The sequence below is a fragment of the Flavobacterium hydrocarbonoxydans genome, from assembly GCF_009789235.1.
GTDB lineage: Bacteria > Bacteroidota > Bacteroidia > Flavobacteriales > Flavobacteriaceae > Flavobacterium > Flavobacterium hydrocarbonoxydans.
Genome location: NZ_WSTB01000019.1, coordinates 1 through 48,747, shown reverse-complemented (window position 1 = coordinate 48,747; position 48,747 = coordinate 1). Strand labels below are relative to the sequence as shown.

The window sequence follows — 48,747 nt, the reverse complement described above, 5'->3', positions numbered from 1 at the left end:
CTTGACATCAGGAACGTCAAATTTGACGTCGGCGACGTCAAATTTGACGCTAAACTCATTTAATTACAGTTTAAAGCATAAAAAAACCTTCCGAGATTAATCCCGAAAGGTTTGATTTAAATATATAAACACCTAATTGTGTTTCGTTATTATTTTTTAGAAAAAAGATTCTCTACCACCCAGGCTGGTCCAATCATCAGGAATTGTAAATCTTTTAAAAACGAAGGCTTCTTCCCTTCAATATTATGTCCGTAGAATTGACCTATCCAGGCTATTACAAAAACACCTATAGAGAAGAGCCACAAAGGGACCAACTGACCAATATAATAATTCGCCACCAGACAAATCGCTGATAATATGGCGATTTTAAATGCCATAGCAACAGACAATCTGATATAAAATACCAATACAAAAAGCAGTACAACAAAAGCCCAGTTCTCGATTATGGGTGCCTGCAACTGTAAAGTATCTGCAATAATTGCGCTCGGAATACTCATTAGTAATCCTACAACCGAAAAATAAATAGCCGGAACACATATATAATGTATCACCTTATTCTTTGGGTTTTGATGGCTAACCGCATATTCTTCAAACCATTGTTCTAATGTTTTCATGCTATTTTTATTTTGTTTTTAAAAAATAATATCCTTATTTACTAAATTATTTATCATCATATCTCCAATGCTGATTTCTAAAGTCTGCCCCTACCTTAATTTCGATATTTGACATATTTTCATCCTTATCTACATCACAATATAACGTATAAAGCGTCTTTACACCATATTCATTCTTTGCTCTATAGATGGTCTCGGTAGCAAACGTACCCTTTTTATCTACATCCAATAGAAAGCTCTCTTCCATTATTAAGCTCGAAGGATCTCCTAAATTTTGCTTCAGATATCTCTCTACAAAATAAAAACCGAGGCTGCTATAAGGATACTTCTCTAAAAACAGTGCTCTCTTTCGGTCTAATTCACGGGTTGCAGCAAGAGTTGGTTTTAGATAATCCTCCGGTAATTTACCTTTTTTAAAGTCATAAAAATTAAGCGTATTAATTTCTTTAAAATCATAAACCTTATAATTATCACTAAAATAAGCATTCAAATTAAAGCTGCTGTTGTCTAAATCGTCCTTATCGCCAACCACAATGTTAAGTGAATTATCATTAGATCTATAAAAAATTTCTTTTACCTTATAATTAGGGTCTTTTTTTATTTGGCTAATAAGCGTATCTACTGAAATTTTATTTTCTACTACCGTCTTTTTCTCATCATCTGTAGGTGTCGATGATTTAGGACTAAAAAATACGATCAAAGCAATAACAATTATTATTGGAAGGCATCCAAATTTTATGACTTTAAGATTTATTCTTTTTCTTCTTTCTAATTCTGATGGTGTTAGCACTTTATATAGTTTTTGATTATTAGTATTCCAAATATAACAAAATAGCTTTTCTATAAATACTTCTTAAAAAATAAATTCAACGAATATATTTTCTTTCGTATTACATAACAAAGCCCATAGTTACCTATGAGCCTGTTTTCTTTTTAAATAAAAATAAATAATGTTGTTATGCTTTACTATTTTCTTCTGTAAGCTTATTATACAAAAAGAAAGGATTGCTATTGAATGCACTCATCATCGATTTTAGTTGCTCCAGTAAAGACTCGATACGATCTTGCGAAGCTTGGCTAAGTCCCGAAAAATTTCGGCTATGGCGCAACGATAAGGTATATTGAAGCAGGCTGTAGCAAGTGCTAAACTGCCCACAAACTATAATGGCTTTCCTTACATTTTTATCGCATTCGGTTTCTTCCTTTGCTGTAAACCATAATGTTGTATCGGCATTAAAAGCAATATCGGCCAGATTACTCATAGTAGCAGAATGTTTGCAGTACTCTTTTACTTCCTTTTGAAATTCTTTCTTTCGTAAATCATACAGCGTTTTATCTTCGCCTTCCTGATTATCAAACTGAGGCATTCTTCTGTTTTTATCATTAATCTTAGAAAGTCTGTAAATCGTATTATCAAGACGGCGGTATTTATAAGCCGTATTCGAAAACAGCCTGTCATAAATCAGTCTTCGTACTTGTTTTAAAAATACGTCGCTCACCATTTTTTCGGTCGATTTTACTCTTGTATAAACCATCTGCATTAAATCCTGCAGCTTGATGATTTCTAGATACGGAATGAGTTTATCGGCAATTCTGTCGTATATCGTATCTTCCTTAAAATAATTTTTATAAATATCATCCAGGGATTCCATTTTTAAAACCTGTCCGAGTTCAGGCTCTACAATATCTTTGTATTTTTTATTGATGAGCAAAGCCAAACCAAAGAGCAGCAACGACACTATCGCCAGAAGTACAGAAGAAAACGTAAGCTCTTCGATAAACAATAAATACAAAGAAACAGCTGTAAGAACAGCTCCCACAACCACTGCAATTGTGACCCCTTTTGTAACTTTTGCTGCAAAAGATTTTATCTGACTCCAATATACTTTAGGCGTTTTCTGATTCCATTTGTTTTCCTCTGCCACCGGTTCTTTAAAGGCGTCCATAAAAAAACTGGTAACATCACTTACCATCATTAAATCAAATCGATTATGAAGCCCTTTATATCCTTTAGGTCTATTTCTATCATTAGCGTGCAACATACTCAGCAATCCCTGATTGTCGCAAATTCCTCCATCCATAAGGCCAAACTCGCTTATATCTTCCAGATTCTGTTTTGTGGTTACTTTCTTCGCCTGACTACTATTTTCTACTACATCTTCCTCTCCTTTAATTAGCTTAAATTGCATTGCTTTTTTAAGTTCCTCAATTGTTGGTCCCTGCTTATACGAAAAATCCCTTGGATACATTATAGGCTCAAACCCCAACGGAAAACAGGAAGATGAGGCTATTATATCCCCCAGGCGCAGCCTTTTTAAGGTTTTCATAGATTCCAGCTTGTCATCCCAGTTCATTATTATATTACTACTCCCAAACTGACCGCCTTTTTTATCTGCCCAATCTTTATTAGCTCCCTGAAAACGAAAGGAAAGTCCCGAATAAAACTCTGAAGCATTGAAACAGAATTCGTCCAGATGGGTAGGCTGAGAAGCCGCATCAAATCCCATAATAAAACCAAGATTTTTTTGCTCCGGTTCTAAAAAATCCAGTAGTGAATGATGATAAACTTTAGAAAAAGCATTTATAGGATTACGCGCTTTTGATTTATCTTCCCAATAAGTATTGTCTGCCAGTAGGTTCAAGGCATCCTGCAGTAATTTTTCTCCGGTAAGTTTCGTATTTAAATGTTTGAAAAATTCATTAAAGGAAAGTCCTTTTCGAATGGCAGCTGCATAAACCAATAAGGTTATTGAGCCACCGGATGCTGAGGAAATGAATTTTACTTTATGTAAAAGACTTGTCTCTTGGTTATGCTGATCTTTTACTTTTAAAGCATCAAAAACACTTAGAGTACCCAGGCCATAAGATGCAGCGCGGAATCCTCCTCCTGAAAGCGCAAACCCAATAGATTCGAATGGGTTTTCAGGATACACATATTTAGCACCATAGCCAAATACAATTTCTTTAGTAGTAGGTTGTTCCATTATAAAAAGTGGGGCTTTAAATTATAGATTTGAAATACAAATTTGCAAAACAGCCTCAGAAACAATCCGTTATTGTATCTTCTTTATCCAAAGAAACTGCAGCACCTACAAAATTAATTATTTGTTGATTGTAATTAACGGGTAAAAACACCCTTTTTTGAAAAGATTATTCGGAAGAAAATAAAGCTCAATCTATTGGAAATTCTCAAAAATGTTTTCCATAAAAAAACCTTCCGGAATGGCTCCCGAAAGGTTTTAATCTACAATCTAAACCAACATAGTAAAGAAGCACCGGAGTGCGTCTCTATTATTTCCAGCCACCGCCTAAGTCTTTATAAACACTGACAGAGGCATTCAATTGTTCTTTTTTGGTTTCGATCAGCTCCAGTTTCGATTCTAAAGCATCACGCTGTGTCATCAGCACCTCGAAATAATCTACTCTGGCCGACTTAAACAAGTCATTCGACACATCAATCGACCGGCTTAGTGCAGCCACTTGCTGTGATTTTAAATCATAACTTTTTTCTAAATTATTAATTTTAGAAAGATGATTCGAAACTTCTAAATAAGCATTTAGAATCGTACGGTCATAATTATACAAAGCCTGAAGCTGTCTTGCATTGGCACTACTGAACTCGGCTTTAATCGCGTTTCTGTTAATTAAAGGTGCTGCTAAATCACCTGCCACCGAATAAAGCAAGGAGTAGGGAAGCGTAAACAAATACGACGGATTAAAAGCATTTACTCCTACTGAAGCGGTAATATCCAATGAAGGATAAAACTCGGCACGGGCTACTTTTACATCCAGTTTGGAAGCCGAAAGTTCGAACTCAGCCTGTTTTATATCAGGGCGATTGGCCAATAACTGAGATGGAATCCCGGAATTAACCGCCGATGGTAATAAACTTAGGAAGTTGCTTTTATCTCTCTTAATTTCCTGTGGATATTGCCCAACCAGAAAGTTGATTTTGTTCTCTGTCTCTTTTATTTGCTGCAGAATATCAAACTCTTTTCCTTTTGAAGCCAATACTTCGGCCTGAAATTTCTGAACGGCTAACTCGGTGGCACGAGCAGCTTCTTTCTGGACTTTTACAATTTCTAGTGCATTAGACTGTAATTCGATATTTTGTTTTACAATTTCCAACTGGCTATCTAAAGCCAATAGTTCATAATACGAATTGGCAATCTCGGCAATCAGGCTTGTTACAACGAAGTTTTTTCCTTCAACCGTTGCCAAATAGCGGTTTACAACAGCTTTTTTAGAATTGCGTAATTTTTTCCAGATATCCACTTCCCAATTGGCGTAAGCACCAATTACAAAATCACCCAGCGGATCCGGCGTTTCTATACCCGGTTTGATTTCCGTAGTAGCATCACCGGCACCCTGACTGGTATATCTTCCTACCTTTTCTACACCTGAACCGGCTCTTAAACCAATTGATGGCAGTAAAGCTCCTTTTCTTACGCGGATATCATTTTTGGCTATTTCAATTTCCTGCAGCGTAATCATCAGCTCCTGATTGTTTTGTAAAGCGGTATCGATCAGGCTGACCAAATTTGGATCTTTGAAAAAACTCTTCCAGGGAACGATTGCCGTATTGGTCGTGTCTTTACTATTTGCAAAAGATTCAGGAAGAGGTTTTGCCACAACTGCTGTATCTGCTGCGGGAGCTTTGCAACTCGCTACTGCTATACAGACACTCGCCGCAATTACATATCGGTATGATTTTATTTTATACATGATTATTATCAATTTCTTCAGTTAACGGATTTTCTTCTTCTTTTTTTACCAATTTGTATTTCTCAGCTATTCTACCGAAGATGTAATACAATCCCGGAATTATAAATACCCCACAGATAGTTCCGATAAGCATTCCTCCTGCCGCAGCTGTACCAATAGTTCTATTACCAATTTTTCCTGGTCCGGTAGCAAATGCAAGCGGAAGCAATCCTGCAATAAAAGCAAATGATGTCATCAGGATTGGTCGGAATCTGGCTTTAGAACCTTCCATCGCAGCTTCTAATACTGATTTTCCAGCAGCATGTCTTTGGATGGCAAACTCTACAATCAGTACGGCATTTTTACCCAGTAAACCGATTAGCATTACCATAGCAACCTGCGCATAAATGTTATTTTCTAATCCTGTTAATTTCAATAAAAGGAAAGCTCCAAAAATACCTGCCGGCAACGAAAGAATTACAGACAATGGCAGAATAAAACTCTCGTATTGAGCTGCTAAAACCAAGTAAACAAATCCTAAACAAATCAGGAATACCCAAATGGCCTGATTACCCTGTGCTACCTCATCAGCAGAAATACCTGCCCAGTCAATATCATATCCTCTTGGTAGTTTTTTGGCCGCTACTTCCTGAATTACTTTAATCGCTGTACCAGAACTATAGCCCGGAGCAGCTCCACCACTAATTTCTGTAGAAGTGTACATGTTGTGTCTTGTAATTTCCGAAAGCCCATATACTTTTTCTAATTTCATAAAAGCAGAAAAAGGCACCATTTCATCACGATTATTTTTCACATACAGCTTCAGAATATCATCTGGCTGTGCGCGATATTCCGGCGAGGCCTGAACAATTACTTTATAATTGATTCCGTATTTAATGAAACTGATTTCGTAATTACTCCCCACAAGAGTTGATAACGTATTCATGGCATTTTCGATAGAAACTCCTTTTTGTTGTGCCAAATCATTATCGACCTTCATCATATATTGAGGAAAACTGGCACTGAAGAAACTAAATACATTCGATAATTCCGGGCGTTTGTTGAGCTCTTCTACAAAATCTTTATTGGCGGCTTCTAATTTTTTGAAATCACCTGAACCCGTTTTATCCAGCAAACGAAGTTCGAATCCTCCTGCTGCTCCATATCCCGGTACTGCAGGCGGCTGGAAAAACTCGATATTAGCACCTGGAATATCTTTCGATTTTTCTTCTAGTTCTGTCATAATTTCCTGAACAGATTGCTTACGATCGTTCCAGTCTTCCAGGTTAATTAAACAAGTTCCTGAATTTGCTCCGGTCCCTTCAGTCAAAATTTCATAACCTGCTAATGAAGAAACAGATTTTACTCCTTCAACAGTTTCGGCAATTTTCTGTAATTTCTCAGCAATATTATTCGTTCTTTCTAATGAAGATCCCGGAGGCGTCTGAATAATGGCATAAAACATTCCCTGATCCTCATTCGGGATAAATCCGGAAGGAACTGTACTGCTAACCAACCAAGTCCCGGCACAAAATCCAACAAGCGCCACAATCGTAACCGCTCTTCTGTTGATTATTTTTCCTAATACATTTTGATATTTGCCCTGAGCAAGATTAAACTTTTCATTAAATCCATCTACAAATCTATTTATAGGGGTTTTCTTTTTAGGAGCACTATGATTGTTTTTCAGCATCATCGCACAAAGTGCCGGTGTCAGTGTCAAGGCCACAACCCCCGAAAGAATAATAGCCGTTGCCATAGTAATCGAAAACTGTCTGTAAAAAACACCTACTGGACCGGACATAAAGGCAACCGGAATAAATACAGCAGCCATCAGGAAGGTAATCGCGATAATGGCTCCAGCAATTTCGTGCATGGCTTTTTTAGTTGCCTTAAGGGGTGAAAGGTGTTCTTCCTCCATCTTGGCGTGAACCGCTTCGATCACTACAATCGCATCATCGACGACGACACCAATCGCCAAAACCAAGGCAAATAAAGTAATTAAGTTCAATGAGATATCAAAGAAGGTCATGAAGGCAAAAGTTCCAACTAATGAAACGGGAACCGCAATTGCCGGAATAACCGTAGAACGCCAGTCTCCTAAGAAAAGAAATACGACCAATCCTACCAGAATAAAAGCTTCGATCAAGGTGTGAATTACTTTTTCGATAGAGGCATCTAAAAATTTAGAAACGTCATACGAAATTTCATAATCCATTCCTTTTGGGAATTTAGTTTTAATTTTTTCCAACTTGGCTTTTACGTCTTCAATAACCTGATTGGCATTACTCCCAAAAGATTGTTTCAATACGATTGCTGCCGATGGTCTGCCATTCAGATTCGAATAAATATCATACATCGAACTGCCAAATTCTACTTTGGCAATATCTTTCAAACGCAGCAATTCTCCGTTACTATTCGATCTTACTACAATATTTCCATACTGTTCTTTGGTTGTAAAACGTCCGGAATATTTTAGTACATATTCAAATGCCTGCGAGCGTTTACCGGAACTTTCACCTGTTTTACCGGGCGATGCTTCCAGACTCTGACTTGATAAGGCTTCCATAACCTCATCTGCTGATATTTTATACGCCAGCATACGATCTGGTTTTAACCAAATACGCATCGCATATTCACGTGTGCCGAGAATATCTCCGGAACCCACACCGTTTACCCTTTTTAATTCGGATAAAACATTAATATCGGCATAGTTGTACAAGAACTTCATGTCGGTATCTTTATCCGTACTGTAAAGATTCACATACATCAACATACTCGGAACCTCGCGGGTAATCTTTACTCCCTCCCTTACTACCAAAGGCGGTAATTTATTGGTAACCGAAGCCACACGGTTCTGAACATTAATGGCTGCCTGATTAGGATCTGTGCCCAGATTAAAAACGACCTGAATACTTGCTTCCCCATCATTTCCTGCATCCGAAGTCATATATTTCATTCCCGGAACTCCATTTAAAGCTCTTTCTAAAGGAATAATAACCGATTTGATCATCAACTCACCATTCGATCCAGGATAATCTACCGTAATATTTACCATGGGTGGAGAAATGGATGGAAACTGGGTAATAGGTAAATTTAGTACCGACAATACCCCTAAAAAGACAATTACCAGCGATATTACTATCGACAGTACGGGTCTTTGTATAAATTTATTAAACATTTGTATCTTTTTTTTAAATGATTAAACCAAAGCTAGAAGTTGTAATTGTTTCAGGTTTCAAGTTTCAGGTTCAGTGCAAAACTTGAAACCTGAAACTTGAAACAACAAAAAACAAAACCTTTATTCCGCTTTTAATCGTAAATTGTTGATTACCTTTTGAGGAGCGATGTAAGCGAAGTGAATCTTGTCGTCTTCTTTTACTTTTTGAACTCCTTCCAATAAAATTTTATCATTCTCAGCAAGTCCGCTGCTTACTACATACAAATCAGGAATTTCGCCAGTAATATGAATCTCTTTCGAATTTACTTTATTGTTTTTATCTACTACAAAAACATATTTCTTATCCTGAATTTCATACGTGGCTTTTTGCGGAATCACAATAGCATTTTTCAACGGAACCAACATTTGTACCTGACCAGTCTCGCCGTTTCTTAACAATTTACCTGTATTAGGAAATCTTGCTCTAAAAGCGATATTACCGGTTTCGTTATTAAATTCACTTTCGATAACCTCTACGTTTCCTTTGTATTTAAAGGTGTCACCATTGGCTAAAACCAGGTTTACTTTACTTTCAGCACGGTCTTTTACATCCGTTTGATATTGTAGATACTCCGGCTCCGAAACATTGAAGTAAGCAAACATCTGACTGTTATCTGAAAGACTTGTCAATAACTCACCTTCGTCAATAAGACTTCCTAGTTTCAAAGGAATTCTATCTATCGTTCCGTCAAACGGTGCTCTGATTTCGGTAAAGGATAAATGTAGTTTTGCCAGTGCTACTTCGGCTTTAGCTGCCTGAAGTTTAGCCTGGGCTACAGCCTGCTCGTTTTTAGAAACAATATTTTTATCTGCTAATGTTTTGGCATTTAATAACTCTATTTCTGCCGATTTTTGTTCTGCCTGAGCTTTCAGTAATTCAGCTTCATACATTTTCGGCATGATTCTGAACAATATCTGACCTGCTTTTACAAACTGGCCTTCATCAACATAAATGTTTTGCAGAAATCCTTTTTCCTGAGCGCGGATTTCGATGTTTCGTACAGACTTAATCTGCGAAACATATTCTTTGGTAAACGAAGTATCAATCTTTACAGGATTGGTTACTGTAAATTTTTCTTCTTCTTCTTTTTCTTCTTTCTTAGTTGTACAACTGGTTAGGTACAATAAGGCACAAAGGCCTGTTAACACGACGATTCTTTTCATGGTATAAATATGGAAATTAAGCGATTGAATGCTTGGAATGAATATTCCTTTAGACAGTAAAAATCATCAGTTGCCAGGCGGAAACCTTACAGAATTATAGCATAATAAAAACCTACTATACATCACAACAAGGCATGAAAAATCATACCTCAGACAACTGATGTCAGGTTTTTATCAAATTCTTAAAACGCGTTGCGTAATATAAATAGTAGAAGAGTTGCTGCAAAAGCGCGGTAAAAACGTAAAGCGCCTGCAATTAGAATTTACAATAGCAAATGAATTCAGTGGTGAGTACCAACTGTTTTGCAGGTTGTATGTACGGGCAGGGTATTTGCCTGATCCGCCTTCTTTTAAGTTATCACCACTATGAAATTCTTCGTCAATATCAATATCAGCCTCCTCTATTAAGCTGCTGCCCTGATCCTGATTCGTAAATTTTATTCGGTGGTGTTTTTCGAGATGATGAGAAGTAGGTTTGTTTTTAAAATGTGTATCGGCACTAATGTATTGGCCTCCGCCAAACAGAAGCATACTCAGGTACACGAAAAACACAATTACTTTTCTCATTTGGAAGCCAAAAGTAATGAAAGATTGAAATAAAAAAAACTTTTTTTACAGGCTTAAACCAATAAAAACCCACGAAAACGTTTTCATTTGATTTCCAATTCTTTATTAAAACAAATTATACTTTTATTAGTACAAATAAGACGACTTTTACTTTTCTAACACACTTCTTTATGATAGTTATGAAGCTGTTTTATTGCTTTTGAAATCAGAAAAAACCGCTAAAGAAAACCTTTATTCTTCAAAAACTTTCTCTCCGTTATTAGCTGAACTAGTTTCTCTGTATATTTCCTCTTTCAGAATCTCTCCTAAGGCGCGTCCTTTAATCAGCCACGCTATTCCAAAAACAAAAAGTGACAAAGCTTCGAATACCAAAGTAGAATAGGTAAATAATTGGAATGGAATGATAATCATGAATACTAATATAGCAGAGCCACAAAACACATAAATATTGTTCTCATCGATGACACTCTTCGGAATATGGGTTTCGTTCTTTTGTCCTATCGTAAAAACATTAATGGCCAATAAAGCCAATATCAAAAACAATACTCCTGCAAAGCCATAATGTAACCAGCCAAGCCACTTCAAATCATAAGGAATTAAAGTGTAGATTTTATCGAATGAACAATGGGGATCTGTAGGTACAAAAGCAACACCAAGCGCCATAACACCTGCTATATTGGTGAGCAGCTTATCGTTTTTCCAGAAAGAAACATTAATATGTCCTTTATAACTAATTAAAAACAAACCCACTGCACTTAGTGTTCCTGTAAAAATATCTCTCAAATTACTGTAATAGTAATGACTTATTGATATTTGAAGGGGCGTATCAAAAAACTTTATATAAGAGAAACCCACCAGTATAAGAGGCAGACTTATAGCCAGATAACCAATAGCGCGCCTAATAGTCCTGAAAGTAGAAACATCATAGTTTTCGGGTTCCGGTGTTTGGTTGTTTTTTTTCATAGTAGGTTGTCGTTTTGGTTTTGAAAACTTCTTACTTTAAACTTATCTGTAAAGTAAATATGATTTTCGCACCATAAATATACAACCAAAAAGGGAAGTTTAATCTTAGTTTTCGGCTAACTTTTTTCTTTCACTCCAATAATCAGCAACCACAAACAGATTCCGATTTCGCCTAAAGCTGAAGGCAGACTAATGAAAGAGGATATTCCAAGTGCTGAATAATTTTCGATTAGAATATTTCCTGCAAAATCGATTAGATACCCCATACAACCCAGCATCAATAATATTCCAAAAACCTTAGGCAGAAACCCTGATTTATAAACCAGATATCCAAACGGGAATAACCATAGTCCCCAAAATACCGAAGCAAGCAGAAGACCGCTGCTATACTGATCCAGGTAAAATAAAACCTGTGCTTCCAGCTGTTCCGGCGAAAAACCACTAAGATATGCAGGCGTATTGACCAGCGAAAGAACCGTAAACTGGTTCTGCATATTCAGAAACGAAACCGGAACACTTACTACTGCCAAAAGAACCATCAGCCGGGCATAATTTTCGTTTACAGACTGCAGCAATTTGTATAAAACAACCGGCAGAAAAACAAATGTAATGTAGCAGAGTAAGCTAGTAAATATTCCAAGGCGAAAAAGCCATTCAGAAGAAGCAATATTATGAAATGTTGCAGCTGCACTTTTATCATCAATAAGTTTTGACGGAACAAACAATAAGCTGAACATTCCTGTTAGTACCACTATCAGGTAAAGGAATCCTGCTATTCTTGCGGTTTTGTTTTTGGAGTAATTTTGTATCATGGTCTTTTAATGTCTTTGGTTTTCAGTAAGACGTAACTCAGTCTATTTTGTTACAGCATCCAGCAATGTTTCTAACTAACATTCAGCAACTTGCTGGCAAATCATAAAATCATATTGCTTTTCATTACCATATTGCCTTTAATAAAAAGCATAAAAAAAGCACAAGGTTAGAGACACTTGCGCTTTGTTTTTTTATAGATTATCCGGTAGTTTATTCTATGTCCATTTTTCGTAATAAATCATCTTCGAGGGTATAAATATGTTTTACTACTCCGTCAAAAACAATATTGCCTTCTAAGTCTTTTACTTTTTGATGTACTTCTATTTCTACTGTACCATTGGCTCTGTTATCAAAACCAACCGGCTCTACATTAGGATTAATCTCTCCCCATTGTCTGGTCCAGTATTCCCTTATAGCATCATGGCCTTTTACATAGCCGCCTTCAAAAGCCTTTGGCCATTCTACATCAGGATGCATCGTCGAGAGGGCTTTATCAATATCTCTATCATTAAAACCGGAGTATGCTTTTTTAATTAAATCTTTTAATGTTGCTGTCATGAGTTTATTTTTTCTAATTTTTATCGCTACTTTGAACTCTATGTAAACAAGTACGCCTATAATTACTATTTCTATTATAAAGTAGGCTATACCTGCAAAAGTAAGTTCCGGGTAATACATTGCTATAAGTCCAAGGGTTAAAACAGCATATAGTATGTTGGCCATACTAATTGTTATGATAAAAGGTGCCCAGTTTCCTTTTAAGAAAAGAAAACAAGTCATTGAATAAATACAAAAGCAAACCGCCAGTACCGAAAGAGCATTTAGTACTACCACCGGCATACCGAAGTACTCACTGAAATTCCGTAATAGTACATAAAGGAAAAACGCAGTAGTCATTGCACCTAAAGCGTCTATCAGGAAAAGCTTTTTAGGCTTTTCTGTTAAATAACGTATGTTATGTTCTACTTTTCTAATCATTTCTATATGGTAAAGATAATCGATTTGTAATTCTTTATTATTCTTTAATTATTTTTAATTTATCGAGTACAGCTGTGTCGGGGCAGGGCTTGCCCCTGCCCTTATTCAATCCTACATAAAAAATAAATAATTGATTGAAAAATATTTTCATATAGATGGAGACAACAGTCGGGGCAGGGCTTGCCCCTGCCCTCACACAATCCTACATAAAAAACATATGATTGATTAAGGAATATTTTTATCGTGATGTGACGAACTGGATGTAAACAACTGTCGGGGCAGGGCTTGCCCCTGCCCTCACATAATCCTACATAAAAAATATATGATTGATTAAGGAATATTTTTATCGTGATGTGACGAACTGGATGTAAACAACTGTCGGGGCAGGGCTTACCCCTGCCCTCACAAAATCCTACATAAAAAACATATGATTGATTAAGGAATATTTTTATCGTGATATGACGAACTGGATGGAGACAACAGTCGGGGCAGGGCTTGCCCATGCCCTCACACAATCCTACATAAAAAATATATGATTGATTAAGGAATATTTTTATCGTGATGTGACGAACTGGATGGAGACAACTGTCGGGGCAGGGCTTGCCCCTGCCCTCACATAATCCTACATAAAAAATATATGATTGATTAAGGAATATTTTTATCGTGATGTGACGAACTGGATGGAGACAACTGTCGGGGCAGGGCTTGCCCCTGCCCTATATTCAATCCTACTTATATACTGGGTGGAGACAACCGCAAGGGTTGTCTCTACGTGGGGATGTTTGAATTTCAATATTACATTTTTTAATTTATTTTTTAATCTTTACGAAAACGGATTTGAAATGCGTCTTGTTGGTTTGCCAAATTTGGAACGTTGAACCCCAATGATGAGGTTGCGAACCCTGTCAGTGAGGTTCTAAACCCCATCGGTGAGGTTCGAAGGTCCATCGTTGACGTCTCGAACCCCGTCGTTGACGTCTCGAACCCCGTCGTTGACGTCTGGAACCCCGTCGTTGAGGTTCGGAACGTCACCAGTGGGGTTCAGAACGTCAGTTTTGACGTCTGGAACGTCGTCATCGGGGTTCGGAACCTCAACGACGGGGTCTGGAACGTCATCAGTGGGGTTCGGAACGTCATCAGTGGGGTTTGGAACCTATCCAATGGGGTTCGGAACGTCAAAAATGACGTCTCGAACCTCAACTTTGACGTTCCGAACCTCATTTCTGACGTCTCGAACCTCATTTCTGACGTCTCCAACCTCATCTTTGACGTCTCCAACCTCATCTTTGACGTTCTGAACCTCATCTTTGACGTTCTGAACCTCATTTTTGACGTCTCCAACCTCATCTTTGACGTTCCGAACCTCATTTTTGACGTTCCGAACCTCAAACAAGGTGTTTAAATTAATCCCTGACCATTATAGGCACAGACCATTTTATTTTTTAATTTTGTAGCCTATGAAAAAAGCTTTCCCACTCTTCGACTTTACACAAAAAATTAATTATAAAAACGAAATACTGGCAGGCCTTACTGTTGCCATGACCATGATACCAGAATCATTGTCTTTTGCTATTTTGGCAGGACTGCCTCCGCTGGCAGGGTTGTATGCTGCGTTTATTGCCGGTTTGTTTACAGCTGTTTTTGGTGGAAGACCTGGTATGATTTCGGGCGGAGCAGGCGCAACCGTTATTGTTTTGATAGCCCTGATGCGGTCAAACGGAATTGAATATGTTTTTGCTGCGGTAGCATTGGCTGGCGTAGTGCAAATCCTGATAGGTCTTTTTAAACTGGGTAAATTCATCAGGCTGGTACCGCAGCCTGTAATGTTTGGTTTTGTCAACGGGCTTGCAGTGGTGATTTTTATGTCGCAGCTGGAGCAGTTCAAAACCATAATCAATGGTCAGGTGAGTTGGCTGCAGGGAACCTCTTTATATATTATGCTGGGGCTGACTGCCCTTACTGTAGCTATTGTATTGCTTTTTCCAAAAGTTACCAAAACAGTTCCCGCTTCGCTGGTTGCCATTATGGTGGTGTTTGCTCTGGTGCTTGTTTTTAATATAGACACGAAAACGGTCGAAGATATCGCTTCTGTTCAGGGAGGATTCCCTCCGTTTCATATTCCGTCGATTCCTCTTTCTTTCGAAACCTTAAAAATTATATTACCCTACTCCGTAATTGTTGCAGCAGTTGGTCTTACCGAAGGTTTATTAACCCTAAACTTAGTCGATGAAATCACGGGAACACGTGGTAACAGCAATCGCGAATGTATTGCACAGGGTGGTTCGAATATTCTGAATGGTTTCTTCTTCGGAATGGGTGGCTGTCCTATGATTGCCCAGACGCTGGTTAATCTTTCGGCAGGTTCCAGAGCACGTCTTTCGGGTATTATTGCTGCACTTACAATACTGATTATTGTTCTTTTTGGTGCGCCTGTTATTGGCAAACTGCCTATGGCGGCATTGGTGGGTGTCATGATGATGGTGGCGATTACTACGTTTGAATGGTCGAGTTTCAGAATCATCAACAAGATGCCTAAACATGATATTTTTGTGGGTATATTGGTGGCAGTTATTACTATTTTACTGCACAATCTCGCTTTGGCTGTATTAATTGGCGTAATAATATCGGCCTTGGTTTTTGCCTGGGAAAGCGCCAAAAGAATTCGTGCACGCCATTATATCGATGAACAAGGCATTAAACATTATGAAATTTACGGTCCTTTATTCTTTGGTTCAGTAGCCGTTTTTACAGAAAAGTTTGATATCCAGAACGACCCCAATCATGTGATTATTGATTTTAAAGAAAGTAGAGTAGCTGATATGTCGGCTATAGAAGCATTAAATAATCTGACCAAAAAATACAGTCAGCTTGGTAAAGTAATCGAATTGCAGCACCTAAGTCCGGATTGCAGGGAGCTCCTTAAAAATGCTGAGGCGGTTATTGCTGTGAATGTTATCGAAGATCCTACTTATAAAGTGGTCGCATCTTAGAGTGGTTTATTTTATATAAAGAAGTATTCACAATTTAATTTGGTTTTCTTTACAATTCATTTCCCCTTTTAATGGTGTAGCAGGATAAAAAAAATTAAATTTGAAAACCCTAAACACGCTTTATATTATGATTGCTAAAAGAAATTTAATTTACCTGTTTCCTTTACTTGCCTTGTTCTTTCTTGGCCCCCTTACCTACTCACAGACCACTAAGATTAAGAAGAAAGAAACCCGTACAAGATTATTCAACGACACTACCGCAACCGACAGTGAGTACCTGATGGCGATTGAAAAAGCGGGTGAAATATTAGAATCGGCCTATAACGATGCCACTTTTGACAGCAACAGCCACCACTTGTTTGGCGAAATAAAAAGAACCCAAAGCAAACTCGACCTTATTTTAACGAGCCTGAAAGGAGCCAATCCTAATGTGCGCAACCAGCAAATGTACAGCATCGTACTCGATGAAATCCAGCAGAAACTCGATGAGCAGAACACCGCTATTAATGAGCGTAATCTTACGCTTGAAAAAATAAAGAACAGGGTGATTGATTTACGCAAAGACAAAACCCTGATGACTTTGCTGAAAGATACGATACGCCGCAAACAATTTAAAAAAGAGTTTGCCGACCTTAAAAAGAGATACCTGAGCACGGATAGCCTGATGACGAAAAACCAGGGCATCCTTAACACTAAAAAAAGACTGACCGTACAACGTAAAATAGCCGTATCGAATGCCATGCTTATGGTAGAGAACAAGCTGGAGAAATCCGGAATCAGTATGCTCAAAAAAGAGTACCCTTCTTTATGGAGCACAGGAGACTCGGTAAGTAAAAAAGCAGTTACGCAAAACCTTAAGGCCAAAATTATTATCGAAGAAAGTGTTGCCGCCTACTACTTAAGTTACCGTGCCGGCGGATTAATAACACTTGTCTTTTTTATGGGATTGCTAGGCTGGTATGTTTCGAGGAATCTTAAATACCTGAGGACTAATGGCCATGATGAAAACCTGATGCAGTTCGATTTTAAATACCTTAACAAAGGCGTAATCCTTCCGGTAACGATAATTGGTCTTACGATAGCCGTAGTTAGTAATTTGTATGCGCCGGCACTATTTATCGAATTGCTGCAGCTTATTTTACTGAGCGTGCTTACGATTATTTTTAAAAGCCGATGGTCTAAAACCGCTCTCCAAAACTGGATGATCCTTATAGGATTGTTTTTTATCCTTTGCTTTCTGGACCTTTTTATAGAGATCGGATTTGTGCAGCGTTGTGCTTTTATTATCATCAATATTATGGGGATACGTTATGGTCTGGTACAGATTAAGACCATCAAAAATCAACTGTATATTCAGGGCTTTTTTAAGTGGGCCAGTATTATTTTTATAGGGCTGAATGTCTTAGCCATATTCGATAATGCTTTTGGCAGAGTTTCGCTTGCCAATATGCTTGCTCTTACTGCTTTTGTATCCCTTACCCAAATTATTGCGCTTAGTGTATTACTGAAGATTATTCTGGAAATCATTCTGCTGCAAATTTATACTACCCGAATCAAACGCGGTATCGAAAAGATATTTGATCACGAGAGTCTTTCGAACACTTTAAAAAGACCTTTTATACTGGTGATTATTTATATGTGGATCGTGGTTATTGCCTCTAACCTAAACATCTGGGAATCGCTGCGTACCTCATTTACATCACTGCTTACCCATCCGAATACGATAGGCAGTATCACGTTTACGCTAGGCAACATTGTACTGTTCTTTATTATTATCTGGATTGCTCATTTACTACAAAAATATGTGGCATACTTTTTTGGTGAAATTGATGATGAAAACGAAGAAAACATCAACAAACGCCAGCACTCGAAGTTGCTCATAACGCGTTTGATTGTCCTTATCGGAGGTTATCTTCTGGCTGTTGCAGCTTCAGGGATGCCACTCGATAAACTGAGTATTCTATTAGGAGCTTTAGGTGTGGGTGTTGGGCTTGGATTACAGAATGTCGTTAATAATTTTGTATCCGGTGTGATTCTGATATTTGATAAACCCATACAAATAGGTGATGTTATTGATATTAGCTCGGAGTCCGGTCGTGTAAAATCGATGGGACTGCGTACGACAAAAATCAATGCAGCCAACGGAGCCGAAATTATTATTCCGAATGGTAATTTATTATCACAAAACATTACCAACTGGACGTACACTGACAATTATAAACTGGTGGAGATTTCGATAGAAGTTGCCGGTGAAGCGACTCCAGACGACATTAACAGCATTATAATGAATGCTTTGGAAAGTCTTCCATCAGTACATAATGCTAAAACTCCGCAAATCTATTACACTGCCATCTCTGACGAAAAATACCAACTGTTAATCAAGTTCTGGTGCAGTATTTACAAAACCGAAGAAGCGATCAGTAGTGCCCGTCAGGTTCTTTTCAGTAATTTTAAAGCGAAAGGTTTAAGCTTTTCAGCCTAAAGAATAACCTAAAAACAGGCCCGGAATTTTCGATAAGTCCGGGCTTTTTTTGATTAACTGAAATAAGTTTATCTTAAAATATAGAGCCATACTATTCAATTATATTGTTTCTTTTTTATTTTTTAACAAAAGAACTTCCCTTACAAAACAAAAGTTTATTAAATTCGTTTGAAATATCAATTAACCTACTAACCCCAAATTAGTTATGAAACGAGTATTACTTATCCTGTTTTTACAGGTGACGATGTTCAGTTGGTCACAATCTGCCATCTCCTATTTTGACAAAGCAATGAAAAAAGCCGAGGCCGGAAACAACAAAGGCGCCATTGCAGATTACACAAAAGCCCTTAAATACAATTCGAAATTTGTAGAAGCCTATCAAAACCGGGGCATTGCCAAAATGAAACTCAATGACCTAAAAGGTGCGTTGGCTGATTTTAGCAAAGCCATCGAACTGGACTCGATGAACGCAGAATCCTATACGGGCAGAGCCAATGTGTATTATAAATTAATGGATTATCAGGCTACCATTGACGATTGTTCCTACTGCCTGATGATGAATCCCAGAGATTATATTGCTCTGAATTTAAGAGGACTGAGTTATAATAAGATTGGAGACAAAAAGAATTGCTGTAAAGATTTCTCTAAAGCTATTGAATTAGGAAGTCAGAGCGCCATCAAAAACAGAGCGACTTTTTGTAAATAATCAATCAAAAACATTAAAACCAAAAACAATCTGTAAAACGGTTACTTTATAGATTGTTTTTGGTTTGTTATTCGTAAAAAAACAACTCCCGTTTTTCTTACTAGAGTAATGATTACATTTGTTAAAATATAGATTTAATACTCTTAAAACAAATAATACCAGCAATAACAAAGTTAGCTTACTAGGTTTACCAAGTACTATACCCAAATCCAGTAAATAACACTTTGAATATTCAGTCTGAAGAACCAATATTAACTTATAAAATATATGACGTTTTAGGCCGTTTATTGTACGAATCAAAACCAAATTCAAATAGTATAAAAACAGACTGGAGTTCGCGTGCTAACGGAATCTATTATATTTCTGTTTCAAATGAAAACGGAAAAACCACTAAAAAAATCATCAAGCAATAATTCAATTTAAAGTTATATGTCCCTTTTAAGGAAAATAAATATTAAAGCACAAGACGATAAGAATTCCGGTTTTGGAACCAATGCCAATAATTACGGCGGAAGATTTGTAAACAAAAACGGCACCCCAAATATCGAAAAAAGAGGTATGAACTTACTGCGCAGAATCAGTTGGTATCATACCATGATTGATATGCCTAACTGGAAGTTCATGCTCATTTTGTTTAGCTTTTATATTACGATTAATTTTGTTTTTGCTGTTTTGTATTATGGCATTGGTATCGAACATTTAGACGGCATTTCGGCTTCCGGCAATGCTGTAACACAATTTGGTCAGGCTTATTTTTTTAGTGCGCAGACATTTACAACTGTAGGATATGGTCATATAAGTCCAACTGGTTTTTTAACCAGTGCGCTGTCTGCAGCCGAAGCCCTGATTGGATTATTGAGTTTTGCTATTGCAACAGGTCTTTTCTTTGGAAGATTCAGTAAGCCAACAGCTTTTTTAAAGTTTTCACATAATGCTTTAATCGCTCCTTACCGAGATGGGAAAGCCTTAATGATTCGGCTTGTACCTTTTAAAAACACTAATTTTACTGATGCTAAAGCAAAAGTTACTTTAGGAATGAGCATTGAGGAAAATGGTGTTATGACAAATAAATTTTACACTTTAGACCTGGAACTTGATCGGATAAATGCCCTTTCGTTAAGCTGGACATTGGTTCATCCTATAACCGAAAGCAGTCCGCTATACAATTTCACCGAAGATGATTATAAGAAGACTCATGGTGAGATTTTAGTTTTCATCACCACTTTTGATGATATGTTTAGTAATACGGTTGCCGCAAGAACCTCTTATATTTTTGATGAAATTGTTTATGGAGCCAAATTTGAAACCATGTACAACCGCAGCAAAGATGGTTCTAAAACCATCTTACACTTAGACAAACTAAATCGTTTTACACCTGTAAACCTTCAATAATATATCTTTTGTTGCAGTTTTATTAATAATGTCACTTTTTATTCTATTTTTGTTCACCAAATAATAAATAATGATAAACAACATTAAAACTGTTTTCAGCATCAAAGACCTGGAAAACCTATCAGGAATTAAAGCGCATACCATCCGGATATGGGAAAAGAGATATAATATCCTGGAGCCGATGCGTACCGATACCAATATTAGACTTTATGACCTACAAAGTTTACAAAAACTACTAAATATCACTTTATTACACGATTACGGTTATAAAATATCTAAAATATCTACTTTTTCCGAAGAAAAAATACCACAATTAGTACGCGAAATTATTTCGAAGAAAAACTCATACAATTATGCTATCAATTCGTTTAAGATAGCAATGATGAATTTTGATCAGGAATTGTTTTTCCAGACTTTTGACTGGTTAATATCAGAGCGAACATTCAAAGAAGTATTCAAAGAAAACTTTCTTCCTTTACTTAAGGAATTAGGCTTATTATGGCAATCCGAAACCATAACACCTGCCAATGAACATTTCATGAGTCATTTGATCAAGCAAAAAATATTAATCTACACCGAAACGCTGCAAATTCTAAAACCTACCAGAACTGATCGCGTATTTGTATTGTCGTTACCTTTGAATGAAATACATCAAATTGGTTTATTGTATCTGCAATACGAAATTTTATCAGAAGGCTACAAAACAATTTATTTAGGCGAAAGTATGCCTGTTGAAAATCTTCAGGATCTAACGAAACACTTTGAAAACATTACGTTTGTATCCTTCATGACCATTCAGCCTGATCGCAGCGTGATTAATCAGTATGTAAAAAACATGGGGCAAAAACTTCTGATCAATAACAATCAAATATGGATTATGGGTAAGATGGCCGAATACATTGAAAGAGAAAATCTTCCGGAACAAATACATATTTTTGACTCGATAGACGAAACAATTAGCAGAATATAATATTATTTGTTTAAAGTTTTTGTACATTTGTTAAACAAATGAAAAAAACTATTGCAATCATAGGGTCGGGCTTCTCTGCTTTAGCCGCTTCGTGTTACTTGGCAAAACAAGGGCACAGCGTAACTATATACGAAAAAAACGAAACAATAGGAGGACGCGCACGCCAGTTTAAAAAAGGCGGTTTTACCTTTGACATGGGACCAAGCTGGTACTGGATGCCTGACGTTTTCGAGCGTTTTTTTAATGATTTCAATAAAAAAACAGCCGATTATTACGAGCTAATTAAGCTAAATCCTGCCTATAGGGTTTACTTTGGAGTTGATGATTTTATAAGTATTTACGATAATCTGGAAGAGATAAAAACCACTTTTGAAAAAATCGAAAAAGGAAGTGGTCAAAAACTCGACGATTTTATCAGGCAGGCCAAAAGCAATTACGACATTGCCATAAAAGATTTGGTTTATCGTCCGGGTGTTTCGCCTTTAGAATTAATAACTCCTCAAACTACTTTAAAACTGAATCAGTTTTTTAGCACCGTGAGCAATGATATCCGAAAAAAATTCAATAATGAACGTCTCATTCAGATTCTTGAGTTTCCGGTTTTGTTTTTAGGCGCAAAGCCCTCCAAAACACCATCTTTCTACAATTTCATGAATTATGCGGACTTTGGTTTGGGCACCTGGCATCCTAAAACCGGAATGTTTGATGTTGTACGCGGAATCGAAAAACTAGCACTTGAACTCGGCGTAGTGATCAAAACCAATTCGGTAATCCAAAAAATCATAGTCGAAAGCAAAACTGCAACCGGAATTATAATAAACGGAAAACCAATCTATTCTGATATTGTTTTAAGCGGAGCCGATTATCATCATACCGAAACCCTACTGGACAAAGTCAATCGAAATTATTCAGAAAAATATTGGGAGAGTCGTGTTTTTGCTCCATCTTCGCTTTTATTTTTTGTTGGTTTTGATAAAAAAATAGAAAACATTACGCATCACGCCTTATTTTTTGATGTCGATTTTAATCAGCATGCAGCCGATATTTACGACGAACCTAAATGGCCGGAAGCACCATTATTTTACGCAAATTTCCCATCAAAAACAGATGAGACTGCCGCTCCGGACGGAATGGAAAGTGCTTTCTTCCTGATTCCTCTAGCACCCGGAATTGAAGATTCAGAAAATCTACGGGAAGAATATTTTGAGAAGATACTCACTCGTTTTGAACAACTTACACAACAAAAAGTCAAAAATCACATTATATTTAAAAGATCATTTTGCAAAAACGATTTTGTAAATGATTACAACGCCTACAAAGGTAATGCTTACGGAATGGCCAATACCCTTTTACAAACCGCATTTTTAAGGCCAAAACTAAAAAGCAAAAAAGTACATAATTTATATTTTACAGGACAATTAACCGTTCCTGGCCCTGGTGTTCCTCCTGCTTTAATTTCAGGAAAATTAGTCGCAGAATTAATTCAAAAATCTATCAGCTCCTAAACACATGAAATCACTATTTGACACTGTTTCGTTTAAATGTAGCAAATTGGTCACCAAAAACTACAGCACTTCTTTCTCCCTTGCGGTAAAAATGTTATCGCCAAGTATTCGGGATGCCATTTACAGCATTTACGGTTTTGTACGATTTGCTGATGAAATTGTAGATTCTTTTCATGATTATGACAAGGAAAACCTCATCAATGATTTTGAAAAAGAATATTACAAAGCAATCCAAATGGGTATAAGTTTAAACCCAATTCTCAACTCATTTCAGCATACAGTAAAGCAATATAATATTACCGACGACTTGATTCAGGCCTTTTTAAAAAGCATGAAACTCGACCTCATCAAATCTACCTACAACACACAAACAGAATACGAAGACTATATTTATGGCTCAGCCGACGTTGTAGGCCTAATGTGTCTAAAGGTTTTCGTAAACGGCAAACAAGAAAAATACGAAGAACTTAAAAGTGAAGCCATGAGTTTGGGATCAGCTTTCCAGAAAGTAAATTTTCTTCGTGATCTAAAAGATGACAACCTGGTTTTGAACCGAAATTATTTTCCCGGTGTAGATCTAAATTCTTTTGATGATGAGGCAAAAACACAAATCATCAACGAAATTGAAGAAGATTTCAGACTCGCTTACCAAGGAATTGTAAAACTCCCTCTGGAAGCTAAATTTGGCGTTTACACAGCTTATATTTATTACCGAAAACTACTCAAAAAACTCAAAAACACTCCCTATCACGAAATAGGAAATTCAAGAATCAGAGTTTCAAACTACACAAAAGCAGGGCTTTTAGCGCAATCTTTTGTAACTTACAAACTAAAATTGGTCTAAGAATTTCAATCTAAACAAAATAAAAAATGATTTCCTTTTTAATCTTTTTAAGCGTTTTTCTCTTCATGGAATGTGTCACCTGGCTCACCCACAAGTACATTATGCACGGGCTCATGTGGTATTTTCACGCCGATCATCACCAGCCAAAATACGAGAATACCTTTGAGCGCAACGATATATTCTTTGTCATTTTTGCCATTCCAAGTATCATCCTTTTTTATTTTGGTGTCGAAGGCGGACTTAATTATTTGTTTTTTGTGGCCTGCGGCATCACCTTTTATGGCATCTGCTATTTTTTAATTCACGATGTTCTCATACACCAGCGTTTCAAATGGTTCAAAAACACCAAAAATAAATACCTGATCGGACTTAGAAAAGCACATAAAATTCACCATAAACATCTCGGCAAAGAACACGGAGAATGTTTCGGAATGTTATTCGTGCCTTTCAAATATTATAAAATGTAAAATCATTTGGGCGTTACCCCGCAGAAAAAGCGGGGTCGGGTTTTCCGTTCCCGCTTTTTTATGTCTGGCAAAAAGAGCCAGCCACAAAAAGAGCTCCACTTCAACCCCTAACGCAGACCCGTTTTCATAACAACGATCGATTATAAAATAACTTTCAGAAACAATGAAATTATACAAAATAGAAACGGTACAACATGTAAATGCCAGCCTTGAAGAATGTTGGGATTTTTTTTCAAGCCCCAAAAACCTTCAAACCATAACGCTTGACAATATGAGTTTCGAAATTCAGGATTTCGACGACAAACGAATGTATCCGGGACAAATTATTACCTACACACTAAAACCACTTTTAGGAATCAAAATCAATTGGGTTACTATTATTACAGTCTCAAAAGAAAACGACTATTTTATAGACGAACAACGCTTTGGACCGTATGCACTTTGGCATCACAAACACTTTTTTGAAGCAACAGAAAACGGAACCAAAATGACCGATATTGTACATTATGCACTTCCCTTAGGTTATCTCGGACGCATTATGAACACTTTAGTAGTAAAAAACAAACTGAAAACCATTTTTGACTATCGTCGTAATAAAATTGAGGAATTGTTTAATAAAAAATAATACCAAACTTGTCATTCCGGAGGAATCTCAGCGTAGTAAATTCGGTAACTAGAGATTCCTACGGAATGACAAACTTAAGTGTTTAAAAAAGAGCAAAAAAAATACACAAACTTGTCATTCCGGAGGAAACCCAGCAAATGTGAATCACTGAATTTAGAGATTCCTACGGAATGACAAACTAGGTGTTTAAAAAATAGCAAAAAAAAACTGCGCAAACTTGTCATTCCGGAGGAAACCTAACGAAGTGGTTCTACGAAGTAAATCCCAGCAAATGTGAATCACTGAATTTAGAGATTCCTACGGAATGACAAAATTGAGCATAAATACAAGGTAATAAAGAATATTTATCCACAGATTAAAAGGATCAACACAGATTAAAAATCCTTTATAAATCTTATAATCTGTGGCTAAAAAATCTACATAACAGACTTTCATACAATGACAAAACAAAAAGTTGCTTTTTTCTGGTTCAGACGTGATTTACGATTAGAAGACAACGTTGGGTTATTCCAAGCTTTACAGTCTGAAAATCCTGTGATTCCTTTGTTTATTTTTGACGAAGATATTCTAGACAATCTTCCACAAGATGACGCAAGAGTAAGTTTTATCTATGATTCGCTCGAAAAAATAAACTTTCAACTATCAGAAAATCAATCATCACTTTTAATCAAAAAAGGAAAAACTACAGCAGTCTGGCAATCACTTCTTGAAGAATTTGATATTCAGCAAGTTTTCTTCAACAAAGATTACGAGCCTTATGCTATCAAACGTGATGTAGTTATTAGTACTTTATTAAAAGTAAACAACATTGAAGCCTTTTCATTTAAAGACCACGTTATTTTCGAAGAAAAGGAAATCACCAAAGCTGATGGACTTCCTTATACCGTTTATACACCTTATAAAAACAAATGGCTGGAAAAATACCATCTTTCTGGTTCGGCTCCTGAATACGACACCAAACCTTTGTTTTCTAATTTTAGTAAAATCCCATTTGAATTTCCGGAATTAGTACAAATAGGTTTCGAAAGAAGCAATATAAAAGTACAGCCACACAATTTAACCCAAATTGCGAATTACAAAGAAACACGCGATTTTCCGGCTCTTGACAGTACTTCGTATTTATCGCCACATTTACGTTTTGGAACCGTGAGTATCCGAAAATTAGTCAATTGGGCGAATCGTAAAAATCAAACCTTCTTGAGTGAATTAATTTGGAGAGAATTTTTTATTCAGATTCTGTTTAGCTTTCCAAATTGTGTCAATCATAATTTTAAGTCGGCTTATGATGGGATACAATGGCGCAATAACGAAGAAGATTTTAAGCGTTGGTGTTCGGGAACGACAGGCTACCCAATGGTCGATGCCGGAATGCGTCAACTGAATGAAACGGGATATATGCACAATCGTGTTCGCATGGTGGTGGCGAGTTTTTTATGCAAACATTTATTGATCAACTGGCAATGGGGCGAAGCTTATTTTGCCGAGAAATTACTGGATTTCGAATTGGCTTCTAACGTAGGCAACTGGCAATGGGCAGCAGGAACGGGTTGCGATGCAGCGCCTTATTTTAGAGTTTTTAATCCCGAAATTCAACAAAAGAAATTTGACGAAAAAGGCATTTACATCCGCAAATGGATTCCTGAGTTTGATTTAGGTTATAACGAACCTATGGTCGATCATGCTTTTGCCAGAGATCGTGCAATTGCGACTTATAAGGCGGGGATTTTGAAATAGTTTTTTTAGATTTTAGATTTTAATAATTTTATTATCCCTCGTGCCTCGGGATAAGTACTAAACATTGCTAAAGCTTAATTTTACAATAAGCCGCTTTTGGTCTAATTTCTTCTTACGGCAGATGAAATTAATTTAGAAAAATCGCTTCTTATGAAAACGGAACCCCTAGCCCCGATAGAAGTGAAAATCCTTTTGTGGCGGGGTTCGCCACAAAAGATTGTAACGGATAGCGGGAAATAGCTCCTTAAATTACTTAATTAATTTATGCAGCATTCCGTTGAAGATAAAGCCGTGAAAAGGTAAAACGGAATACCAGTACAACTTTCCCCAAATGCCTTTTGGCCTAAAAGTAGCCGCCTGATATAAGGTGTTGTTTATAATTTTGAATTCGAGCCAGGCTTCGCCAGGCAGTTTCATCTCGGCATATAAAATGAGTTTTCCCTCCTTTTTATTGGCATACAATACGCGCCAAAAATCTAATGCGTCGCCAGAATGAATTGTATGTTTGTTAGTTCTACCGCGGCGAGAGCCTACTCCGCCAAATAATTTATCTATAAAACCGCGAATACTCCAAAGCCAATCTCCACAATACCAGCCCGTTTCGCCGCCAATTGACCAAATTCTTTCGATAGTAAAATCGCGGTTTTCTATTTTCATTTTTCGGCGATCGATATAGCAATCTTTTTTAGGAACTTTTAAATGTGCTGATATCGTACTGCTAAAACGACCACTAATGAGGGAATCTTTCCAGCTTGAAGCGACATTATCTTCTTCGACTTTTATAAGCGCACGAGACAATGCTTCTTTGTAAGTCATGGGTTTTACCGCTAACAATTGGTTGATGCGCTGATCGTTGCAAATGACTTCGACTTTCATACTGCTCACTAAAGCTGCTGCTAGTTTATACGAAGTAGAAGTTACGAAATAGAGCCAATACGACGATAATTTGGGTGTCATAACCGGAATCGTAAAAATATATCTTTTGAGTTTTTTTGCTTCAGCAAAACCTAACAACATTTCTTTGTATGTCAAAATATCCGGCCCTCCGATATCGAAACTCGCATTAAAAGTTACTGGATTTAAGAGTGATTTTGACAAAAACTCTAAAACATCGTTTATTGCAATAGGCTGGCATTTAGTATTGAGCCATTTGGGTGTAATCATTACCGGAAGTTTGTTGACCAGATCCCGAATAATTTCGAAAGAAGCACTTCCTGAACCTACAATAATACCGGCTCTTAAAGTGGTAAGCGGCACATTGGCTTTGCCTAAAATAGTTTCCACATTTTTTCTGGAAGACAAATGTTTGGACAGCGTTTTGTCATTTACGATTCCGCTTAAATAGACTATTTGCTGCGCTTGAGTTTGATTGATTCGCTGAACAAAATTAGAAGCCGAAATACCTTCTAATTCATCATAATTGGTTTCAGGACCCGACATCGAATGTATTAAATAGAAAGCTGCATCGATCGTTTCCGGAATTGCTGAAAGCGTCTCTTGATCTAAAAAGTCAACTTCGATAACGGTTACTTTTTGCTGCAAATCTTCAGTAATGTAAAATCTGTTTTTATCTCTTACACAACAAACCACTTCATGTCCCTGAGCTACCAAAATGGGTAACAGACGTTTGCCTATATAGCCTGTTGCTCCGGTTAAGAGAATTTTCATGACCTTTTACATTTTAAATGTTACGAGTCCATAATCTAATTCGAAAATCTGTCCTGAAATAGCATTGGCTTTATCAGAAATTAAAAAAGCGGCCATATTGGCAACCTCTTCAGGTTTTAAATAACTTTTCATAGGATGGCGTTCGATCATGTTTTCTTTCATACGATCGTTGCGCAAAATAGAAGCCGACAGCGATGTGTCGGTAATTGTGGGTGCAATCGCATTTACACGTATTACTGACGCCAGCTCAGCTCCGAGCGATTTTACCAAACCTTCGACTCCAGCTTTAGCGGTTGCAATACTGGCATGAAAAGGCATTCCGAGTTTGGCCGCCACAGTACTAAATAACAAAATAGAGGGATCGTCTCCTTTTTTAAGCACAGGCAAATATTTTTGTATGACTTTTACGGCTCCAATGACATTAATCTCGAAATCGTTTCTAAAATCATCAATACTTAAACTACTAATTGGTTTTAGATTTATGGAGCCCGGACAATAAATCAGAGTATCTATATTTTCGATTTCAGGAAGCTGATCCTGTAAAACATCCAAACCAAAATGAATAAGATTTGGATGGGTCAAATCGGGTGGGTTTCTGCTGATATTAAAAATTTTATTCGACTCTAATTGCTGCAACAAAATGGCGCTACCAATTCCTTTACTTCCTCCAACTATTAGAATATTTCTCATCTCTTCGAAATTTTATTGTTACTAATTTGCCTTTGTCGGGAACATTTAAATCTTCCTTCTTTAAAATCTCTTCGCTTTTCGTGTTTGGTTTTTCGGCCCTGAACACGTTCTCTCCAGATTTTAAAACTTGTGCTTTTCAATTCGATTCGCATCAAATCAATAACTTGTTGCTCTTTTAATCCAAATTGCAAAAAGATAGCTTCAAAAGTAGTTCGGTCTTCCCAGGCCATTTCTATGATTCTGTCTTTGTCTAAGTCAGTCATCGCTGTTCTGTTTCTATAAATAAATTCCAAATTTTATAAATTCCAAACTCCAATTATAATCAAACACCAATTGGAATTTGGAATTTTTATATTGGAATTTCCCAAACTAATATTTCTTAAAATTCTCTACTACAATTTTTGCCTTCAAATCAAACATCAAATTATACAAGCCGAAGAAGGTTCTGTTCATGTAAATAAAATGTTTGGAACCACGATTTCCGTTCATCTTTTTTAGATTGGTATCATTTGAAAAACGTTCTCCTAATTTGGCGATGTTTTCGAAGAAAGTTTCATCGGCAAAATCGAAAGTTTCTTCCTGGAAAGGTTTTGTGAAAAGTGATAGTAAATCATGAAACATTTCGGTAAAATATTCAACTTCTGAAGCTGAATCATCCGGACGAAGAATCTCTAATTCGAATAATTTTTGGTTAAACAGTTTTTCGTCGGTAATGACATTCTTGTTGATTAACTCGAAATAAGGTACATAGAATTCTTCTGGAATTTGTTTCATACAGCCAAAATCGAGTGCTATCAATTGGTTTGACTCATCTACCAAAAAATTTCCTGGATGCGGATCGGCGTGTACTTTTCGTAAAACGTGAATTTGGTACATATAAAAATCCCAAAGTGCTTGCCCCAATTTATCACCTACTTCTTTATCTGTGTTTTTTGCTGTAAATTCCGAAAGATGAATTCCGGTCATCCAATCCATCGTGATGATTTTCTCTGAAGAAAATTCAGGATAATAATTAGGGAAAATTATGTTTTCGATTTTGCTGCAAGCTGCTACAACTTCCTGACTTTGCTTTAATTCGAGCAAATAATTGGTCTCTTCGATAAGCTTATCTTCGACTTCTTTAAAATATTTGTCCGAATCTTTTCCTTGCAGATTAAACATTCTGATGGCAATAGGTTTCACTAAAGCCAAATCGGAAGAAATGCTGTTCGCAACACCAGGATACTGAATTTTTACGGCTAACTTTTTACCATTTTTGATAGACAAATGTACCTGACCAATACTGGCTGCATTAACAGAATTAGCATTGAATTCATCAAAAATTTCGTAAGGTGTTTTGCCAAAATTTGTTTTGAAGGTTTTCAAAACCAAAGGTGCAGACAACGGCGGAACAGAAAATTGCGACAAAGAGAATTTCTCTACGTAAGCCTGTGGCAAAAAATTCTTGTCCATACTCAGCATTTGCGCTACTTTGAGCGCGCTTCCTTTCATGCTTTTTAGTCCGTCGTAAATATCTTCTGCATTGTTTTCATTAAGTTTGTCACGGGTTAGATCGGGGTTCACTATTTTTTCGGCATAATGCTTTACATAGTTTACGCCAACTTTGGCTCCGGTTTGCACTAATTTTGAAGCTCTTTCAATCTTTGAGGTGGGTATATAATCGATTGTTTTCATTATCTGCTGTGTATTTTTTCTTTAAAAAGAAATTTTCCAAAATCTATAAGATGATTCATTGGCGCGACATTCATTAATTCGAACGAAGCATTAACTGATTTTTCGATAAAAATATCTGTTTTCTCAAACGCTGGCGATGAATCGTCAACCCAGAATTTAAGTGTCAGCATCAGTTGCAGCCAAGCCGATTCCTGAATAGCTTTTTCCTGAAACTTCTGGAATCGTTCTTGCTCTAATCGATAATCATCTGTTAGGATTTCGGCAACATATTCTCTAAAACCATCTCTCAGAGAGGTAAGCTGCGTTAGGTTTCTGATGGGGTTTGCATCGTTTTTCAAGGCCTGCAACACATAACTTCTGTTAGCAGTCAGTATTTCAAAGAAAGTGAAATAAAAGCTTAACATTTTATTTTTCATGTCGTACTCTTGATAATCACTGTTTTTGTGCAATAAATCAATCGTATTAACCAGGAATAATTTGAAAATTTCTTTTTCTAAACCTTCAAGCGTTCCAAAAAAAGCATAAAATTCTGCCTCAGAAAAATCTTTTTCTTTAGCAAAATGAAACACTGATTTTGGCTTATGTCCTTTCTCCAGAACCTCATTCATATATATCGAAATAATATCATCTTTGGTAAGAATCTTTTTTTTAGTTGCCATCTTCATTTAAGTTTAAAATTTGCATTAAAGATACGGAATGTTTAACTATCTTTACTTATCATTAAACAAAACAATTTGTTAAATCTTTTCAGAAATGGCTCAGAACGTTTTACTTACCGGAGGAACAGGTTTTATAGGCAGGCATCTAACAGCTGTGTTGATTGCAAGTGGCTACACCGTTTCTATTCTAAGCCGTTCAGACCGAAAAAACACGGCAAACATTTCGTATTACAAATGGGATTTAGAAAGTAATTATATTGAAGAAGAAGCCATTCTAAAAGCAGATTATATTGTGCATCTTGCTGGCGAAGGAATTGTAGAAAAAAGATGGACTGAGCAACGCAAGAAAGCCATTTTGGAAAGCCGCACACAACCCATCGAACTCATTTTTTCTGTTCTAAAAAACAATAACAAAACCTTAAAAGCCTTTATTTCAGCTTCTGGAATAGGCTATTACGGAGCCATAACCAGCGAAGAAATCTGTACCGAAGAAACTCCTGCCGCTACTGATTTTTTAGGGAAAACTTGTGTAGAATGGGAAAAAGCAGTTGATACCATTGGCGCATTACACATTCGCACTGCAAAAATAAGAACCGGGATTGTATTGGGTAGAAACGAAGGTTTTTTGAGGAAAATGACCCCAAGTTTCAAAAGAGGTTTTGGCGCTATTTTAGGCACTGGAAATCAATATTTACCCTGGATTCATGTTGAAGATTTATGCAAAATATATCTAAAAATGATTCAGGACAACCAGACAAATGGTACTTACAACGCAGCCGTTCAGGACAAAACCACCAATGCAAGTTTCTCTAATACCCTGGCAAAACTGTATGGCTATTATATTTGGTTACCCAAAGTTCCTGCATTTTTACTAAAAATTGTCTTAGGCGAAATGAGCGATGCTATTCTAAAAGGACAGCCTGCTTCTTCTGAAAAAATAGAAAAAACAGGATTTGAATTTCAATTTACCGATTTAGAAATTGCTTTATCTAGTTGCGTATCGTAGCCACAAAATTCAATTAGTATCCACAACTACAATTTGTTTGGTATCGCAACCATCACATTCTACTACTGCGGTCAATTCTGTATTAACCGTTTTGGCAATTTTACCCGCAATGGTATAAGGTACCTCAATATCAAAATCTGAAATGATAATCGGAAAATCTGAAGTGATTTGAATACCTTCAGACACTTTTTTCATGAAAGCTTTCACTTCTATGTTTTTAGATTTTCCGTGCAGATACAATTTTCCTTTTATTTGATATTCTTTTTCAAGATCTGTAATTTCATTTACATCAAATTTGGTAATTCTTCCTTTAAAAACGGCCTTTGGATAGCGGTCACTCTCTAAATAATTTTCATTAAAATGTTGTTTCATCAAATCCAATTTAAAAGTAAAATCTTTGATAAAAAGCACACACACGAACTCACTTGTTTTAGTTTCAATAACAATAGTTCCAAGCTTATTTACTGCTTTAATTTCTTCAAATAAAGGAACAGAAGCTTCAAAATTAACTATTGCCGTAGAGGTTCTAAATTTATCCTGAGCCAATATGGAAAAAGCAGTAAAAAGTAAAATTAATAAAGTAAATCTTTTCATAATCGTCAGCATTTAAACAATTATGTCAGGCGATTTTTTTGTTATAAGAAGATTAAAAAAAACCGGATGGCAGTATATTCCGTTAAAACATTTAGTAACCAATTGATTACACTTAAAGTTACGAAATAATAAGGAGTATGGTTGCAGGATAAATGCTAAAAATTTGTGAAATGTTTTTAGGATGTAAAATAATACTAAAAATTTATAGAAACTATGGGTAAAGATGCACTGCAGTGCATCTCTACGGTCTGTTATGTTCTTCCCTTTATTAAAGCGTAAATTATGTTTATAAAAAATAAAAATTGAGCACCTATAAGAATCAGAAAACTCAATGAAAGAATTATATTTATTTGAGTGTTAAAATCACTATTTGACAACAAAGCTTCTACATTATCAGATCCTGAATTTATATACAATTGTGAACATATCAAAATTAGAAGAGCAGATCCTACCGTTAATGCAATATGAATAAAGGTCAACCCACTAACCAAACGAAAATTAAACTTTAAAAAAGCAAAATAAACAACTGCTAAAATGCTAAATAGAATGGCGAACAATTTCGCAAGATCAATGTATGCTATTACAAAATAGGTGTCATGATAATTAACGTCTATTGTTTCGTTTGACATAAAACATCCTAATATTAAAAATATTAAAATAAACGCCAACAACAGAAAATAGGGCTTAGTAGAAATAAATCTCATCATAAACTAATTAATTTCCAACAACACATTATACTTATCCAAACTCGCCAAATCTTCTATAGAATTTACGTTTGTCAATTTTGCGTGTTCTTCGATTTCTTTTTTGGCTTCAATTTGTTTGATACATTTTCTAAAACGGCGTACTTCGTCCAGATTCGATAAAATAAGCCCTGGAACTGGAACGCTTTTGCCTTCCTTATCTTTTGCGACCATTGTAAAATAAGATGAATTACAATGTTTTACAGCTCCGGTTTGAATGTTTTCTGCTTCAACGCGAATACCCACAATCATAGAACTTCTCCCGACATAATTTACCGAAGCTTTCATGGTTACCAGTTCCCCAACTTCAATAGGCTTCAAAAAATTCACCGTATCTACCGAAGCCGTTACGCAGTAATTGCCACAAAATTTTGATGCCGAAGCAAAAGCAATCTGATCTAACAATTGCAAAATATAGCCTCCATGAATTTTACCGCTAAAATTTGTGTGCGACGGTAACATTAATTCTGAAATACTAATTTTTGATGAAGAAACGGGTTTGAAATCTGAGGCCATATTATATTATTTGTATTTAAAGGGTGATGATTCTTTTTGCACAGCTTTGACAAAAAACCGGGATTCTCCCCACCAGCTGAATGTTTTGTAGCGCTCTTCGTAAGTGAGTTTTACGTACTGACCTTGTAGTTCGTTTAAATCATCAATTACTTTTTGATCACTGTCTAAAACTGAAAATCTAAAAATCTGAGAACCTGAAACTCCCTGACTCAACTCGCCTTCCCACGTTTTCATCATCACGCCTTTATGACTCATCCGGATTAATTCGCCAGAACGATAACCCTCGCTAAAAGGAACATAATAAATAAAGGCAAAATAGGCAGACACTACCAAAAAACAGGCTGCGACTATAAGGAACAAAATTCTTTTCATAGTATTCTAATTTAAAGATTGATTTTCTTCAGTATTGGTGGCTCTGGCAATAATATTTTCTGGAAGCGATTTCTTAGCCTTTGCCCCCATTTTTTTTAATTTTTCGACACTAGAAATTAGATTTCCTCTTCCGTCAACGAGTTTGCTCATGGCGCTTTCGTATTCGGTTTTGGTGTCTTTTATTTTATTTCCAATTCTAACCAAATCGGTTACAAAACCTTCAAATTTATCATATAATGCACCTGCTTGCCTTGCGATTTCAAAAGCATTCTCCTGTTGTTTTTGATTCGCCCACATACTATCAATCGTTCGTAATGTAGCCAATAAAGTAGTAGGTGTCACGATTACAATATTTCGGTCAAAAGCTTTATTATAAAGTGTAGCATCTTCATTTAATGCTATCGCAAAAGCTGGCTCTATCGGTACAAAAAGCAACACAAAATCAGGACTTTCTATTTGGTACAAATCATGATAATTTTTACTTCCGAGTTGTTCTACATGACGTTTAATTGAATTTACGTGCTCTCTCAGGAAATCAATCTTCAAAACATCGTCTTCTTCATTTACCCATTTTTCGTAAGCTGTTAAGGAAACTTTCGAATCTACAATCATCTTTTTTCCGTCAGGCAGATTAATCACAACATCCGGAAAAACACGATTCCCTTCGGTATTGGTAAAACTTTGCTGTACTTCGTATTCGCGGCCTTTTTCTAAACCTGATTTTTCTAAAACACGTTCCAAAACCAGCTCTCCCCAATTTCCCTGCATTTTACTATCACCTTTTAAGGCTTTGGTTAAATTTAAGGTTTCTTTGCTCATTTGAATGTTCATTTCGCTCAAACCCAAAATCTGCTGACGAAGTGCCGCATGATAATCGATGCTTTCTTTGTGTGTTTGCTCCACTTTTTGCTCAAAACCCTGAATTTTATCCTGCAAAGGCAACAAGATATTTTTCATGTTTACACTATTTTGCTCTGTAAATTTTGCAGACTTTTCTTCGAGTATTTTATTGGCTAAATTTTCGAATTCTTTGGTAAATTTTTCCTGAAGTTCGCTTATCTCGTTTTTTTGTTCTTTATGACGTTCCCATAAATTTTCAAAATCAACTTCTTTTTTTGAAAGCTGAATCGCTAAACTATCTTTTTCTGTTCTGATATTTTCTTTTTCTAAATTTAACTGATGAAGATTTTTATCGAAATTGTTTTTTTCGTTCTCCAATTGCTCTTTTTGATTTTGCAGCTGAAAATTTACAGCATTCAGTCTTTCATCCAAACTCACTTTCTCAGATTGAAAACGAGCAGAAGAGAGCAATTTACCTATGTAAATTCCCAAAAACAAAGCAACTATAAAAGCTCCTAAAAGCGGAATGAAATCCAACATACTACGTTAATTTTAAGTAAAAGTACGCAATAATACGTAGTTCTTGTTTTAAAAATAAAAATTTCACGAATTATTTATCCTTGCGAATTAAACACACAAATTCAAAAATCAAATTCAAAAAAAAAAAAAATACAACACTGCGCAACCTTTTCTATACAGCGGCATCTATTAATTACAAACTATTAAAAAAAGCTACGATGAAAAAAATTATGCTGTGCCTATTTATGGCTCTTGGATTAAGTGCATGCTCTCTTGGAACTGATGAAATTGAAAACAACTGTGGATCAGAAGCTATTGTTGCCTTTTCAGGCTTTCCTTTATCCTGTAATTATAGTGTAAAAGAAAACCCTACTAATCCGACACCACTTTTGGTGAGTACTCAGGAAAAAATGGATTCTTTCTTTACAAAACACGCTAATAGCTGTCCAACTGCAAGTGATCCCAATATTGATTTTACAAAAAACTATCTCGTAGGACTTTTTGCAGGAGCAAAACCTACAAGCGGATATGCAATTAAAATGACGGCTGTAATCGAAAATAACTGTCAGATTGTTATCAATTATTTCGAAAAATCACCTTTACCTGGAGAAACTACTAACAATGGAACAACTTATCCTTCTGACTTTATACTGATTCCAAAAAGTTCAAAACCAATTTATTTTAATAAAGTACCCGAAACTACAGATGCAATCATTATTGGTAATTTTAAAGAAGAATGTACTGGCTCTGATTGTCTAAAATTTTATCAGTTAAACAATTACAATGTACTTAACTTTTTGAATGTAGGTTACAACAATTATAATTTCAGTCAATACAGACACAATGTTATTGCCAAATATGGTGAACTTCCTTTGTTTCTAAAAAGTGTCCCTACAGAAATAATAAATTTAAAAGGTCAGTCTAAAACATACGGAACTCCGGATTCTGATGGTCAGGGAGGGGTTTATTTCGAACTACGCCAAGGTTTCAGTACTACCACAATTAAAATTGATAATAATGATACTGAAGACCAAAGTACCGAGATTAAGGCTTTCAAAAATGCGATTAAAGCTAAAATAACAGCCTTAAAAACCAATTAATCATGAAAAAATCATTCTTTTTTCGATTGCTAATTTCAGGCTTATTTTTAGCATCCTGTTCGAGTGAATCCAATGCAACACATTTTGACTCTAAAGATCTTACAGGAAGCTGGAATTTAGAAAGTTCATCAGGCGGAATCGCAGGAAAAACGGAAACACCAAAAACGACCGGTATCACTAAAAAAATTGTTTTTACAAAAGAAAAAAGAATGATTACTTATGTAAACAACATCGAAGTATCTAACTATAAATACGTTACAAAAACAGGAAAAAGTATTTACGATAATGAAGAACATTTGTTAATTTATAAAGAAAATAGTTTACTTCTTGTGGTTTTAGAATTAAATTCTAATAAACTAGAACTGGGAGACAACAATTATGATGGTTTTGTCGCAATATATAAAAAATAAAAAGACTTAATTTTACCGCAAAATCAATACCTACTTTTTTTTGAAAGACGATTTAGAAATATACATCAAACAATGCATCCAAAATGACAGAGGAGGGCAACTGAAAATTTATCAGTTGTTCTCTCCTGTATTATATGGAATTTGTTTAAAGTATATGAAAAATGAAGATGATGCTAAGGATGTTTTTCAGGAAGCTTTTATAATCGTATTTCAAAAAATACACCAATACAAATTTAAGGGAAGTTTTGAAGGATGGCTGAAACGCATTTTCATTAATAAACTTATTGAAACATTAAACAAAAAAAGAAAGGAAAGTTTTTTTCTGGATGTTTTTGATCCTGATACCGAATTAATCGCAGAAGAAGAGCTTGAAATTATTCCTATCTCACAAGAAAAATTACTCGAATACATTCAGGATTTGCCAGACCAATACAGAATGGTATTTAATTTATATGTTTTTGAAAAGATGAAACATAAAGAAATAGGAGATTTACTAAAAATCTCAGAAGGAACATCAAAATCAAACCTGAACCGGGCAAAAAAAATATTGCAAAAAAGAATTTCAAGCATATTAAATTTTAAAACAGCATGAAAAAGCAAAATATAGAAGATGTTTTTTCTTCAATGGAAAACTTTTCAAGTGTACCACCACCTGAATTATGGAACCAAATTGAGGAAAAACTGAATAAACCAAAAAAGAAAAAAAGGGCTGCCATCTGGTGGTCTGCTGCAGCTATTTTGGTTATAGGCCTTTCTGTACCTACTGTTTTTTATTTTAGTTCTGGGTCTCAAAATACTATTTCAAATCAAAATAATGTTGTTTTACAAGAAAACGAAAACAATAATTCAAACAAAAAAGAAACGAATCAAAATCAAAATACAAAAAAGAATTCCAGTTTAGAAAATCCAACTATTCTTTCACCTGAAAAATCAAACACAGCCATTGTTCTTTCAGAGGAAAACCTAGCTGCATCTTCTGAAAAAAACAGTATCCCAACTGAAAAAACATTACATAATAAAAAAGCAACTGGAGCCACTCTAAAAAAACAAAATGCAAATATCCTTTTTGAAGAAAAAATGTCTTCTGCAAAAAATATTGCTTCAAATGACGACACAATCACTAGTCATTCAAAAAAGAAAAACAGTGAAGCTATTGCCTCAAAAACTCAGTTTGGGAACACTCAGGAGTCAACTTTTAAAACCTCAAAAAACCTTCTTTTTGAAGATCAAATTACTATTCCAAACAATAAAAATTTAGCCGATTTGGGCATTACTAAATCAGATTTACAAAACAACAGCATTACAAAATCAGATAAAAACCAATACAATAGCACCAAATTACTTTTAACAGAACCAAAACTTACTGCTGCTAAAACAAATTCTGAAAAGAACAAATCAACGCTCATTGATTCCATTCAGTTATTAGAACTTCAAAATTTAGAAAAAGGAATAGTTAATTCTGAGAAAAAAGAAACTAAAGACGAAAAACCAAAATCAAATTTAACAACTGATAAATGGTCATTAGAAGTATTTGCCGGAGTTATGAATTCTCAAAACCTGAAAAACGAAAAAGCACTTGGCAACAATATCGATTCTAAGCAGAGCAATGCCTATGGTGTAAAAACGAATTATAAACTTAATAAGAAGTGGGAAATCAGTTCCGGACTTTCAATTAACGAATTAGGTCAAAGTATTGCAGATGTCTCTTATTTAAGTGGCATGAGCAATACGCTAGTGGTTGGTGAGGCTTTTACCCAAAATAGATCTTCCCAAAAAATAGTTGACAATGCGAATTATGTATTCATTACAAATGACACACGTAATATGTTAGTTAGCGAAAATTTTGAAAACGGCAATATTGATCAGCGTTTAAAATATCTTGAAATGCCGATAGAAATATCCTATTCACTTTTTAATCGAAACAAAACAAATATCAGCTTAAATACAGGTGGTTTTGTTGGAAAACTAATTTCAAATGATGTTTTTCTAGACGGAAATTCAATAGGCAACAACCTCGATGCCAATGAATTTGTTTATGGTTCTGTACTGAGTAGTACCTTACAGTATCGTTTATATAAAAAGACGAATGTTTTTATAGAGCCGGGCATGAATTATTATTTTAATCCTTTGGAAAACCAACCCTTTAATCAATTTCAATGGTCATTTAATTTTGGTTTAAATGTTTCTTTTTAAATTGTAATTTAGCTGAAAATCTCTTTTACTAATGACAATTCAAAACAATTGGCCTACTACTACTCATCCTGATCTGCTTATAATAAAAACAAGTGTTTTTGATGTTTGCAATTTTAATTGTTCCGTGCCGCAACCCGAGTCAGAAAGCAATGAGTATGGAGCCTATACATTTGATATCAATTCAAAATCAATTATATTCAGAGTTGCTAAAATTACGCCTACAAAAAACGGACAGTTTGTTACTATATGGAAACGAAATGATAGCGGTGTCATTGCTCCTTTTGATTTTTCTGACCCATTTGATTTTGTTATAATTACTGTTAGATTTGAAAATCGTTTGGGCTTTTTTATGTTTCCAAAAACAATTTTACTTCAAAAAGGAGTTTTTTCAACAGCTGTAAAAGAAGGCAAAAGAGCGATACGGGTTTATCCTGCATGGGACAAAACAACAAGTAAACAGGCAGAAAAAACCCAACTATGGCAATTGGATTATTTTTTTGAAATAAACTCTGGCATTAAACCAGAAGAAATCAAAGAAATAGTATTTAAAGGTATTTGATTATTTATTTTCTCCATATAATTGAAAAAAATCTATTAATGAAGCGATATTATCAATCTCTAACTTTTCAAACAATCTATTCTTAAATGTACTTACCGTATTTTTTTTAAGATCTAACATCTCAGATATTTCTAAATTACCATAACCTTTGATTAGTAATTTAGCTACTTCAATTTCTCTTTTAGATAGTTGATCCAAAGGGTTAACAGGTTTATTAGAGATATACGAATCTAATATTTTATCTTTTATAATCTGAGACACATATTTTCCTGCTAAAATCATACTATTAAAAGCTTGTTTCATTTCTTCCATAGTACTTCCTTTGCTTAAATAACCTGAAGCACCTGCATTTAAGTATCGCAATGCATATATCTTTTCATCATAAGCTGAAAACATCAAAATTTTGATAGCAGGCTGAATTTTTTTAATTTCATCCATAATATTTAAGCTATTACCCTCAGGAAAATTAATATCTAAAACTAATATATCGATTTTATTCTCTTTTAATATATTGAAAATGTCGCTAAAAGTTCCAGCTTGAAGTACTCTAGCACTAAAAAACAGTTCTTTAATCATAAGTGAAGTTCCTTGCCTAACAACACTATGGTCATCAGCAACTAAGAAACTATATATATTTGATGATTTCATTTTGTTTTTTTTTGAAACATTCATAATTACTAATAAAAAAACATATAAGTATTTAATTTTTAAATCATTAAACACTTTATAAAAATCCCCTTGAGGATTCATAAAGTTTAACGATACAGAATTTAGATATACATTAATGTTGTATTAAATTTAACTTTTTATTAAATCAAGAACAAATAATATTAATCTTTTTATTTTTAAATTTAAAATAAATAAAAAAACAGATAGCCTTTAAAAAGAAAGATTATCTGTTTCCTGAAAATAAAAATATAATATTCTACATAAAGTTATTAAATTTCAGTAACAATAAATTCACTACGTCTATTTTCTTTATGCTCTTCTTCAGTACATTCAATACCGTCTGCACATCTATTAATTAATTGATTTTCACCATAACCTTTACCTGTTAATCTGTTTCTATCGATTCCGTTTTTAACTAACCAATTGATAGTAGCCGTAGCTCTCTTATCTGATAAAATTTGATTATATTGAGAAGTTTGTCTGCTATCCGTATGCGAACGAATATCTAGTTTCATTGTTGGATTTTGCTGCAACACATCTAATATTTTTTCTAAATCATAAGCAGCTGCTTCAGTAATATAAGATTTGTCCAAGTCAAAATAAATCACTTTTATACCAAAACATTTTCCTAAATCATTACCTATTGCTACTTTACAACTGGCTTTTTCTAAAGCAAAAGACAAAACCGTTTTACCATTTTCATACAAAATTTGAATATTTTGCTCTTTTGGACTATACTCTGGCATTTCAACTCTTACGTTATAGGTCTGACCACAATTAACCATCAAAGTGTAGTTTCCTGTAGCATCTGCAAGAGTACTATTTAATAATGACAAATTCTTATCGTATAAACTCACCTTCGCACCAGGCAAAACAGCTCCAGTTTCGGCATCTGTAATAAGTCCATACAATAGTTGTTCACAGCTTAATTTTCTTGTTTCTAAAAAGGTATAAATATCATCTGACCCTTTTCCTCCGTCTTTATTAGAACTAAAATAACCTCTTCTGGAAATTGGATCAAAAAAATATGCAAAATCATCCTTAGGTGAATTAATATCAGCTCCAAGATTCTGAATATTGCTTACACCTCCTTCAGGATTTAAATTTCCAGCAAACACATCAAATCCTCCAATGCCAGGATGCCCATCAGAAGCAAAATATATAATATTTTCATCGGTTACATAAGGAAAACTTTCTTTTCCTTCCGTGTTAATTCCTGGACCAAGGTTAACAACCGGGCCAAAAGACCCATTGTCATCTATGTTAACTTTAAAAATATCTGATTGACCAATAGTTCCGGGCATATCGGATGCAAAAAACAATGTCTTACCATCTGGACTAATTGCCGGGTGAGCTGTACTATAACTATCACTGTCAAAAGGAAGTTCACTTACATTCGTCCATTTACCATCTTCTAAAGTTGCACTATAAATTTTAAGTAAAGTTGTTTTTTTTGAATTTGCCCCCTTTTTTCCATCTAAATAGTTATTTCGGGTAAAATAAACCGTTTTTCCATCTCTGGTAAAAGCAGGAGAAGACTCATGGAATTTTGAGTTAATATTATTGTCAAATTTCTCTATATTTCCTTTTGCAACTCCTACACTATCAAGTTCAGCCACATAAAAATTTGTAAAATATTCACCAGTCCATTTATGTCTTCGCTGATTTAAACTTCCGGTATCTCTGGCCGAAGTAAAATACAATTTATCCCTATACTTAAACGAACCATAATCTGAATAGGGAGAATTTACCCCTGCATCTTCAATTTTGTATCTGCCAGAATTGTTTTTTATTTGGCTAATATAGTTTTCATCCATCTTGAATAATTTTCCTCTGGAATCTTTTTTATCCTTAGCATAAAACTCTTCCAATATCTTATTGGCTTTGTCGGTTTCTCCAATAGATTTTAAAGACTGCGCATATCTGTAATAATATTCAGCTTCAAGATTATTACTCATAGCATAAAGTTCCGAATACCATTTTGCAGCATTTTCAAATTTTGAATTAAAGTAATATGAATTACCCAGTTTCTTAAACATTTCTTCAGATTTGTAGCCTTTATTGGCTACTCTTTCGTAGGTTTTTATAGCATCAATAAAAGCATATTTATCATACTTTTTGTCACCTGAATTTATTGTAGCCTGTTGACTATAGCTTCTGTAAGAAAAAAGACTAACATAAATTAAATATAGAAATATCAATTTTTTCATAATTACTATTTTTTTTAGAAGAAACGCGGAGTTGTGATTCGTCCATTATTTCTAAAGAGTTCAAAACGCAGGAAAATTTCATGAGAACCTGAGTTATATTTTCTTAGGTTAGTTGTTTCATTATCATATCCGTATCCAATGTACAATCCATCGTTTATTTGAAATCCTGCAGTAGCACTAAAAGCAGCACTCCATCGATACGCAACCCCAAGATTAAATTTTTCAGAAAATAAAAAATTTCCAGAAAGATCTACTTGCAAAGGAGCTCCCTCTACAATTTTGGTTAAAAAAGCTGGTTTAAACTGCAAATTTGGAGAAAGATCAAAAACATAACCTCCTATAAAATAATAATTTATTTTCTCTGTATAAATGGCTACATCACTATCTTTTGTTTTATCAGTATAGCGATCACTCTCGATAAAATTAGGAACAGACAAACCCAGATACAATTTGTCAGAATGCCAATAGATGCCGGCACCAACATTTGGCCGAAATTTATTATCGAAATTTTGAAATTTTGGATCATCCTGGTATTCAATATCCAATTTAGTAGGATCTAAATTAAAAAGATCTGCAGTACCTTTAATTCCAAATGATAGTTTATAATCATCAGAAGTTTTAATACTGTATGATAAATCTACTGAAAAAGCATTTTCGTTTGTTGGGCCAATTTTATCGTTAACCAAAGACAAACCAAGTCCAACATTACTATTATTGATTGGAGTATGAATAGAAACTGTATTTGTTTCTGGTGCGCCATCTAACCCAAGCCATTGCGAACGATGCAAGGCAAAAATACTCATCACCCCTCGTGAACCCGCATAGGCAGGATTAATGTTTATCGTATTATACATGTATTGCGTAAATTGCGCATCTTGTTGTGCATAAACATTAATCGAAATAAGCATCAGGATTAATCCTATTATCTTGTTTTTCATTTTATCTGTAAGTTATTTAGGCATTAAAATCCTAAAAAATAAATTATGTTTTTAAACCATTCCACGACATTAATTACTTAAGTATAAATAACCTGCGTCTTTATAAGTTTGATTTTCGTTTTTTTCGTTTTTGTAGTTAACATTCAAAATATAGAAATAAGTTCCCGGAGGCAACAGTTGTCCTTTATTAATGGTTACTCTTCCCGATGAATATCCATTAAAAACATTACCATTAGCTCCATAGTTGTGAGTTTCAAAAACTTTAACTCCCCAACGATTATAAATTTCAACAGTATTATCAGATGAACATTCTGCAAGTCCGACAACCTTGAATTCAGCATTTACAGTATCTGAACCAGGGGATATGGCATTATAAATTTTAAATTCTTTTCCGCATGGTAAAGGCTGTTCTTTACTTTCTACTCTGGCCAATGTGAATACTCCGTAACCAGTAACATTAATTGCTGTAGTTACAGTTCTGTTTGCAACATCAACAATTCCGCCCTCGTTAACCCACATTTGGGTAGCTTCATCCCAACGTACAATTACAATCTTATCCACTTTAGGATCTGCAACTATATTGGCTGGAGTAGTAGTCGTTTCATCCCAACTTAAGGTAAGCATTATATCGCCTTTGTTACCGGTGTTTTCTAAAGTCCAATATTCTTGATTATTGATTATTTCAATGTTCGAAGGTTTTTTAGTATGATCGTAAAGAGGTGCCGAATTATCGAAAAAGTATTTCCCTCTAAAGGTAGAAGCAACATCTGCTGGTGCTGAAATACCTGCAAAACGATACACATTTTTATCTCCTATAGGATATATAAAAGCTTTGTTTCCGTTTTTTATAACATGACCATCAACGTGGCTATCATTTGATGTTTCAGAATGTGTTGCATCTTGTTCATAAGCAATATTTCCTCCAAAATCATCATTGTTAACGATACCTTTTTTAAACTCTGAATTTCCTGCAATACTGATATCTCCTTCTAGATGAAAAGCGGGTTGTACAGAAGAATTTTCAAACAAAACATCGTTTAGCTCTGCTGGTAAAGTTCCTGTTATTCTTTGATTATCAACCCCTACAAATCGTGTATAACCATTTCCTGCAGGCGTAAATGTAACTATACCATCATTGTTGAAATTTTTGAAAACATAAAAATCCCCATCATTTCTAAACTCGCCGTTTCTATTATTACTAAAATCAAAATACGTGCTTACAACAGTATCAGGTTCGATAACCATAATACCATTATTGACCGTTTGAGCATTTATAGTACTCACACAAAAGAGCAATGCTATAAAAGTTAATCTCTTCAATATTGGTTTCATACCTCTATTTTTATTAAAATGAATGTATCATTTTGTTTTATATTTTTTTAAAGGAAGAGACTATCTAAAAAAATAGTCTCTTTTCTTTTAAAAATTTTATTTGTTATCTCTTAATAACAATTCTTCTAATCTCGCTACTCTTGCTTTCATATCTTCAGCATCTTTTTTCAAAGTATCAATAGTAGCATCCTTAGCTTCAATTTGCTTTTGTTGCTCAATTACATGCAGGTACAATTCTTCTATTTTTTCTAAGCTTTGCATTGTCAAAGTTGTCATATCTACTTTATATCCAATACCATCTTTAGAAACTTCATTGATAGGTGTTACTCCTGGTAAATGCTTGTTTGCTTTTACAAAAGCTGCTACTTCGTTTAGTGGCGTAAATTTATAATCGGCTTTGATGTTTGAATATCCATCAAAATATTTATCAAAAACATAATCCGCATAAACACTTGAAGTAGTATAAAGTTTACCTGTAGTAGTCATATTACCTTCAACGTGAAATTTAACTGGAACCGTAGCACCCGAAACTGTTAACGTTGGAATTGTCGTTGCGCCAATAGCAACATTACCTATTTGGTAAATATTTTGATTATTAGCAGTTGCTTGCGTACCCCCTGTTTGATTCAACCAAGGCTCTATACTTAAAGTACTTGTTGGTACTGTTTTTAAAACACCACCTGTACTACTTACTACGACCGCATCTGTAGTCCCTCCCGTTTGTAAACCTGTAATTGCTAATGTATTGGTAGCAGTTGTACCTATAGCTTCTGCCTCTAGTAATGCTCCTCCTAATTGTACATTTCCGTTGGTAGCTGTAAGACCGCTATTTGCCGTTGATAAAACATTTACTGGTGTAAGATCTGCAACTCCATTTACTGTAGAAGTTAAAACTCCGTTTGCAAGTGTAGCATCCACTGCATTTACTGCTTGTGCTGTCCTTGATATTCCATTTACATTAGATGTTAATATATTTCCTGAACTACTAAATAAATTTGTACTTCCTCCTGAAACTAAAGCTGATGAAGTTATTGTTTTTAAAACACCACCTGTACTACTAACAACTATAGCATCTGTTGCTACACCTGCTGCTAAACCAGCAATTGCTAATTGATTTGTTGCAGCATTTGTTGTGATAGTTGTTGTAGATGCAGTTAAAGTACCACCCAATACAACATTACCATTTGTAGTGGTAAGACCATTGTTTGCTGTAGATAATACATTTACTGGTGTAAGATCTGCAACTCCATTTACTGTAGAAGTTAAAACTCCGTTTGCAAGTGTAGCATCCACTGCATTTACTGCTGGTGCTGTTCTTGATATTCCATTTACATTAGATGTTAATATATTTCCTGAACTACTAAATAAATTTGTACTTCCTCCTGAAACTAAAGCTGATGAAGTTATTGTTTTTAAAACTCCTCCAGTACTACTTACTACAATTGCATCTGTGGTTGCTCCTGTTGCTAAACCAGCAATTGCTAATTGGTTTGTTGCAGCATTTGTTGTGATAGTTGTTGTAGATGCAGTTAAAGTACCACCCAATACAACATTACCGTTTGTAGTGGTAAGACCATTGTTTGCTGTAGATAATACATTTACTGGTGTAAGATCTGCAACTCCATTTACTGTAGAAGTTAATACTCCGTTTACAAGTGTAGCATCCACTGTAGTAGCTCCATTCAAGAAAGCTGCTGGTGTGATAGTTTTTAAAATTCCTGTAGTACTAGCTACAACAAGTCTATCTGTAGTTACATCGCCAATATATGGTGCTGCATTTATATCACGTATTTTTACTCCTCCAGAACCAATATCTAAGCGTTCAGTAGGTTTTGCTGCAGCTTCTGTACCATTTACCCCAATTGCTGCATTACCATTTTGAAGAATTGTTAACCCATTATTAGTACCAATACCTATTTGAAATATCGGATCTGTAACATCTCCTACAGACGTTTTTATAGCATTATCTATTCCAAAAACTACTTCATTATTATTAGCTGCTTCAACTTGAAATCCAAAAGCTAGTGAATTTAATCCTCTTGCAATGCTACTAGAACCGCCTGCAAAAGAACCTGAACCTATAGACTCACTACTTGTACCAAATGCTGTAGAATAATCACCTGAAGCTATAGTTACTAAACCTGTACTTAAAGAATAAGCTCCTGAGGCAGTACTACTTTGACCAAAAGCTTTAGCCCCTTCATTTGATGCAATATTAGTAAAACCTCCTGGAGTTGCTGTTGCGATTGAATATGAACCATTAGCAACTCCTCCTGTTAAGGCAAAAGAACCGGTTCCTGTAGCTGATGCTCCTGCACCAAATGCCACAGAATGTTGTCCTGAAGCTACATTATTAGCTCCAACAGCAATCGAATTTAGCCCAACAGTTGTTGTTGCGTTATTTAAACCTCCTCGTATAGCCCCATTGACATCTAATGCTGCAGGAGCAAAACCACTGTTTTTTCCTATTGCTACATTATTATTTTGGTAAATCTTATCATTATTTGAAGTAGCCTGTAGTAAACCTCCCTGTACTCGCCAAGGCTCTGTAGCTAACGCTGTAGTAGGGATGGTTTTTAAAACTCCTCCAGTACTACTTACTACAATTGCATCTGTGGTTGCTCCTGTAGCTAAACCAGTAATTGCTAATGTATTTGCAGCAGTTGTACCTATAGCTTCTGCCTCTAGCAATGCTCCTCCTAATTGTACATTTCCGTTTGTAGCGGTAAGTCCACTATTTGCAGTGGCTAAAACATTTACTGGTGTAGCATCAGAAACTCCATTTACTTTAGAAGTTAAAACTCCGTTTACAAGTGTAGCGTCAACTATGTTTACAGCTGGTGCTGTAGCTACTTTTCCGTTTACAGTAGAGGTTATGGTATTAGTACCATCATTTGCCAATGAGTTTACTGTACCTGAAGCAATTGCCGGTGTTAAATCTAATGCAGTTCCTGAAACTCCATTAACCGTTGTGGTTAAAGTTGCATTTGTTATTGTATTCCCAACTGTATTTACAGCGGGTGCTGTAGCTACTTTTCCGTTTACAGTAGAAGTTATAGTATTAGTACCATCATTTGCCAATACGTTTACTGTACCTGAAGCAATTGCTGGTGTTAAATCTAATGCAGTTCCTGAAACTCCATTAACCGTTGTGGTTAAAGTTGCATCTGTTATTGCATTCCCAACTGTGTTTACAGCGGGTGCTGCCTCTGTAATTCCGTTAACTACTGATGTTAAAGTATTAACACCATCATTATCAAAAGTATGTGTTGTTCCTCCTGTTATTGCCGATTGTAAATCAACTGTTGAAGAAACTC

General features: G+C 35.3%; 41 protein-coding genes and 1 pseudogene. 18 read left to right on the top strand and 24 right to left on the bottom strand.

Translation table 11 applies throughout. From position 1 onward, the window contains the following. Positions 1-149 precede the first annotated feature (149 nt). The 10 genes from GON26_RS20860 to GON26_RS21720 all read right to left on the bottom strand — a co-directional run bounded on the left by GON26_RS20860 (position 150) and on the right by GON26_RS21720 (position 13,023). On the bottom strand, positions 150-614 hold the full coding sequence (locus tag GON26_RS20860; RefSeq protein WP_160376708.1) for an Mpo1 family 2-hydroxy fatty acid dioxygenase: 465 nt from the start codon (positions 612-614) through the stop codon (positions 150-152). A 46-nt stretch (positions 615-660) separates the two neighbouring features. Next, positions 661-1,404, bottom strand: a complete 744-nt coding sequence (locus GON26_RS20855) for a hypothetical protein (RefSeq protein WP_160376707.1) — start codon at positions 1,402-1,404, stop codon at positions 661-663. Between the two features lie 166 nt (positions 1,405-1,570). Next, positions 1,571-3,598: a patatin-like phospholipase family protein gene (locus tag GON26_RS20850; protein WP_160376706.1), complete on the bottom strand. Its 2,028-nt coding sequence runs from the start codon at positions 3,596-3,598 to the stop codon at positions 1,571-1,573. A gap of 307 nt (positions 3,599-3,905) precedes the next feature. After that, positions 3,906-5,339 carry a TolC family protein gene (locus tag GON26_RS20845; RefSeq protein WP_160376705.1) on the bottom strand — a complete coding sequence of 478 codons (1,434 nt, stop codon included), beginning with the start codon at positions 5,337-5,339 and terminating at the stop codon, positions 3,906-3,908. After that, positions 5,332-8,499, bottom strand: coding sequence for an efflux RND transporter permease subunit (locus GON26_RS20840; RefSeq protein ID WP_160376704.1), 3,168 nt, complete (start codon positions 8,497-8,499; stop codon positions 5,332-5,334). The genes GON26_RS20845 and GON26_RS20840 overlap by 8 nt, the downstream gene beginning before the upstream one ends. Before the next feature lie 120 nt (positions 8,500-8,619). Further along, positions 8,620-9,702, bottom strand: a complete 1,083-nt coding sequence (locus GON26_RS20835; protein WP_160376703.1) for an efflux RND transporter periplasmic adaptor subunit — start codon at positions 9,700-9,702, stop codon at positions 8,620-8,622. 174 nt (positions 9,703-9,876) lie between these two features. Next, positions 9,877-10,269 (bottom strand): hypothetical protein, encoded by a 393-nt coding sequence (locus tag GON26_RS20830; RefSeq protein ID WP_160376702.1) that lies wholly within the window; start codon positions 10,267-10,269, stop codon positions 9,877-9,879. Positions 10,270-10,500: 231 nt separating this feature from the next. Then, positions 10,501-11,232, bottom strand: a complete 732-nt coding sequence (locus GON26_RS20825; protein WP_160376701.1) for a hypothetical protein — start codon at positions 11,230-11,232, stop codon at positions 10,501-10,503. Positions 11,233-11,348: 116 nt separating this feature from the next. Then, complete coding sequence (locus GON26_RS20820) at positions 11,349-12,044, bottom strand: DUF4386 domain-containing protein (RefSeq protein WP_160376700.1); 696 nt, start codon at positions 12,042-12,044, stop codon at positions 11,349-11,351. A gap of 211 nt (positions 12,045-12,255) precedes the next feature. Then, positions 12,256-13,023, bottom strand: coding sequence for a nuclear transport factor 2 family protein (locus tag GON26_RS21720; protein WP_230407978.1), 768 nt, complete (start codon positions 13,021-13,023; stop codon positions 12,256-12,258). A gap of 874 nt (positions 13,024-13,897) precedes the next feature. Here GON26_RS21720 and GON26_RS20810 point away from each other — a divergent pair. From GON26_RS20810 to GON26_RS20755, 12 genes and pseudogenes are all read left to right on the top strand, one after another. Beyond that, positions 13,898-14,425, top strand: a complete 528-nt coding sequence (locus tag GON26_RS20810) for a hypothetical protein (RefSeq protein ID WP_160376699.1) — start codon at positions 13,898-13,900, stop codon at positions 14,423-14,425. Between the two features lie 55 nt (positions 14,426-14,480). After that, positions 14,481-16,013 (top strand): SulP family inorganic anion transporter, encoded by a 1,533-nt coding sequence (locus tag GON26_RS20805; RefSeq protein WP_160376698.1) that lies wholly within the window; start codon positions 14,481-14,483, stop codon positions 16,011-16,013. 100 nt (positions 16,014-16,113) lie between these two features. Beyond that, positions 16,114-18,495: a mechanosensitive ion channel family protein gene (locus tag GON26_RS20800; RefSeq protein ID WP_230407977.1), complete on the top strand. Its 2,382-nt coding sequence runs from the start codon at positions 16,114-16,116 to the stop codon at positions 18,493-18,495. Between the two features lie 205 nt (positions 18,496-18,700). Beyond that, entirely contained in the window at positions 18,701-19,201 is a 501-nt protein-coding gene (locus tag GON26_RS20795; RefSeq protein ID WP_160376697.1) for a tetratricopeptide repeat protein, read from the top strand. 209 nt (positions 19,202-19,410) lie between these two features. Beyond that, positions 19,411-19,614: pseudogene (locus GON26_RS20790) on the top strand (T9SS type A sorting domain-containing protein); the annotation flags it as partial. Between the two features lie 16 nt (positions 19,615-19,630). Further along, positions 19,631-20,593, top strand: coding sequence for an ion channel (locus tag GON26_RS20785; protein WP_160376695.1), 963 nt, complete (start codon positions 19,631-19,633; stop codon positions 20,591-20,593). Between the two features lie 70 nt (positions 20,594-20,663). Next, positions 20,664-21,563 (top strand): MerR family transcriptional regulator, encoded by a 900-nt coding sequence (locus GON26_RS20780; protein ID WP_160376694.1) that lies wholly within the window; start codon positions 20,664-20,666, stop codon positions 21,561-21,563. A 38-nt stretch (positions 21,564-21,601) separates the two neighbouring features. After that, a complete protein-coding gene (locus GON26_RS20775) occupies positions 21,602-23,068 on the top strand; it encodes a phytoene desaturase family protein (protein WP_160376693.1) in 1,467 nt (488 codons plus the stop codon). Between the two features lie 4 nt (positions 23,069-23,072). Next, complete coding sequence (locus tag GON26_RS20770) at positions 23,073-23,912, top strand: phytoene/squalene synthase family protein (RefSeq protein ID WP_160376692.1); 840 nt, start codon at positions 23,073-23,075, stop codon at positions 23,910-23,912. Between the two features lie 26 nt (positions 23,913-23,938). Continuing rightward, a complete protein-coding gene (locus tag GON26_RS20765) occupies positions 23,939-24,379 on the top strand; it encodes a sterol desaturase family protein (RefSeq protein WP_160376691.1) in 441 nt (146 codons plus the stop codon). Between the two features lie 163 nt (positions 24,380-24,542). Beyond that, on the top strand, positions 24,543-25,004 hold the full coding sequence (locus GON26_RS20760; RefSeq protein ID WP_160376690.1) for an SRPBCC family protein: 462 nt from the start codon (positions 24,543-24,545) through the stop codon (positions 25,002-25,004). 438 nt (positions 25,005-25,442) lie between these two features. Next, positions 25,443-26,738, top strand: coding sequence for a cryptochrome/photolyase family protein (locus tag GON26_RS20755; RefSeq protein ID WP_160376689.1), 1,296 nt, complete (start codon positions 25,443-25,445; stop codon positions 26,736-26,738). A gap of 249 nt (positions 26,739-26,987) precedes the next feature. Here the strand turns inward: GON26_RS20755 and GON26_RS20750 are convergent, their stop codons facing one another. The 5 genes from GON26_RS20750 to GON26_RS20730 all read right to left on the bottom strand — a co-directional run bounded on the left by GON26_RS20750 (position 26,988) and on the right by GON26_RS20730 (position 31,429). Continuing rightward, positions 26,988-28,406 carry an SDR family oxidoreductase gene (locus GON26_RS20750; RefSeq protein WP_160376688.1) on the bottom strand — a complete coding sequence of 473 codons (1,419 nt, stop codon included), beginning with the start codon at positions 28,404-28,406 and terminating at the stop codon, positions 26,988-26,990. Positions 28,407-28,412: 6 nt separating this feature from the next. Next, positions 28,413-29,096, bottom strand: a complete 684-nt coding sequence (locus tag GON26_RS20745) for an SDR family NAD(P)-dependent oxidoreductase (protein WP_160376687.1) — start codon at positions 29,094-29,096, stop codon at positions 28,413-28,415. Further along, positions 29,093-29,359, bottom strand: coding sequence for a TIGR03643 family protein (locus tag GON26_RS20740; RefSeq protein WP_160376686.1), 267 nt, complete (start codon positions 29,357-29,359; stop codon positions 29,093-29,095). Before GON26_RS20740 ends, GON26_RS20745 begins: the two co-directional genes overlap by 4 nt. A gap of 106 nt (positions 29,360-29,465) precedes the next feature. Continuing rightward, positions 29,466-30,770, bottom strand: a complete 1,305-nt coding sequence (locus tag GON26_RS20735; protein WP_160376685.1) for an ABC1 kinase family protein — start codon at positions 30,768-30,770, stop codon at positions 29,466-29,468. Next, complete coding sequence (locus GON26_RS20730; protein WP_160376684.1) at positions 30,770-31,429, bottom strand: TetR family transcriptional regulator C-terminal domain-containing protein; 660 nt, start codon at positions 31,427-31,429, stop codon at positions 30,770-30,772. The genes GON26_RS20735 and GON26_RS20730 overlap by 1 nt, the downstream gene beginning before the upstream one ends. A 94-nt stretch (positions 31,430-31,523) precedes the next feature. Between GON26_RS20730 and GON26_RS20725 the strand changes: the two genes are divergently transcribed. Next, positions 31,524-32,435: a TIGR01777 family oxidoreductase gene (locus GON26_RS20725; RefSeq protein ID WP_160376683.1), complete on the top strand. Its 912-nt coding sequence runs from the start codon at positions 31,524-31,526 to the stop codon at positions 32,433-32,435. Positions 32,436-32,444: 9 nt separating this feature from the next. Here GON26_RS20725 and GON26_RS20720 read toward each other — a convergent pair whose 3' ends face one another. The 4 genes from GON26_RS20720 to rmuC form a co-directional block, all read right to left on the bottom strand. Further along, positions 32,445-33,029 (bottom strand): YceI family protein, encoded by a 585-nt coding sequence (locus GON26_RS20720; protein ID WP_160376682.1) that lies wholly within the window; start codon positions 33,027-33,029, stop codon positions 32,445-32,447. Between the two features lie 710 nt (positions 33,030-33,739). Beyond that, the gene (locus GON26_RS20715; protein WP_160376681.1) at positions 33,740-34,288 is read right to left on the bottom strand and encodes an acyl-CoA thioesterase; all 549 of its coding nucleotides are present in this window, start codon (positions 34,286-34,288) and stop codon (positions 33,740-33,742) included. Positions 34,289-34,294: 6 nt separating this feature from the next. Continuing rightward, a complete protein-coding gene (locus GON26_RS20710) occupies positions 34,295-34,660 on the bottom strand; it encodes a 6-phosphogluconate dehydrogenase (RefSeq protein WP_160376680.1) in 366 nt (121 codons plus the stop codon). A gap of 6 nt (positions 34,661-34,666) precedes the next feature. Further along, positions 34,667-36,040, bottom strand: a complete 1,374-nt coding sequence (rmuC, locus tag GON26_RS20705; RefSeq protein ID WP_160376679.1) for a DNA recombination protein RmuC — start codon at positions 36,038-36,040, stop codon at positions 34,667-34,669. 197 nt (positions 36,041-36,237) lie between these two features. Here rmuC and GON26_RS20700 point away from each other — a divergent pair, with 197 nt between their 5' ends. The 5 genes from GON26_RS20700 to GON26_RS20680 are packed head-to-tail and all read left to right on the top strand — an operon-like array spanning position 36,238 to position 40,281. Further along, the gene (locus GON26_RS20700) at positions 36,238-37,119 is read left to right on the top strand and encodes a protease complex subunit PrcB family protein (RefSeq protein WP_160376678.1); all 882 of its coding nucleotides are present in this window, start codon (positions 36,238-36,240) and stop codon (positions 37,117-37,119) included. Positions 37,120-37,121: 2 nt separating this feature from the next. Continuing rightward, the gene (locus tag GON26_RS20695) at positions 37,122-37,529 is read left to right on the top strand and encodes a hypothetical protein (RefSeq protein ID WP_160376677.1); all 408 of its coding nucleotides are present in this window, start codon (positions 37,122-37,124) and stop codon (positions 37,527-37,529) included. Positions 37,530-37,569: 40 nt separating this feature from the next. Then, positions 37,570-38,121, top strand: a complete 552-nt coding sequence (locus GON26_RS20690) for an RNA polymerase sigma factor (protein ID WP_160376676.1) — start codon at positions 37,570-37,572, stop codon at positions 38,119-38,121. Next, positions 38,118-39,722 carry a hypothetical protein gene (locus tag GON26_RS20685; protein ID WP_160376675.1) on the top strand — a complete coding sequence of 535 codons (1,605 nt, stop codon included), beginning with the start codon at positions 38,118-38,120 and terminating at the stop codon, positions 39,720-39,722. Before GON26_RS20690 ends, GON26_RS20685 begins: the two co-directional genes overlap by 4 nt. A gap of 31 nt (positions 39,723-39,753) precedes the next feature. Further along, complete coding sequence (locus tag GON26_RS20680) at positions 39,754-40,281, top strand: MepB family protein (protein ID WP_160376674.1); 528 nt, start codon at positions 39,754-39,756, stop codon at positions 40,279-40,281. Here GON26_RS20680 and GON26_RS20675 read toward each other — a convergent pair whose 3' ends face one another. From GON26_RS20675 to GON26_RS20655, 5 genes are all read right to left on the bottom strand, one after another. Further along, the gene (locus GON26_RS20675) at positions 40,282-41,031 is read right to left on the bottom strand and encodes a response regulator (protein WP_160376673.1); all 750 of its coding nucleotides are present in this window, start codon (positions 41,029-41,031) and stop codon (positions 40,282-40,284) included. Between the two features lie 188 nt (positions 41,032-41,219). Continuing rightward, positions 41,220-43,160 carry an OmpA family protein gene (locus tag GON26_RS20670; protein ID WP_160376672.1) on the bottom strand — a complete coding sequence of 647 codons (1,941 nt, stop codon included), beginning with the start codon at positions 43,158-43,160 and terminating at the stop codon, positions 41,220-41,222. A 14-nt stretch (positions 43,161-43,174) separates the two neighbouring features. Beyond that, positions 43,175-44,098 carry a PorP/SprF family type IX secretion system membrane protein gene (locus tag GON26_RS20665; protein ID WP_160376671.1) on the bottom strand — a complete coding sequence of 308 codons (924 nt, stop codon included), beginning with the start codon at positions 44,096-44,098 and terminating at the stop codon, positions 43,175-43,177. A 69-nt stretch (positions 44,099-44,167) separates the two neighbouring features. Continuing rightward, the gene (locus tag GON26_RS20660) at positions 44,168-45,430 is read right to left on the bottom strand and encodes a gliding motility-associated C-terminal domain-containing protein (protein ID WP_160376670.1); all 1,263 of its coding nucleotides are present in this window, start codon (positions 45,428-45,430) and stop codon (positions 44,168-44,170) included. 96 nt (positions 45,431-45,526) lie between these two features. Beyond that, positions 45,527-48,747 (bottom strand): beta strand repeat-containing protein (locus GON26_RS20655; protein WP_394350426.1); only part of this gene is annotated, 3,221 nt, incomplete at its 5' end.

Coding starts and splice junctions, on each gene's coding strand:
- GON26_RS20805 (WP_160376698.1), top strand. CDS start 14,481: ATGAAAAAAGCTTTCCCACTCTTCGACTTTACACAAAAAATTAATTAT.
- GON26_RS20840 (WP_160376704.1), bottom strand. CDS start 8,499: ATGTTTAATAAATTTATACAAAGACCCGTACTGTCGATAGTAATATCG.
- GON26_RS20735 (WP_160376685.1), bottom strand. CDS start 30,770: ATGAAAACAATCGATTATATACCCACCTCAAAGATTGAAAGAGCTTCA.
- GON26_RS20775 (WP_160376693.1), top strand. CDS start 21,602: ATGAAAAAAACTATTGCAATCATAGGGTCGGGCTTCTCTGCTTTAGCC.
- GON26_RS20685 (WP_160376675.1), top strand. CDS start 38,118: ATGAAAAAGCAAAATATAGAAGATGTTTTTTCTTCAATGGAAAACTTT.
- GON26_RS20845 (WP_160376705.1), bottom strand. CDS start 5,339: ATGTATAAAATAAAATCATACCGATATGTAATTGCGGCGAGTGTCTGT.
- GON26_RS20720 (WP_160376682.1), bottom strand. CDS start 33,029: ATGAAAAGATTTACTTTATTAATTTTACTTTTTACTGCTTTTTCCATA.
- GON26_RS20725 (WP_160376683.1), top strand. CDS start 31,524: ATGGCTCAGAACGTTTTACTTACCGGAGGAACAGGTTTTATAGGCAGG.
- GON26_RS20750 (WP_160376688.1), bottom strand. CDS start 28,406: ATGAAAATTCTCTTAACCGGAGCAACAGGCTATATAGGCAAACGTCTG.
- GON26_RS20860 (WP_160376708.1), bottom strand. CDS start 614: ATGAAAACATTAGAACAATGGTTTGAAGAATATGCGGTTAGCCATCAA.
- GON26_RS20835 (WP_160376703.1), bottom strand. CDS start 9,702: ATGAAAAGAATCGTCGTGTTAACAGGCCTTTGTGCCTTATTGTACCTA.
- GON26_RS20830 (WP_160376702.1), bottom strand. CDS start 10,269: ATGAGAAAAGTAATTGTGTTTTTCGTGTACCTGAGTATGCTTCTGTTT.
- GON26_RS20795 (WP_160376697.1), top strand. CDS start 18,701: ATGAAACGAGTATTACTTATCCTGTTTTTACAGGTGACGATGTTCAGT.
- GON26_RS20715 (WP_160376681.1), bottom strand. CDS start 34,288: ATGGCCTCAGATTTCAAACCCGTTTCTTCATCAAAAATTAGTATTTCA.
- GON26_RS20745 (WP_160376687.1), bottom strand. CDS start 29,096: ATGAGAAATATTCTAATAGTTGGAGGAAGTAAAGGAATTGGTAGCGCC.
- GON26_RS20765 (WP_160376691.1), top strand. CDS start 23,939: ATGATTTCCTTTTTAATCTTTTTAAGCGTTTTTCTCTTCATGGAATGT.
- GON26_RS20755 (WP_160376689.1), top strand. CDS start 25,443: ATGACAAAACAAAAAGTTGCTTTTTTCTGGTTCAGACGTGATTTACGA.
- rmuC (WP_160376679.1), bottom strand. CDS start 36,040: ATGTTGGATTTCATTCCGCTTTTAGGAGCTTTTATAGTTGCTTTGTTT.
- GON26_RS20700 (WP_160376678.1), top strand. CDS start 36,238: ATGAAAAAAATTATGCTGTGCCTATTTATGGCTCTTGGATTAAGTGCA.
- GON26_RS20850 (WP_160376706.1), bottom strand. CDS start 3,598: ATGGAACAACCTACTACTAAAGAAATTGTATTTGGCTATGGTGCTAAA.
- GON26_RS20730 (WP_160376684.1), bottom strand. CDS start 31,429: ATGGCAACTAAAAAAAAGATTCTTACCAAAGATGATATTATTTCGATA.
- GON26_RS21720 (WP_230407978.1), bottom strand. CDS start 13,023: ATGATTAGAAAAGTAGAACATAACATACGTTATTTAACAGAAAAGCCT.
- GON26_RS20780 (WP_160376694.1), top strand. CDS start 20,664: ATGATAAACAACATTAAAACTGTTTTCAGCATCAAAGACCTGGAAAAC.
- GON26_RS20825 (WP_160376701.1), bottom strand. CDS start 11,232: ATGAAAAAAAACAACCAAACACCGGAACCCGAAAACTATGATGTTTCT.
- GON26_RS20695 (WP_160376677.1), top strand. CDS start 37,122: ATGAAAAAATCATTCTTTTTTCGATTGCTAATTTCAGGCTTATTTTTA.
- GON26_RS20660 (WP_160376670.1), bottom strand. CDS start 45,430: ATGAAACCAATATTGAAGAGATTAACTTTTATAGCATTGCTCTTTTGT.
- GON26_RS20740 (WP_160376686.1), bottom strand. CDS start 29,359: ATGACTGACTTAGACAAAGACAGAATCATAGAAATGGCCTGGGAAGAC.
- GON26_RS20665 (WP_160376671.1), bottom strand. CDS start 44,098: ATGAAAAACAAGATAATAGGATTAATCCTGATGCTTATTTCGATTAAT.
- GON26_RS20785 (WP_160376695.1), top strand. CDS start 19,631: ATGTCCCTTTTAAGGAAAATAAATATTAAAGCACAAGACGATAAGAAT.
- GON26_RS20670 (WP_160376672.1), bottom strand. CDS start 43,160: ATGAAAAAATTGATATTTCTATATTTAATTTATGTTAGTCTTTTTTCT.
- GON26_RS20760 (WP_160376690.1), top strand. CDS start 24,543: ATGAAATTATACAAAATAGAAACGGTACAACATGTAAATGCCAGCCTT.
- GON26_RS20770 (WP_160376692.1), top strand. CDS start 23,073: ATGAAATCACTATTTGACACTGTTTCGTTTAAATGTAGCAAATTGGTC.
- GON26_RS20820 (WP_160376700.1), bottom strand. CDS start 12,044: ATGATACAAAATTACTCCAAAAACAAAACCGCAAGAATAGCAGGATTC.
- GON26_RS20680 (WP_160376674.1), top strand. CDS start 39,754: ATGACAATTCAAAACAATTGGCCTACTACTACTCATCCTGATCTGCTT.
- GON26_RS20675 (WP_160376673.1), bottom strand. CDS start 41,031: ATGAATCCTCAAGGGGATTTTTATAAAGTGTTTAATGATTTAAAAATT.
- GON26_RS20710 (WP_160376680.1), bottom strand. CDS start 34,660: ATGAAAAGAATTTTGTTCCTTATAGTCGCAGCCTGTTTTTTGGTAGTG.